Below are 55,502 nucleotides of genomic sequence, written 5' to 3' on the forward strand. Positions count from 1 at the left end.
AGGATCAACGCGTACTCTTTTGCCTCGACGTTCAAGTTGGCCATCGCCTCGTTCAACAAGCGTCGGTTGGCGATGCCGGTCAATGCGTCCGTCCGGGCAAGTTGTTGCTGATGCTGGACGTTCTCAAAGTGACGACGCAGTTCTTGAAGTAACCGGTAAGCCGCGCAGGCGCCGCCGTATGCCATCACGACGTAGGCGAGAATGACGGGATAGAACAATTGAAGCGGTAACGCGTAATAGATGGCAGCGCCGAAAACGGAGATGCTGATTGTCGTGAAGACGAGCAACGTATTGCGGGTGTTATCGAGTTTGAGTCGCAACAGGCTGATTGGAAGGACGAGGCCGATCATCGTCAAGACGGCCAAATAAAAGCCGATATATGCTCCGTCAGTGACCATCAAAAAGCGGGCGGTCAAAAAGATGACGGCTGCGACCGTTCCGCTGACCCATCCACCGAACAGAACGGCAAGTGAGATTGGGATGGAGCGCAAATCAATCAGAATCCCTTCGAGCGGCAGTGCGTTCGCCAGTAAAATCAAGGCGACGACCCCGGTTTGAACACCGAGCAGGATTCTGCCTTTCAAAGGCGATTTCGGTGTGAGCCGTGGCCGGTTTCGGAAAGGGAGAAACGAAATCGTGAACAACGTGAACAGGATACACAGATTCAGAAAAAATGAGTTAATGATGGTAAGCATGAACGTATCCCCTAACATGAAATGGAAATAATTAGTTTCAGTTTAGCATATTCAAATCAAGTTGACGCTCTTTGGATGAAAGGAATGTGTTCACCATTCGCGCCATTCTTCTGTCACGTCTTCGGTCGTCTCATAACCGGCTAGAACGGCGCCGGCTTGAATGAAGTCGTACAATTCTTCACGCTCGACCGTCTCGATGAAATGGTCGTGCTCTTCATCAATCTCATTCAGGCGCAACACGACGTCGCGGACGGCCGCTAACACGTCTGTTTCCGTCCCGTCTGCGTGTAATAAAGCGGTCACGTACCGTCGGAGCGCGGCATCGACGGCAAAGATCAGCTCGACGGTATATACGTCATCGCCCTCGTTCATCCGGTCTTCCCACATCAGTGTCGGACGATTGGCCCATAATTGTTCAACTTCCATATGAGGTGCCTCCTTTGAAATGGAACATCATCTTCCACTCTATCTTAGCAAATAAGTCTGGTATCATAGAGGAAAAGGGGGACTGTCCGTGCGGTATTGGGATCATTTCAAACGCGCTTTTATTCCGATCGCGCTCATCTTGATCGGGTTAGCCATCTTTTATACATTATCGGCTCGAGGTAACCTGGCGTTGACTGTTCTCGGGGCGGCCATCGTCGGTGTCATCTTATTTTTAGTGATGCGCCACATGAATCGGGTCGAAGAAGATTAACGAGAACACGTTCGTGGTTCTCGTTTTTTGTTGTCTGTGAGAATTTTTGGGTACACTACATAGTAAGGAGGGATTTATTATGGCAAAAGCTACATTCGCGGGAGGCTGTTTTTGGTGCATGGTCAAACCGTTTCATAAATACGAAGGGGTCGAGCGCGTCATTTCCGGCTATACGGGCGGACATGTCGACAACCCGACGTATCAACAAGTCTGTTCGGAGACGACGGGTCACCTCGAGGCGATTGAGGTCACGTTCGACCCGAACGTGATTTCCTATGAGGAATTGTTGCGCATCTATTGGCGTCAAATTGACCCGACCGATGGCGGCGGACAGTTCAACGACCGGGGTGAGTCGTATCGCCCGGCCATCTTCTATCACTCGGAAGAACAGCGCGTCGCGGCCGAACGCTCGAAACAAGAAATCGAGGACTCTGGCCGTTTTGATCGACCGATTGAAGTCGAAATCCGTCCGGCGAAGACGTTCTGGGAAGCGGAAGATTATCATCAAGACTATTACAAGAAAAACCCGTTCCGTTACGAGATGTACCGCGTCGGTTCTGGCCGGGCCAAGTTCGTGAAAGAGGCGTGGAGCGACAAGAAGTTGCAGAAAGAATTGAAAAATCGTCTGACGCCGATGCAATATAAAGTCACGCAAGAGAACGGCACTGAGCCTCCGTTCCAAAATGAATATTGGGATGAGGAACGGGAAGGCTTATACGTCGATGTCATCGATGGGACACCACTCTTCACGTCGCGCGATAAATTCCAATCCAACTGCGGATGGCCGAGTTTCGCCCGCCCGATCGAGGAGAAGCGCATCGACATGAATATGGACACGACGCATCACATGGTCCGGACCGAGGTCCGTTCGAAGGGAGCCGACAGCCACCTCGGCCACTTGTTCGATGACGGTCCGAAAGAGCTCGGTGGTTTGCGCTACTGCATCAACTCGGCAGCGCTCCGTTTCATTCCAAAAGAAGAACTTGAGTCTGCAGGATATGGAGAGTACAAGCACTTATTTGATGCGTGAAGGGGAGAAGGCCATGTTCACATCCGTCAAACAACAAATCCGTCGTGAGACGCTCGCGACCGTCTTGGATTATTACGACAAATCGATTCGGAATCTATCGGAAGCCGCCAGAGATGAGAAGTATAACAAGATGAGCGCGACGCCGTTCTCGTTCTTTCGGGGGAGTTCGCACTTATTCTATTATGATTTTGCGAAAGTGCCGCTCGCGTTCGATACCGATGCGTCCCATCCGACGTTCATTCAAGGCGATCTCCATTTTGAGAATTTTGGTGTGTTCGAGGATGGCGCCGGGACAATCATTTACGATGTGAACGATTTTGATGAGGCGTATCTCGGCTCTTATTTGTTTGATGTGCTGCGCATGGCCATCTCAGTTGACTTGTTTGCCGCTGAGTCAGGTTTTGATGCGACTCGTGCTATCGAGACATATGCTGACACGTATGCACGTGCGATTGAGCGTTACGCGAACGGGAAAGACGAAGATGTCCAGTTTACGAAAGCGAACACGTGCAAAGCGATCAAGAAAGTGATTAAAAAGGCCGAGAAGAAGAAAGACGCGTTCATGGCCGAGCGGACGGAAGTGCGGGATGAGGAGCGTTACTTTGCGACGAGTGACGACCTCGTTCCGGTCAGTCCGAAGACGGCGAAGCAAATCAAGCAGGCATGGCCGGACTATTTGTCGTCGTTATCGGAGAAACATCGCCATCACGCCGACCATTACAAGATTAAAGATATCGCCATTAAACGTGAGAGTGGCACCGCTTCGATTGGGCTCGAACGCTATTATATTTTGATTGAAGGCGCGGACGAGGAGCATGACGAGGATCTCATCCTTGAAATGAAACAAGCCCAATCGGCCGTCCCGTCTCTCTTCTTGCCGACGCATCCATTGTTTGAGGACGGGCTGTCCCATCAAGGGGCCCGTGTCATCGCGGCCCAGCGTGCCATGGTGCACAGTCGTGACCCGTATCTCGGCTACTTGACGATTGATGGGAATGAATACTACGTCCGTCAGCGGTCACCGTATAAGCGAAAAGTGAAAGCAAAGCACATCAAGAATGAGGAATCGCTCATCGAGACGTTGAAAGTGCAGGCGGAAATCACCGCCAAGATTCATGCCCGGGCGGATGCAGATGCGAACGTGCTCGATTATGAGGCGAGTGAACGCATCGCGGCGGCCATCGGTGTGTCGCGCCCGCTGTTTATCCGTCAAATCACAAGGTGGTCCCAATTTTACGCCAATCAAGTCCGGTTTGATTTTGAAGCGTTCCAGACATGGCTCACGACGCGCTCAGAGACTCACGTCTGAACGAGCATCGGACTTGCGGCCAGCCCCTCGTTTGCCTCAGAATGGAACGGTAAAGGATGTGTGCGATAGATGATTACGGAACAACAAGTCATCCTGCAGATGAAGCAAGTGATGACACAAATCGAACAGTCGAGCGGAGAGACCCAGAAGCGCCATTTGGCCAAGCTGATGGGGTATTGCGAGCTACTGCTCGCCGATTCGACTCCGACGCAACAAGCAGTGGTTCCCGTGGCCCAACCGGTCGAGTCGAAGCCGCCGCTCGATCGTCAGATGGCGGCGTTCCTTGGAATTCCGCTTGAAGAAGAGGACAAACCGAAAACTGATTCATTGCTCGACTTTTAAGCTGTGCCCCGTGGCACAGCTTTTTTTGTGAGGCGTTCGCGTTGACTTATATACCGTAGGGGGTATAATGGGATTAACTAAAATATACCTAACGGAGGCGTGACTATGCTTGACTTCTTGTTTGTTGCAGTAGTGATCGGATTGATTTATTTTTGGTGGACGAAGCGGAACGGCACGAAAACAGTCTCGACGGATGAGTTGAAACGAAAGATTGCCGAAGAGCGGAACATTCAATTGCTCGACGTCCGGGAACCGCATGAATACAAGGGCGGGCATATCAAACAAGCGAAGAACGTGCCTTTGTCAGGATTCGGCAATGCGAGCGCGCAGTATCCGAAAGATAAAGATCGTCCGGTCTACGTCATCTGTCAGAGCGGGATGCGAAGCCAACGGGCCGCTGCGATGTTGAAGAGTGCCGGCTATACGGACGTCTACTCGGTCAAAGGCGGTATGAATTTCTGGCGTGGATAATGAGAACAGCTCTAGCCGAACAATATGTTCAGCTAGAGCTATTTTTATGAAACGTTTCCGCTTTCGGTTTTCAGGGGATTCTGCTACGGTAGGAACATAGGAAAGAGAGAGGGGACCAGACAATGGCAGTCATTTTATTTGATATCGATGGGACGCTCGTCGACACGACCGGACCGATGACGCAAGCGATTCACGAGGCGTTGGAGCAACTTCCACATTTACCGAAACCGAGTGAGGATGCGGTCCGTTCCGGTTACGGGTTGGCCGGCAACGCATTTTGGGAACATGTCATCCCGGAAGCGACGATTGAAGAGATTCGCCAAATCCGCAAGTTGCGGCATGAGACGCTCGAGCGGGCGATGGAAGGACAGCTCGTCTTGTTCGACGGCATCTATGAGATGCTCGAGGCGCTTCATAAAAAAGGGCACACGTTGACGACCGCGAGCAACTGCGGTGTCCATTATTTGAACCTGATTCTCGACTCGCAAAACATTCGCCAGTTCATGACGGCGCCAGAATGCCTCGAATCCGTAAGTGGTGAGAAAAAAGCCGACATTTTGACGGCGCATCGCCTCCGTCACGGCGAGAACGACTATGTGATGGTCGGGGACCGGAAATCGGATGTCGAAGCGGCTCGGGCCCATGACTTCCCGGTCGTCTTGACTGGATTTGGGTTTGGAAACGAGGACGAATGGGCGCTCGCGGATCATGTAATTGCGACGCCGAACGACTTGATTACGTATATCGAATCATAAAAAGTTCCGGTTGAACGCGATGTTCAACCGGAATTTTTTTAAAGTCCAAGCGAGATATATTTGATTTCTAAAAATTCTTCGATGCCATGGTGACCACCTTCACGGCCGAGACCGCTCTGCTTCCACCCGCCGAACGGTGCTTGCGGCGTCGACGGGAGACCGTCATTGACGCCGACGATGCCGTATTCGAGCGCTTCGGCCAAATAGAGGGCCTCGTTGATGTCTTGCGTGAACACATAAGCGGCGAGACCGAACGGGGTCGCATTCGCCCGCTCAATTACTTCCTCGAGCGTATCGAACGACGCAATCGGTGCGACGGGGCCGAATGTCTCCTCGTTCATGCACAGCATATCCTCATTCGCATAGCGGACGACGGCCGGCCGGACGAACAATCCGTCGAGCTGTTCGCCACCCGTGATTTCCCCGCCCCGGATTTGGGCGTCTTCCAAGTGCTTCATCACTTTCTCGACCGCGGCCTCGTCGATGAGCGGGCCGATATCCGTCCCTTCGTCGAGTCCGTTCCCGACTTCGAGCGCCGCGACGGCCTCAATGAATTTTTCAGAGAACGCATCGACGATGGATTGCTCGACATAAATTCGGTTGGCACAGACGCACGTCTGTCCGCCGTTACGGAATTTCGTCGCGACGGCTTGAGGCACGGCCTTTTCGAGGTCTGCCTGCGCTGTGACGATGAGCGGGGCGTGACCACCGAGCTCGAGCGAGATTTTCTTCATCGTATCGGCGGCACCGCGCATGAGCGTCTTGCCGACCTCGGTCGAACCGGTGAACGTCAATTTGCGGACACGGGGATCGTGTTGCCACGTGTTCACGATGTCAGAGGCTTTCCCGGTGACGAGATTGATGACACCGGGGGGGAAACCGGCTTTCTCGGCCAGTTTGACGAGTTCGATGGCCGTCAGCGGCGTCGCGGAGGCCGGTTTCAGGACGACGGTGCAACCTGCAGCCAGAGCCGGTGCGAGCTTCCGGGTGATCATCGCCGCCGGAAAATTCCATGGTGTGATGGCGGCGACGACGCCGACCGGTTGCTTGATGGCGAAGATTCGCTTCTTGTTCGACGAGGCCGGGATGGTCTCGCCGTACACGCGTCTTCCTTCGGCGGCGTACCACTCGATGAAGCCATTCGCATAGCGGACTTCGCCGATGGCTTCTTGTAACGGCTTGCCTTGTTCTTCAACCATCGTCCGAGCGATGGCTTCCGTATGTTCATCAATCAGGCGGTTCCATTCGAGCAGGAGAGCGCCGCGTTCTTCGGCGGTCTTCTCTTGCCAGTCCTTCAAGGCATCGTACGCGGCATCGACAGCCTGTTTCGCTTCGGCCGTGTCACTCTTTGTCACCGTGGCCATGATGTTTCCGGTGGCGGGGTTGCGCACCTCGATCGTGTCCGATGTATCAATCCATTCTCCATTGATGAAATTGTTCTCCACTCGCATCTTGATTTCCCCTTTCGTCTAGGTCACATTGTAAAAGTACCCGTTTTCAAAAATCATACACAATTTTACAAAGAGGAGGGTCGCCATGTGGATCATCATCGTCGGTTATGTCGTCGGCAGTATCCTGGGCGGGCGCTTGTACGGCATGTGGAGTGGTCAACATCTGGCTACGACCGGATCGGGCAACACCGGTGCCCGCAATGCGTTACGGATCGGCGGGAAGCGAGCGTTCTTGTTCGTTTACGGATTCGACGTCTTGAAGACGATACTCGTGTTGTCAATCAGCGGTCCATACTTTTTTGAGACCGGACTCGCCTTGACGCTCGGCCACATTTATCCGATTTGGCATATTCGTTCCGGGGGGAAGGGGTATGCCGTATTTTCTGGAATTATATTAGCGTACAGCCCGCTATGTTTTATCGTGGGACTTCTGCTGTTGTTGCTTCTCATCAAAGTGACGCGTAACTCGCGCGAGACGGGGCTCGTCATGCTCGTGCTCCTACCGCTCGCGGCCTGGGGGGACGCAACAGATGTCGGATTGGCCGGTTTGACGATGCTACTCATCGTGTATCACCACATAAGGGGGAAACAACGTGATTGAATTTCGAAGAGCAACGCCGGAGGATGCTTCGGCGATTCACCGACTGAACTATGAGACGTTCGTCGAGGAAATCCCGCAGCACCATCCAAACGCGGACCGATTTCTCGTCGACCGCTTTCATGATACGAATACATATTGGATTGGGTTGGCGGACGGGCAGCTCGTCGCCATGTGTGCCATCCGGGACGAACACCCGTTTTCACTTGAACAAAAAGGTGTGACACTGCCGCCGGGAGAGTGGATTGAAGTCCGGCTATTGGCCGTGACGCCCGCCTATCGGAACACGAGGACGTTTGCCGGCCTTATGCGAGCGATGCTCATGGAAGCGACAGACCGGGGTGTGGAAGGGATTGTCATCAGCGGAACCGTACGCGAACAGAAGCTATATCGACGGTTTGGGTTTATCCCGTTCGCAGAACCGGTCGGGACGGCGGAGGCGTTATACGTGCCGATGCAGTTGACGCGCTATGGGTTCATGCAGTCAGAGACCGCTCGAACGTTGCGGCCAAAGCTACTCCTCGCCGGTCCCGTCGAACTGTCGAATCAAGTGCGCGCTGCGCTTGCCGCTCAGCCGGTATCACATCGGTCGACTGAGGCCAGCCGTTTGCTCCATTCGGTCCAGTCGAGGCTGAGCCATCTCGTCAAGTTGCCCCATGTTTACACGTTGCTCGGGAGCGGGACGATTGCGAACGATGCCGTCGCCGCCCAGTTGCGCGGACGTGGCGTGATCATCGACACAGGGGAGTTCGGACGGCGGCTGATTGACCATGCCAATCGGGCTGGTCTTGAATTTGATGTCGTCCCGCTTTCGGCTGGGCGTCGTCTCGACTTAAAGCGAATCGGACAACATGCACCAGATTGGATTTGGACGGTCCATTGCGAGACGTCGACGGGGAAGCTGGTCGATTTGGACCAGTTGCGTCAGTATGCACACACACATCCGACGAAGATTGCGATTGATGCCATCAGTGTGGTCGGGACGAAAGTGACCGACTATTCGTTCGCGCATCTGGTGACGTTCGTCTCGGGCAAAGCGCTCCGAAATGCTCCTGGATTGGCGTTTGTCGCCATGCGAGAACGAGCTGTCCCGAACCCGTCGATTCCGCGTTATTTGGACTTGGCAGGCTATGACCCAATCGCCTTCACGCAATCGGTCCCGCTCATTCAAGCGATGGACGTCGCCTTGCACGAGCTGACGGACGCGGAGATTGCGACCCATCAATCCAAACTTGATGCGTTCGTACATGAACTGGTGCGCCGCGGTGTATCGGTTGAACTCGGGGACGACCAAGCGCCGGGCATTTTTTCGCTCACGCTGCCAGACACACTGTCCTCGATTGAGCTAGGATATCAATTGGCGTTCCACGGCTATCAAGTCCAGTTCGAGAGCGTTTATTTGCAGCGCGCGAACTGTCTCCAAGTCGCGACGATGGGATGGACGACCGACCGGGATTTGCAGCAAGTCGCCGCCTATATCGGGACGTGGCTCCAGAAAAAAACCGCCACTCCAGGGAGTGACGGGTTCAGACGCGGAAATCTTGGCGGGCCAAATGACGAATCTTTCGACCGAGGCGTCTTGAGTTGAAATAAGCGATGACCGAGACGACGCCACCTGACCAGAACAGCCACTCATCCGGTCGGAGATAGCCGAATAGCCCGACGACAAGGCCGAGGATAATCAAGCCAGCGTTGAACGTTTGACGATGGAGCAGTTCTTTCGACTCGAGCTCACGTTGGAACATCGCTTGTTCGGACAGGCGCTTCCGGGTCGGCTCTTTCAAATAGTTATCGAGGAGCGGCGGGACGTTCAGCAACTTCTTGCCGTAGTTGAGTGCCGTCATGACGTAACGGTTTTGAATTGTCGTGCCGTCGGCCTCGAGCCATTGAATGACAATCGGTTTACCGAGCGTAAACAAATCGATTTTCGAATCAAGGATTTGTAAAATCCCGAGCAAGGTCGAGGCAGCTCGACCGAAGAACGCGAACTCGGCTGGCAATTGAATCGGCTCGTTCTTGACGAGCAACTGGATGTCTTGCAACACTTTTTCAATCAATTTCGTGTCGACCGTGTCGATATCGGTCTCTAAATAGAACGTGACCGCTTTCTCGAGTGCCTGGCGGATATTGTGCTTGTTCGCCGTCGGCAACAAGAAGCGCAAGTCTTCGAGGCCGTCGACGACCCCGTCATAGTCGAGCGAGATGAACGCCTGCAGGATTTTACGGATGGTCGCCATATCTTGTGGTGTCGTCGAGCCGACCATTCCGAAGTCGAGCAGGATGATCGTGCCATCGGCTCGGATCTGCACGTTACCCGGGTGTGGGTCGGCGTGGAATTTCCCGCCGAACAACAGTTGCTCGGCCGCCATCGTGAATAAGCGTTCGGCCAGGGCGGAGCGATCGATGTTATTCTCTTTCAAGAAGGCGAGGTCGGTGATGCGACGCGCATCGACCCAATCCATCGTCAACACCCGGTTCGAACAGAGATGATCATAATAGTCCGGTATGTAGACGTCCGGATTTTCGGCGTACTTCGCTTTGAAATAAAGGGCATTTTTTAATTCGGTTTGGAAATTTAATTCATCCCCGATGACAAAAATCATTTGGCGATATAAGCTATCTAAGTCGGTCGATTTTGCCAGCGAGGTCCGCTTGAGCATCGTCGTGACGATTCGCATCGCTTTAAAGTCGGTCCGAATGATTTTTTCGATGTCCGGACGCTGGATTTTCAGAGCGACACGCTTCCCTGTCTCAAGCAGGGTCGCGCCGTATACTTCCCCAATCGAAGCGGAGGCGACGGCATCGATGCCGACGTCTTTCACGACCTGTGTGTAAGGGACGCCCCATTCTGCTTCCAAGATGGCGCGGGATTTGTCCCAGCCTGAAGTCGGGACACGGTCGACGAGCTCCGACAATTCATTTAAAACGGATGGGGGCAACAAGTCGGCTCGAATCGATAAGAATTGGCCAAGCTTGATTAGCAGCCCCTCGAGTCGGAGCGCGTTTCGCTTATACTCGCGGGCGAGATTCAACATGAGTGTCTCGTATTCTTCGGTCGACGCGAGACCTTGCTGCTGTTTGCGTGAGAAGGCATAAATTTTAATGATGAATCGGGCGAACATTGTGACGATAATCCATATGCGGAACAAGGCGATTCGTTTCATAAAGTACCGACATCCTTTACAAGCAGTCGCTCGACTGGTCTGATTTTTTGTATCTTAACTTTACCACAGAATGCTTTCAAGAAAGGGCAAGGGATGTTTATGGAGTGGGAATTACTCAACGTCGTCGGGACAATCGCGTTCGCGGCGAGCGGCGCCATCATCGCGATGGACGAGAAATATGATATTTTTGGGGTATGGTTGCTCGCCTTTACGACAGCCTTCGGCGGCGGAGCGATCCGAAACGTCTTGCTCGGCAACCCCGTCAGCTTGATTTGGCAACAAAATGATCTCTTCATCCTTTGTTTTCTTGTCGCATTGCTCATCTTCCTGCTGCCGAGCGTCGTTTTGCCCCATTGGGAACGCTGGGGTGTCATCGTCGATGCGATTGGGCTTGTCGCCTTTTCGTTTCAAGGCGCACAAGTCGCCATCAAGCTCGATTTACCATTATCGGCAGCGATTGCGGCTGCCGTCTTGACAGGTGTCGGTGGGGGTGTCGTCCGTGATTTGTTGGCCGGCCGTAAGCCGCTCGTCTTACAATCGGAAGTATATGCGATTTGGGCCATCATTATCGCGGTCGTCACGTATTATTTCCGGCTCGAAGGTGGGCTTGCGGTGTATGCGCTATTAATTGTCGTGGCGACGCTTCGAGTGATATCCTACTATCGAAAGTGGAATTTACCTGCACGCAAAGTGCGATAAGGGGGAAATTAGTATGAAAGTATTGCTCATCATCGGCGCTGCCTTGATGGCACTCGGCGTCGCGTTCGGTGCGTTCGGGGCCCACGCCTTGAAAGAACGTCTGACACCGAACATGCTCGCGAACTGGCAGACAGGGGTGCTCTACCATATGATTCATGCCATCGGGATTATCGCTTTGGCGAGCGTCTTGATGAAAGTGAGCATCAGCCAGTTCAGCACGGCAGGCTGGCTCATGTTCGCCGGAATCATCTTCTTCTCGGGGAGCCTTTACGTGATGGCGCTGACCGGAATCACGAAGCTCGGAGCGGTCACACCGATTGGCGGCGTCTTGTTTATCGCGGCCTGGGTGTTCGTCATCATTGGCGCGCTCAAACTGTAATCAAACGTTAACGCCTGATTAACAGTCATCATGTATCATTCGGAGTGTGAGACCCCTTGTCTCCACACCAACGAACAATTGGCCCGTTTAGCCTTTTTCGCCTGGAGCGAGAGACTAAACAGGCCCTTTTTACGTTTTTTGGAAATGGTTAGACTTAGAAAAATACCTGGATTATACTTTTTTAATATAAGGTCAATAATTTCCTATTTTCATCTATTATTACAACTATGTTTCGAGAAAAGAAAAGTGAAAAAATGTTGAAATATAAAGGGGTGGGGAGCCGTATAAGGTTTCCCACCCCTTCGTCGTAATAAAAGTGAAATATAACTTTAACAGGAAAACATTCGACACTTCGATATAATTAGTCGTGTTGAAACTAAAAAAATAATCGTTTTTGTTACATAGCAAAACGACTGACCTTTAAATAGTACGTGAACCCTAACCCCGTCAATAGAAAGGATGTCCCCATTGATCAATTGGAAACGCACCGTCTCGACACTCACGCTTAGCGCGCTTCTTCTTGGGACGCACTCGGTGGCTGATGCCTCGACGTCAATCAAGGAGAAACAAGAGCAGCAGAAGAAAGTGCAAGAGCAACGGAATAACGTCAAACAGAACCAATCGAATACGTCTTCGAAAATTAAGCAAAATAAAAATGAAATCTCGAAAGTTCAAGCTGAAGTCAACAAGATGGATGCCCAACTTCAAGACATCATCAATGATGTCGCAGCGAAACGCCAAGAAATCAAGCGTACTGAGTTGAAAATTGAAGACCTCGAAGCTGACATTAAAGGCTATGAGAAGAAGATGAAGGCTCAAGAAGCAATGATGAAAGAGCGTATGGCCACGATGCAAACGAATGGCGGCGGCTCAATCAATTGGGCTGAGTTCATCTTCGGTTCGAAAAACTTCTCGGACTTGATCACACGGATGATCACGGCCGGAACGATTCAACGAAGCGACCAAGAGTTGTTTGAAGACTATGAAGCGACGCGTCAATCGTTACAAGAAGCGCAAGCATCACTTAAAGAAGAACGCACATCGCTCTTGAAGCAACAAAAAGCGCTAGAAGTACGTCAAGCTCAACTCGAGAAGAAGATGAAACAGCGCGAAGCTCGCATCAAAGAGCTCGAGGACAAGAATATCAAATTCGAATCGCAAATCTTCGACCTTCAAGAAATCGAAGCGACGTTAATCGCGCAAGAAGAAGCGATTGCGGCTGAGATTGAAGCGCAACGTCGTGAGGAAGAAGAAGCGCGTCGTCGTGCTGAAGAGGCGGCTCGTCAAGAAGCAGCCCGTAAAGCTGAAGAAGCTCGCCAAGCAGAAGCGGCGCAAGCAGCAGCAGCGGCCCGTCAAGCAGAAGAAGCAAGAGCGGCAGCGGCTAAAGCCGAGGCAGAACGAGCAGCAGCTCAAAAACAGCAGAACAATAACAATAATACCCAGTCGTCTTCATCTTCAAACCAGACGACACAAAATAGCACACCGGCACCGAAACCGGCTGCGCCAGCACCAAAGCCGGCGCCGGCACCGGCGCCTAAACCAGCTCCGACGGCACCGACCACATCGGCACCGGCACCATCGGGCGCAATGTTCATTCAACCGACAACGGGACGTTTCTCACAAGGATGGGGACCGGCAAGCGGTCAATTCGGCTACTCGTTCCATAACGGCGTCGATATCGCTGGACCTGTCGGAACACCAATCCGTGCCTCGGCAACGGGAACGGTCATCCGTGCAGGCTGGGGTGGCGCATATGGGAATCACGTCATGATCGCCCACGTCATCAACGGACAAGTCTGGACGACGGTCTATGCACACTTGAACTCGGTCTCAGTAAGCGCCGGTCAACGTGTGACGCAAGGGTCGAACATCGGTGGACTCGGCAACACGGGTAACTCTTCAGGCCCGCACCTTCACTTCGAGATTCACCAAGGAAGCTATTCATATTCAGGAACGAGCGCGGGAAGCACAGTCAACCCACGTCAGTTCTTCTGATATTCAACGAGGACCCGTCAATCGTGACAGGTCCTCGTTTTGTGTCCCAGCAAAACTAAAAACAAGCGCCTATCCGTTGCGGACAGGCGCTTGTTTCAGTTGGCTTGCTCGATGTCGTCTGATTGATCCTTTGCTTTGCGGAACCGCTCACGGACGAGATAGATGACGGTCAATCCGACCAACCATGGAATCCCGAACTTGAGCAGAATATTGAAGTCGGTGAACCATGTTGTGATCATGAGGCTGAGCAATAGTCCGGCACCGAGTAACGGCAAGAACGGGTAACCGATCATGCGGACCGGTAATTTGCGTCCTGTCCACTTCTTACGGAAGAACAAGTGGGAGACGAATACCATGAACCATGTGAAGATGGCTCCGAACATCGAGATGCCCATCAAGAATGGATACGATGTTTCCATGAACACTTGAAGCAACGCCGCGAGAATAATCCCGCCTGTTGAGACGAGCAAAGCGGGCATTGGAATCCCGCTAGTGCTGACTTTTTTAAAGATGCGCGGAGCATCACCGGCCTCGGCGAGGGAATACATCATTCGCGTTGACGCGTAGAGCTGTGCATTCATCGCCGACAAGGCAGCGATTAAGATGACGAAGTTCAAAATGCCAGCAGCGCCAGGCACGTCGAACTGTTGCATGACGAGAACGAACGGGCTTTGATCGATGCCCGCTTGCTGCCATGGGATGAGCATGAGCATGATCCCAATCGTGATGAGATAAAAGAACGTCAGACGGAACACAGTCGCGCGCAACGCTTTCGGTACGGCGCGGTCCGGGTCTTTCGCTTCGCCGGCCGTGACGGCGACGAGCTCGGTCCCGAGGAAACTGAAGAGCGAGATGAAAATCGTCACCCACATCCCGTAAAACCCGAAGGCGAAGAAACCTTCATCGCCGGTCGTGATCGATTCGATTGGTGAACCGGGTTGACCGAACAGCGTGGCGGCACCGAGGACGATAAACAGAATGATGGCCGTCACTTTGATGAACGATAACCAGTATTCGGTCGTCCCGAACGTATGGACGTGCCGGGCGTTGACGTAGATGAGCAATCCGCCGAATACGGCGACCCAGACGAATCCGTTCACGTCGGGGAACCAGTACCGCATATAGATGGCGATTGCGCTCACTTCGACGCCGATGGCGAGGACGTTGGCGACCCAGTACGAGTAGCGGACCAAAAAGCCGGCGAGCGGATGGACATAGCGTTCGGCGATTGTGCCGAACGAGCCCGAGGTCGGATGGGCGACGGTCATCTCAGCGAGACAGCCCATCAATAACAGGACGATGAAGGCTCCGATGGCGTAACTGACGAGCACACTCGGTCCTGCCGTTTGGATAGCGAGCCCGCTTCCGAGGAAGAGGCCCGTCCCGATGGCGCTACCGAGCGAAATCATCGTCAACTGCCGCGTGGACAGTTCACGTTTTAATTTGCTAGTTTCCAAAGTCAATTCTCCTTTAGTTGAGTGAAGTGTTGTTGGGGACGACTATAGCAGACAAAAAAATCAAGTGTCAACTCGCGAAATCGCAAAAGACGGTATCGATTCGGCCGCACCTATAGAAGCAAAGTTTTTTTACATGCTTTTGTTTGACAGGAGGTTTCTCGACCTGTATAGTACGAGTTAACTTAATTGAAACGAATAAAGGCGTCGACGAAGAGAAGTAACGACGGTCCCCGTATGACAGAGAGCTGATGGTTGGTGTGAATCAGTATGCGGGACGTCGCGAATGGACTTCCGAGCTCTAAACCGAAACTTTTAGTAGGCTTTAGCGGGTCACCCACCGTTACCATGGGAAAGCGGATGTTTGTCCGTGAAGTGGGTTCTACGGAACCAACGAAGGTGGCACCACGGGGTTACTCGTCCTTCTCATAGCGCAAGCTATGAGTCGGGAGGGTAACCCTTTTTCGTTTCAACACATCATAAATCAGTGATTGAGAAGAGTAGCGTGAACAAGTCTCGTTCAGAGAGCCGGGGGTGGTGGGATCCCGGCCGAGGCCATCACGTGAATGGGCTCATGAGAGCATGGCTGAACCAAGTAGGTCATGACGGTTTCCTCCGTTATCGGGATACGATGTGATAGCATCGGAAAGTGGGATCAATCGATCCAACGAGAGGTGGCACCGCGGTCCATACCGTCCTCCATACGACAGACGTCGTATGGAGTTTTTTTATACCCAAAATGCTTGAGGAGGAACGGACATGTTAACACGACTATTGACGAACCCATTGACGACGAATGAAATGAAACTGGCAGCGGCCGAGCTGTTCCAAGCCGATGAAGCGCAAATCGCCGAGGTGTTACTCGCGATGAAAGCGCGCGGTGAGACGGCTGAGGAGATGGCCGGACTCGCTGACTATATTCGTGAGGCGGCAACGTTCCCCGAGACGACGCTCCCTGTGCTCGACGTCTGTGGCACAGGCGGTGACGGGGCGAACACGTTCAACATCAGCTCGACGGTCGCGTTCGTCTTGGCGGGGCTCGACATCCCGGTCGCCAAACATGGGAATCGCAGCGTGTCGAGCCGGTCAGGCAGTGCCGACGTCCTCGAGTCATTGAATATCCCGATCGTCCAAAGTCATGAGGCGATGCTCGCCGACCTTGAGCGGACGAACTTGAGTTTCTTGTTCGCCCAACACATCCATCCGGTCATGAAACACGTCATGCCGGTCCGGAAACGACTCGCAACGGCGACCATCTTCAATCAAATCGGCCCGTTGACGAACCCGCTCAAGCCGAAGCGGCAATTGATCGGCGTGTACCATCCATCGCTCATCGAGAAGATGGCGACGGCGATGCGCCACCTCGGCGTCGAGCGCGGAATGGTCGTCCATGGGGCGGGCGGGCTGGATGAAGCGAGTCTCGCTGGAAGAAATGACGTCTTGTTCTTCAACGGCGACAAAGTGGCCCGTTACACCGTCGACCCGCGCGACGTCGGATTGATGCGAGCTCCGCTGTCGGCCTTGCAAGGCGGGACACCAGCTGAGAATGCGGCGACGCTCCTGGCCGTCTTGAACGGAGAGCAGGGACCGGCGCGAGACGTCGTCTTATTGAACGCCGCGCTCGCCCTCTGCACATATGGGACGGTCCAGACGCTTCGTGAAGGTGTCGCGGTGGCAACGGCAAGCATTGATGAAGGGCACGCCATCCGCGTGCTCAAACAATTACAACGAACGGAGGTTGGCGCATGAGCTACTTGACGAAAATCATCGGAACGAAAATTGAAGAGGTCAATCAGATGGAAGACATCGAGGTGACGCGGACGACAGCCATCTCATTACCGCTTTTAATGAAGGACGGCTTTCATGTCATCGCCGAAATTAAGCGGTCCTCCCCGTCAAAAGGAGTGATTCGCCAAGAAGTGGACGTCGTGAGCCGGGCCCGCACGTATGAACAGGCAGGGGCGACAATGATTTCCGTTTTGACGGATACGACCTACTTCAACGGTTCGTTCAACGACTTGCGTGATGTCGCGGCCGCTGTTGAGATCCCAGTCCTCTGCAAAGACTTTATCATCGATGAACGACAGCTCGACCGGGCGAAGGAAGCTGGAGCGAGTGCGGCACTATTGATTGTTGCTGCGCTCCATCCGAGCCGGCTTCATACGTTAAAACAGTATGCGCGGTCCATCGGCCTCGACGTGCTTGTCGAAGTTCATGATGAGGCCGAGCTCCAGACGGCGCTCGAACTGGGCGATGTGTTGATTGGCATCAACAATCGAAACTTGAAGACGTTCGAGGTCTCGCTCGACACGTCGGTCGACTTGATGAAGAAGTATCCAGATGTCGCGTTCGTCAGCGAGAGCGGCGTCAGCACAGGCGAGGCGGCCCGTCGGTTACAGACGGCCGGGGCCCGAGCGATTCTCGTCGGGGAGGCGCTCATGCGACAGGACGACCCGACAGCCTTGATTGAGGAGTTGACATCATGTTCGTTAAAATATGTGGATTGACGACGGAAGCGAGTGTCGCGACGGCGATCGAGGCCGGAGCGGACGCTATCGGATTCGTCTTTGCGAACAGTTCGCGCCAAATCGACATCGCGACGGCGCAACGGCTTCGGGGGTTCATCCCGGAAGATGTCCGAGTCGTCGGCGTATTTCTCGATCCAACAATCAAAGAGGTCGAAGCTGCCGTCGCTTGCGGGTTGACCGACATTCAATTGCACCGCCGGACGCGGCCGCTTGAAACGTTCCGTCAGTTCGGTCTCCCGATCATCGAAGCGGATCACCAGTCTGAGGCCGACGTCATTCTTCTCGACGCACCGACACCGGGCAGTGGGCAGGCGCTCGATTGGGCGACGCTCGAACGGCCGGAGCAGACGTTTTGGCTCGCCGGTGGATTGAATGTCGACAATGTCGGTGCGGCGATTCGCGCCATGCGACCGGACGGCGTCGATGTCTCAAGTGGTGTGGAGACGAATGGACAGAAAGATCACGATAAGATTCGCGCGTTCATCCGACGCGCCAAGGAGGAAACACAATGTATACACAACCAGTGAACGGAAAGTTTGGACCATATGGCGGAAAATATATCCCTGAGACGCTCATGCAAGCAGTCGAAGAGCTCGAAGTGGCTTACGAGGAAGCGAAACAAGACCCTGAATTCCAGGAACGCTTCAACGATCTCCTCAGCGAATACGTCGGTCGAGAAACGCCACTCTATTATGCGGAGAACATGAGCCGCCGCCTCGGGACGAATGTCTATTTAAAACGAGAAGATTTGAACCATACCGGTGCCCACAAAATCAACAACACGATCGGCCAGGCGCTCCTCGCCAAACGAATGGGCAAACAAAAAGTCGTCGCCGAAACAGGCGCCGGACAGCACGGAGTCGCTACGGCGACGGTATGTGCGCTGCTCAATCTCGAATGTACGATTTTCATGGGTGAGGTCGACGTCGAACGTCAAGAATTGAACGTATTTCGAATGGAGTTACTCGGTGCGAAAGTCGTTCCCGTTAAGTCGGGGAGTCGAACGTTAAAAGATGCCGTCAACGAGGCGCTCCGTTACTGGGTCAAACATGTCGATGACACGCATTACGTGATGGGGTCGGTGCTCGGACCGCACCCGTTCCCGACGATGGTCCGCGATTTCCAAAGCGTTATCGGGACAGAGACACGTCGTCAAGTGCTCGAGAAGACAGGTCGTCTCCCTGACGCGGTCGTTGCCTGTGTCGGCGGCGGTAGCAATGCGATGGGCATGTTCTATCCGTTCTTGAATGACGAAACAGTCGCCTTATACGGTGTCGAGGCAGCAGGGAGCGGTGTCGACACGGACAAGCATGCGGCAACGCTCACGAAGGGCGAGGTCGGGGTGCTTCACGGGTCGCTCATGTACGTGCTCCAGGACGCAGCCGGGCAAATCCAGGAAGCCCACTCGATTTCGGCCGGACTCGATTATCCGGGTGTCGGACCAGAACACAGCTTCTTGAAAGATATCGAACGGGTCCGCTACGCGGCGGTCACGGACGAGGACGCACTCGCAGCCTGCATGTCGCTCAGCCGCCAAGAAGGGATTATTCCGGCACTTGAGTCATCGCATGCGCTCGCTTATGCGGAAACGCTCGCCCAAACGATGGACGAGGACGACGTGCTCGTCATCTGTCTATCTGGTCGCGGGGATAAGGATGTTCATACGATTCGAGAAAGGGTGACTCAATGATGAGATTAGATGAAGCGATTCGACAGCGAAGTGAAGGGACGGCGTTCGTCCCGTACATCATGGCCGGGGACGGCGGACTCGATCACTTGATTCCGACGATTGAACGGCTAGAAGCGATGGGAGCGACGGCCATCGAACTCGGAATTCCATTCTCGGATCCGGTGGCAGACGGTCCCATCATCGAGGCGGCTGGAATGCGCGCCCTCGAACAAGGTGTGACGTTGACGGACGTGTTGGACCGTTTAATAGAAGGAACGGGTCGTTTTTCGGTGCCGATCGTCTTGATGACTTACTTGAATCCGGTGTTCCGGTTCGGGGTCGAGCGTTTCTTCGAGCGGACGGCAGCGTCTGGGGTCAGCGGCGTCATCATTCCCGATTTGCCGTTTGAAGAGAGCCTCGATTTGTTCGCTGGCATCGATCGTCACGGAGTCGCGGTCGTACCGCTCGTCACGTTGACGAGCAGTCAGACCCGCATCGACACGATTCTGGATCAGGCGGAAGGATTCGTCTATGCGGTGACGCTCAAAGGGACGACCGGGAAGACGGACGTGTTCCCGGATGAGTTACTCGAGCACTTGCGTTCGTTGACGGCACGGTCGCCGGTACCGGTGCTCGCCGGTTTTGGTGTCCATCGCACCGATCAGGTCCGGACGCTCGGGTCAGCCTGTGACGGGGTCGTCGTCGGTAGTTTCATCGTCGAGGCGCTCCATGCGGGACGTGAACAGGACGTGGCCACGTTGATTGCATCGGCGCGGACGGTCAACGCAAAAAAATAAGGGTCGTGCCTCGGCACGATCCTTATTTATTCTTCGATTTCAATGGTGCGGGTGCTCGAGCCGTCATCGGCTTTCGGTACGGTCAAGTGGAGCACGCCGTCTGACAGTTTCGCTTTGATGGCATCTTCTTTCACGTTCGGTAGATAGAGTGAACGTTGCATCGATGTGACGCGGCGTTCCCGATAGACGTAGTCTTTGTCTTCTTCCCTCTCTTCACGTTGGTCGACCGAGAGGATGAGATAGTCTTTGTCGTAGCGGATGTGAATGTTATCTTTTTTGATACCTGGCATCTCGGCCTCGATGACGTATTGGCCGTCCTGGTCCCGGACGTCGAGTTTGAACGAGTCGAGGAACGACGTCGCGCCGTCTTTCGGATCGAACAGTTGATTCATCCGATCAAAGACGTCGCCGAACAAATCTTTGCGCAATCGCTCGAGCTCATTCTTCCGGAATGGCGTCAAATCGAACATACAAATTCCCCCTTTAAAAAACGGACAGAGTAGAAGTGTTGTCACTTTTACTCTGTCCGTTTTTAGCTAAGGATAAACGTAATCGACGTGACAGTTCAATGAAGAAAAGAGGGTCACAATTCGACGCGCTCTAACCCGTCTTCCCCGAACTTGCGGTCGAGTTGGTCGTGGCGATACGTCGAGGCGAGGACGTATAACAAGTCGCCTGGCTCGATTTTCGTCTGGCCCGTCGGCGGGATGAGATAGTCTTGACGGACGATTGCATTCACGACCGTGTTCGGTGGCAAGGTGATATCGGCGAGCGTTTTTCCAATCATTGATGATTCTTCGGTCGCCACGTAAGGGACGAGCTGATGTTGCGATTGCTTGCTCGAGACGAGTGCGATCGTATAGGGCGATCGAATTTTATCCGGTCCGAGCAAATCGAGTTTCGCCGCGAGCGGTGTTAATGTCGTTCCTTGAATCAAGGCACTCGTCACGACGACGAAGAAGACGGCGTTGAAAATCAATTGGGCGTTGTCGATGCCTGCGATGAGCGGGAACGTAGCGAGGACAATCGGCACGGCGCCTTTCAGTCCGGCCCACGAGATAAACAGTTTTTCTTTGTGGGTAAACTGCATCTTGATTGTCGATAAATAGACGGCAATCGGCCGGGCGATGAACATCAGGATGAATGAAATCAATAACCCTTTCCAGATGAGCTCGGGGTCAAGCAACTGTCTCGGGAAGACAAGCAGACCGAGGATGACGAACATGATGATTTGCATGATCCAGGCCAAAGCCTCAGAGAATTGAACGATTGTCACTTCATGGGCCGTGTGCGCATTCCCAACAATCATCGCGGCGAGATAGACGGCAAGTAGTCCGCTACCGGCAAAGTAAGCAGCGACCCCATACGTCATAAAGGCCATCGAAATCATGAGGACAGCATGCAGACCACTCGACTCGAGACGCAAATGGTTAAGCATGAGTCGGGACAAGTTTCCGAGCATGTAACCGACGAACGCGCCGACAATGATTTGCAGGATGAACATCCAAATACCGTCCCAAATCGTCGTGTCGGGTTTTAACATGAAGTCGAGGGCGAGAATCGTCAAGAACATCGCCATCGGGTCATTCGTGCCGGACTCGGCTTCGAGTGTCGAACCAACTTTCGGTGAGATATTCTTTCCTTTGAAGGCGGCGAAAACAGCAGCCGCGTCAGTAGAGCCGATAATGGCGCCAAATAGGAAAGATTCCACCCAGTCGAAGCCAAATACGAAACGAACGGCCACAGCGATGAGCCCGGTCGTCAACAGCACGCCAATCGTGGCGAGTGAAGCGGACGGGGCGAGCACGCTCCGGATTGACGACCATTTCGTCTGTAAGCCACCTTCGAACAAGATGACGACGAGGGCCGCGACCCCAATCATTTGAGCGAGGTTGGTGTCATCGAAGAAAATCAGCCCAGTAATATCGCTGCCCATCAGCATGCCGATGCCCATAAACAAAATCAGGGCAGGTAAGCCGAAACGCGTCGATACGCGAGTGGCCAACACGCCGGCGACAAGTAGCAGACCGAATAATAGAATCAAAATATCAGTACTCAAAATCGGTGCGGTCAAACACATCACTTCCTTTTTCACGTTGATATTTACATGTATTATTAAGTTCATTATACCATGAAATGGTTATGAATTAAGAAATGACGCATCGAGAATTATGCACATTGGAATAATCGGATATAGATGTGGTACAGTAGGGGCATCAAAAAGGGGGATTCACATGACTAAAATTCACGTGCTCCATGAAAACAACGAATGGACGAACCATCTCGTCCGACGACTCGAAGAATTATCATTGCCGTATGAACTGTGGCACCTCGATCAAGGGACGATCGACTTGGCGAGCGAACCGCCGGAAGGTGTGTTTTACAACCGGATGAGCGCGTCGTCGCATACGCGGGGTCACCGCTACGCGCCGGAACTGACGGAAGGGGTGCTCGCATGGCTCGAAGCGAACGGACGGACCGTCTTCAACGGGACGCGGGCGATTCGGCTCGAAGTGAGCAAGGTCAATCAGTATACGGCGCTTCAACGAGAAGGCATTCGTGTACCGAAGACAGTGGCAGCCGTCGGGAAGAAGCAAATCATCGAGGCGGCCGAGAAGCTCGGGATGACGCCGTTCATCACGAAACATAACCGAGCCGGCAAAGGACTCGGTGTTCAACTGTTCCATTCGATCGATGCGTTGAAGGCATACGTCGAGGGTCCGACGTTCGAGGAATCGATTGACGGGATAACGCTCATCCAACAATATATCGAGGCGCCCAAACCGTACATCACACGCTGTGAGTTCATCGGTGGTAAATTCGTTTACGCGGTGCGTGTCGATACGTCAGACGGTTTCGAACTCTGTCCGGCCGACGCCTGCTCGATTGAAGACCAGTTTTGCCCGGTCGGCGAGACACCACCGGCGAAGTTTGAAATCGTCGAAGGATTCAATGACCCAATCATCGAACAGTTGGAAACGTTCCTCCAGAAGAACGAGATTGCGGTCGCCGGGATTGAAATCATCGAAGACGCGGACGGGAACGTCTACGCGTATGACGTCAACACGAACACGAACTATAATTCTGACGCCGAAGCGAAAGCGGGGCAGTACGGTATGCTCGAACTTGCGACGTTCCTTGGGGACGCCTTGGCGGTCACGACGAAATAAAGACAGAAGAAAGGGTCAGGCTTTTGCCTGACCCTTTCGCTGTGTATGTTGTAATTGTTGTTCAAATCGAAGTTGGACTAGTTCTGCTGTCGGTGCCATTCGTTCGATGAACGAATCTAAACGTTTCGCAGTGTCTCGATCTGATTCCTTGAACACGCGCATCGTTGTTCACCTCATTGATCATTGTTATGTTGCTTCTACAACAATGATTCCCGAGGGCATGATAGCGTAAACCTCGATTACCCGAGGAATGTGCCGAGTTCTTCTTTTGGAAGGATGTTCCCGACATAAAAGTCGCCGAACTCGCCATATTTGGCACTGACTTCATCAAAACGCATCTCATAGACGATCTTTTTGAATTGGAGCGAGTCTTCCGCAAACAAGGTGACGCCCCACTCCCAACCGTCAAAACCGGTCGAACCGCCGATGAACTGTTGAATCTTGCCGGCGTAGCTGCGGCCGATCATGCTGTGGCGATACATGAGGTCTTTGCGCTCATCCATCGACAACGTGTACCAGTTGTCCCCGTCGCGACGAGCCTTGCTCATCGGGTAGAAGCAGATGTGGGCCGCTTTCGGGAGTGTCGGATAGAGGCGGGCCCGAATGTGAGGGTTCTCGTACGGGTCACCGTCTCCAGAACCTCGGTACATGCCGAGTTCGATGACAGACACGTATGAATAGCTTGGAATCATGTAATCGTACAATTTCGTCTTCCGAAGAGCGAGTTCGACTTGCTCGAGCTCTTTGAACGTCGGACGAAGGACCATCAAGACGACGTCCGCCTTTTGACCAAGGATCGAGTAAAAGGCATGGCTTCCTTCACCGCGTGTCTCGACCTCTTCGAGTGAGCCGAGGAAGGCGACGAACTCGTCAATCATCTCTTGACGGGCGGTTGGGTCGACTGCTTTTAAACGAGTCCAATCGATGGAGCGGAAATCATGGAGCGTATACCAACCGTCTAACGTGGCGGCTGCGTGTTGCGTTTCGGTTGTCGGTGCTGGACGTTCTGACATTAAAAAAACTCCTTTCGAGACTAGGCTTCGCTGACTATTTTACCATACACGTTTGACCGTCTGGCAAATTTGACGCCGCCGTGAGGATAGTCACACTCCGGGCGGGGTAAAGAGATAGGGAGCAAGATTTTTGAAAACGGCTTCACAATGGGCTGTATCAGTCGGAAATGGTAAACTGTTCTATTCATATAATGATTGATTTCAAGCGATTTATGACGAAATGGGCAGAATAGTTTATTTTAAAAATCGTACTGTGTATAATAAAACTCGCATATGGACGAGAGCGTCCGAGAGAGAAAAAATCCGATTTCTTCTAATCGAAAAGGAGTTCATTCACTATGAAACTATTTGACACGTTGAAACAAAAAGTCAGCCCGATTCGCCCGACCATCGTCTTCCCAGAAGGGATCGATGAGCGCGTCCTCGGTGCCGCTGTCCGTTTGAAAAATGATGGCATGGTTGAACCGATCGTCATCGGACCAAAAGCTGAACTCGAAGCGGTCGCTTCGAAGCACGGCTTTGACATCTCAGGTTTGACGCAATACGACCCAGCGACGTACAAAGACATCGATACACTCGTCGAATCGTTCGTTGAGCGCCGCAAAGGTAAAGCGACACCGGAACAGGCACGTGAATTGTTGTCGTCAGACGTGAACTACTTCGGTACGATGCTCGTCCACACAGGAAAAGCAGAAGGTCTCGTCTCAGGTGCGATGCATGCGACTGCCGATACGGTCCGTCCGGCCCTTCAAATCATCAAGATGCAAACAGGCATCAAAAAGACGTCAGGCGTCTTCATCATGGTACGTGACGACGAGCAGTACGTCTTCTCGGACTGCGCCATCAACATCGCACCGGATGCGGCTGACCTCGCCGAGAACGCCTACTTGTCAGCGTTGACAGCGAAGACGTTCGGCATCGAGCCGCAAGTCGCGCTCCTCAGCTTCTCGACAAAAGGATCAGCGAAGTCGCCAGAGACAGAAAAAGTCATCGAAGCGACACGTCTCGCCAAAGAGAAGGCGCCAAACCTTCCAATCGACGGCGAACTTCAATTCGATGCGGCGTTCGTACCGAGCGTGGCGGCGAAGAAAGCACCAGGCTCTGAAGTAGCCGGAAATGCGAACGTCTTCGTCTTCCCAAGCCTCGAAGCCGGAAACATTGGCTACAAGATGGTTCAACGTTTCGGCGGATTCGAAGCGATCGGACCAATCCTTCAAGGTCTCAACAAGCCGGTCAACGACTTGTCGCGTGGCTGTAACGAAGAGGACGTCTATAAATTGACGCTCATCACAGCGGCACAAGCCATCGACGAGCGCAACGAAGCGTAAGTCGCAGCATCCTTCCTGAGCGGAGGATGCTTTTTTTGTGGTCACATTGTAAACTATTGGAAAAGCGGGCGAGGAAATGGATGAAGAGGAAGGCATCATCACATTGCCGGAAGGGCATCGGTACGCCATGTTCGGTGGCGGGGATGATTATCCAATTAAAACGTATTACAAAGGGGTGTTCGAAACAGTATTCGTCGTGTTTCATCCGTTTCTGGTCCCGAAAGACGACCCGACCGCGGTTGACCGTTATGTCGAGTTGGATAAAAACGAGGTCGAACAGAAATTTCGGGCCATCACATGGGCAGATATGCGCCGCCGACTTGATTTCGATGACATCAAACGCATCGATCACGCACTCCGGACGATGATTGCGGCGCTGAAACCGCACGCCGAAGATCAAGAAGGTGCGAATCGAATCATCGAATTTTGCAATCGCGAGAACGTACTTCCACCAGGCGAAGGGGAGCTGTCGAATCTTTTAGAGAATCAGGTGTTACGAGCACTTCTTGGGATGGGAGAAGAGTGGATGTGGAGCGGAGACGAGTTCTGCACGGAACGGCATCTCATCAACATTCGGGAGACGCTAACCTCCGATACGTGGGGGATGCGGCATCGGACGTTCTTCGGACATCAACATGATTGGCTCATCGTACCGCCTTGGGATAGCCATTTCACGTTGATTTGTGGCAGCCGAGCTTGGGTCGAGCAGGTGGTCGAGCGGTGCGAACTCGAAGGCTTCTATTGTGATGAAAACACGACAATCAATTGGAGTTTGCTTGATCGAAAACTGAGGTAAACTAGTAGGGGACAACACTATTAAGGGGGAACTACCATGCAAAACATCCATGCAACTGAATTACGTGAAAAGCTTGAGAACGGCGAAACGCTCCATATCATTGACGTGCGCGAACAAGACGAGTACGACGCGGGCCATATCCCGCACGTGCCGCTCTATCCGCTGTCTGAATTTCCTGGCGTCACGGACAAGCTCGCGAAAGATAACGTTTATCACGTCATCTGCCGCTCAGGCGGCCGCAGTGTGACGGCATGCGACTATTTGGAGTCGGAAGGCTATAAGGTCGTCAACGTCGAAGGCGGCATGCTCGCGTGGGACGGCGATATCGAGGCGTGATGCTCGACAATCCATGGGTCGTCATCCCGCTATTAATCGCACTCTATTTGACCGTCTATACGTTCGTCAAACGAGTCGATGGCGATAAATGGAGGCTCGTCTGGGCTGTCTGGCTCATCGTCATCGTCATGATGTTGACGATTCAGCTCGTCCAAAGTCTATAAAAAACGAGTGAAGCCCGCACAGGCTTCACTCGTTTTTAGTTATCGCGCTTATCGAATGTGATTGAGGCAATCGCATCGTGCTGATGAATCGACTCTTCGTTGCGGCATTCGACGAAGAAGTTGACGACTTGTTTCATTTCATACAAGTCAGCCGCGATCAAGCGGACCATGTCTTCGACGAAACGCGGGTTCTCGTACGCGATTTCCGTGGCACGCTTCTCATCCGGACGTTTCAAGACAGGGTGAAGCGGGGCCGATGCGTTCGACTCAGCTGCCTCAAGAAGCGCGAGACGCCAGTCGAAACCGTCGAGCGATGCTTCATCGAGACCGGCTTCAATCGTGATGTAGCCGCGTTGGTTGTGGGCGCTGTACTCGCTGATTTCTTTCGAGCATGGGCAGAGCGTTGTCACGTTGATGACGAGACCGACCGTCACGCTTGCCATCCCTGTCTCGAGGTTGTACGTCACGTTGTGCATGACGTCCGCATTCATGAGACCGCTGAGACCTGTGGCCGGGGCTTTCCGGCTGAAGAACCATGGGTAACGGACCGTCAATTGACCTTCCGTCTGTTCCATGCGCTCGGCGAGTTCTTGCGCGAACTCGATGAGCGAGCGGTTCGATAACGTCCAGCCTTGCGTGTGGTACGCGTCGAGCTGTTCTGTCAGACGTGACATGTTGATGCCTTTACGGTCTTGGACGAGCGAAGTCGTCAACTCGAACGTGGCGACCGTCGCTTGGATGCCGTCTGGCGTCTCGATGTTGACTGGGTGTTTGACGTTTGAGATGCCGACGCTGTCAAGCGCGAACAAGAAGTTTTTTGGTGTGTTTTGTAGATCGACCATTTTATCTTTTTCAGTTGGTTTCGTGCCTTTGATGGGCGGGACCGAACCGAATAATTTATGTCGTTCTGCTTTAGTAGGTAAAGCGACATGGCTTGTAGACATAATCGGATTCTCCTTTTTTGAGAGGGCAAATGACTGCCACTCGTTCTTGTTAGGATTTTATCACGAAATGTACATCGACCGGGTACCATTTTGCTCTCTGAACATGCTTTGAACGTGCTTTGCATGTCCTCATAAATAAAAAAACTTCAGCAATTGAAGAAAAGAAGATTGATTTCGTGTTAAATCGGGAATAAAATGTTCCTGTGAACTTAAAAAATAGATCACTGTTAAATATGAAGGAACACAACAGAAAAAGGGGATGTTTTAATGGATTGGCAGTTAATCCTGCAGTACGCCTGGATCATTGTCGTACTCGTCGGTCTAGAAGGGCTACTTTCTGCAGACAACGCACTCGTCTTGGCGGTTATGGTCAAGCACTTGCCGCGGACGGAACAGAAGAAGGCACTATTTTACGGCTTGCTTGGAGCGTTCGTTTTCCGCTTCATCGCATTGTTCCTAATCTCATTCTTGATCAACGTCTGGCAAGTCCAGGCGCTCGGTGCGCTTTACTTGATCGGAATGAGTGCACGACATCTGTATATGACCTATAAGGCCCGCAAGCTAGAGCCGAAACAAGATCTCGCTGCTGAGGCGAAAGAAGAGACGGCTGTCACAGAGAAGCCGGTCACGAAGAAAGAATTCTGGTGGACGGTTGCTAAAGTCGAGTTTGCCGACATCGCCTTCGCGGTCGATTCGATTCTCGCAGCGGTCGCGCTCGCGGTCAGCTTGCCGCCACTCGGTCTCGGTGAAATCGGTGGGATCGACTCTGGTCAGTTCTTCGTCGTCTTGACAGGTGGACTCATCGGGGTCATCTTGATGCGTTTCGCTGCTAGAATTTTCGTCAAACTGTTGCATCAACGCCCATCACTCGAAACAGCTGCTTTCATCATCGTCGGCTGGGTCGGTGTGAAGTTGACGGTGCTCGTGCTTGAACACCCTGGCTTCAAGAAATTGATTGCCGGCACACCGTTCGAATTCATGGGTCTTCCGGACGGATTCGTCCACTCGACGGCGTGGACCGTGTTCTTCTGGTCGGTCATGGTCGGTATCGCGGTATGGGGTTGGTTCTCTTCAAAACCGACAGCCGCTGCCAAACATTAAAAAAATGGTCTCTCACCTTTGGGCGAGAGACCATTTTTCATGCTGTCACGTCTTGCTTCTCGTAAATCGGCACCCAGCCTTCGGTCGTCACGAAAATCCGGACGGCGACGACTTTGCGGTCGTCTTGGAGCGTGAAGTAGTGGCGTGTGTTCACCGGCACCGAGATGAGGTCGCCTGGGTTGAGCTCGATGTTGAAATAGCCACGTTCGGCGTCATCGATGGCGAAGATGCCATGGCCGCTGACGATGAAGCGGACCTCGTCATCTGTGTGGTGATGTTCCTTTTGGAAGTTGACGAGCAGTTCGTCCAAGTTCGGCGTCGCATCCGACAACGAGATGACGTCTGCCGTCTCATAGCCACGTCGCTCCGACACGTCGCGAATCTCGTCACGGAACGTCGACAAAATCGCTTGTTTGTCCTCGTCCGTCAACTGATAGTTCTCTTGCAGGTTTTCCGGGAGCTTTGTGATGTCCCACTGTTCGTACAGAATCCCGCGAGACTCTAAAAAGGCACTCACTTCAGTTTGATCGACGTAACGCTCTTCGGTTTGTTGGAAATAGACAGTTGCCATGGTTGGTTCCTCCTTATGAATGGACGCCTAGGGCGCGTAGTTTTAATGTATAGCTGAACAAAAATTCGTAAGCCTCTAAATAGCGTTTGGCCGCGTCCGGGGTCTCGCCCCAGACGGTGATACCATGATTGCGGATGAGAACGGCACCGGCGCTTGCGTGGATGTGAGGGGCGAAGGCGGCCGCGAGCGTCGGGATGTCCGCATGGTTCTCGATGATTGGCACGCGAACGACCGCGTCCTCGTCCCAGTAGCCGAGCGCCTTGATGATCTCTTGGCCGGTGAAGACGACTTCGCCGGTGGCAGCATGGAGCTCGGAGATGACGTTATTGTCGACCGTATGGACATGGAGCGAACACGTCGCGTCCGTCCGATTGAACACTTCAACGTGGAGCAGCGTCTCGGCGGATGGTTTTCCTGTCTGTTCGCCGATCAAGCGTCCGGCCGCATCGACGTGAACAAAGTCTTCCGGTGTTCGTTTTCGTTTATCGCGTCCGCTCGCCGTGACGAGAAATTCGAGCGGATCGTCGGAAACGCGAATCGCCAAATTCCCACTCGTTCCGGGGAACCAGTCGCGGGCGGCGAGTTCGTCTTTAATGTCGGCGAGTTCAAGCCAACGTGTCGCAAGGCTCATACGACCACCTCCTTCAAGTGATGGGTGATGTCGTCAAACGTCTCGAACGGTGCGTAACGGATGCCTGCCGCTTCGCAGAGCGTGATGAGTTGACCTCGTGCGTAGACGAAGTCGGCACGCTTCGCGACCTCGAAGTCGGTCACTGAGTCGCCGATGACGATCAAGCGGTCGGCGGGATTGACGATGCGACGAGCGAGCGTCGGCTTGCAACAGCCGCAATCGTTCGTACATTGTTCATCGCAAGCGTGTGGCCAAGCGACGGTTACCGTCTCAGCGGAGAAGTCGGCGACGTTGCAGTAGATATGCTCGGGGGCGACATGCCCGTCCAAGACCGGCTGCACGAAGAAGTCCATCCCGCCGCTGACGACGTCAAACTTCCAGCCATGGGCCCGAACTTCTTCTAAAAATGCCGGGAACCCTTGGCGGAGCGTGATGCGCTCCAACAAATAATCACGGTAGGCCGGGGCATCTGCGCTCGGCAATAGTTGAAACAGTTGACCGACACCGGAGCGAATCGAAATCCGTTGCTCGAGGACCGCATCTTTCAACTCGACCCAAGCCGGCGGGGCGAACGCCTTCATCAACGCGATAATATTGTCTTCCGCCGTGATCGTCCCGTCGAAGTCGCAGAGGATATGGACCGTCATCGTGACGCCCACGCCTTCAACGCGGTATCGAGCTCGTCCGTCTGTCCTTCGGTTTGGCCGAGAACGTGAGCGATCGCTTGTCGGAAAGCACGAGCCCCGGCGGCTGCGCCGTCCGGGTGTCCGTGAATGCCACCGCCGGCGTTGATGACGACATCCGTCCCGAAATCACGAATGATATCGGCGACGAGTCCTGGATGAATCCCGGCTGACGGGACCGGTAAAATCGGTTTCGACCAATGCGGTTCGGCGCTCTGGTCACGAATCGTGAACGCCTCGTCACGCGGTGTCGCGAGGGAGCCGTACGGAGACGGGAAGAGCGTTAAATCGGCCCCGGCGAGGCGTGGGAGTTTACCGAGTAAGAGCGAATGACTGATTGATCCGGTCAAGGCGCCGGCAAAGGCCGGATGTGCCAAGATGGGGACGCGTATGTCTGAATCGTTCGCAAGTTCGCGCAGTGCGTCGAGACCGTACGTATAGACGTTGAACAGGAGCGCTGTCGCACCTGCCTCGATAAGACGGAGCGCCTGGTCACGTAGACCGAACACGGGGCCGCTCAGCGTGATGGCGTAGAGGACACGTTTCCCGGTCGCCTCGAAGTGGGCTTGAATGACGTCCGCTCCGATCCGGGCCCGTTCGAGCGATGGGGTGAGCGGGTTGTCGTATAAAATCTCGTCGTCTTTGACGATATCGATGCCTCCGGCGAACTGATCGCGGAGTTGCTGCTCGAGAAACGCGAGGTCACGGCCGATGACACCTTTGAAGATGCTCATGACGAGCGGGCGATCATGAACACCGAGTAACTCGCGAATTCCAGTGACCCCGAACTTGGCGCCTTTGAAATGAGGGGCGAGCGTCTCGGGCAACGTCAAATCGATTAACCGAATCGAATCGTCGAGGGACAGTTTCCCGAACGTCGTCGTCAAGATGGATGAAAAGTCAGGGCTGACATTATGTAACGGGTAGCGGATTGTGAAGCGGCTCGTCGTATCCGTATGTGTGGTCGACACGACCTCACCGCGATACGCCTGTAACTGCTCTTGCTCTAAGTGAGGCAGCTCCGTCCAAGTACCGACCGTCAGCTCGAGGGCGATTTTGTCGGCGACGGTCGCGACCGCGTCCGTTCGTTTGATTTCATATGTGGCAGTGATACTCATATGGTTCCTCCTTCCAGGCAAACAAAAAATGACCCCATGCCGAGGCAAGAGGTCATCATAAAAAATGAACTCTTATCTCTCAGCTTTCGCTGCAAGAATTAGCACCGTGCCATCTCTGGTCGGTTGCTGCGACATCATCGGGCTCGTCCCTCCGTCTGCTCTTGATAAGAATGTGATTTGAAGTTGTGAAATTTAATTGAATTTTTGCACAGAATCATCACGTCGTCAATTCCTTTTTTTCCAAAAAAAATATTTTGGGAAGTTGTTTCCATATATGCACAAAAAAAGACGGAGTTACGTCGAGAAAATGACGTTGACAATCGTGACGTCGAGTCCGTAATATTCATCACATAAGTTCACCGAATCGAATAACACACTCTTATCGCGAGTTGGCAGAGGGAATTGGCCCGATGACGCCGCAGCAACCGACCACTAGGCACGGTGCTACATCCACCAGACGAATGTCTGACAGATGAGAGGAACAACCATTTTGGCTGTGCCTCTTTCTCGCGGAGAAAGGGGCTTTTTTTGTGGGCAACGTACAGGAAGGGGAAAACATCATGTCATATCAACCATTTACAGAACAGACCGTCGTCGAGCACGTCCGTCAATTAGGATACTTGCAAGAAGGAATCGCCGAGTGCGAGGAGATCGGGGACGGCAACTTGAATCTCGTGTTTCGGATTCGCCAAGGCGAACAGCGCCTGATCGTCAAACAGGCGCTCCCATACGCCAAAGTCGTCGGTGAGAGCTGGCCGCTCACGCTCGAGCGGGCATGGATTGAACAGTTGGCACTCCGTGAGTTTGCAACTGTCGCGTCGCGGTACGTTCCGGCCGTTCTCGGTAGCGACCGGACGCTCGCTTACACGATCATAGAAGATCTGTCTGATTATGAGATTGTCCGCACCGGCTATTTGAAAGGGGAGAGCTACCCGGAACTCGCCCGTCATATCGGTGAATTTTTAGGCGAGACACTGTTCGCGACATCCGACTATGCGGCTGGACCGATTGCGAAGAAACGGATTGAACGTGACTATTACAACCCGGAACTATGTGACATCACCGAGAAGCTCATCTTCACCGATCCGTTCAAGGACGCGGAGTCGAACAACATCGAGGCGGCGCTTCGAGAAGATGTCGAGCGTCTCTGGCAAGATCAGGCGTTAAAGGTCGAGGTCACGAAACTGAAAGTCGGGTTTGTCACGAAACACGAGGCGCTCCTGCATGGCGACTTACATACGGGCAGCATCTTTGCGACCCAACAGGAGACGAAAATCATCGATCCAGAATTCGCGTTTTACGGACCGTTCGGCTTCGACCTCGGCCAAATCATCGCCCATTTGACGTTGTCGACGTTCCATGACCCGCTCAAACGCTTCGAACGTTTCACAGACGTGTTGACCGTGTGGGAGACGTTCGAGAAGACGTTCCGGGCCAACTTTGAGCGAGCCGTCGAGCCGTTCAATACGGACGGGTTCGTCGATGAATTGTTGCGAACGGTGTTCAGTGACACGATTGGCTACGCCGGTTGCGAACTCATTCGACGTGCCGTCGGGCTCGCCGGTGTCGCTGATCTCGAGACGTTGCCGGAAGCGACGCGGCTCGAACGGAAACGTGATGCGCTCGCTCTCGGGACGGCGCTCATTAAAGAACGCCACGGCGTCGAGTCGATTGACGACTTGGTGACGCTTCTAGCGGGGGTACGCGTATGACGGTCCAAAACATCCGCTTCCAAACAGCGACGGACGAACTCATCGTATTGGATCAGACGTTGCTGCCGCATGAAGAGCGTTACGTGACGATTGAGACGCTCGAACAGGCCGAACAGGCCATCGAGACGCTCCAAGTCCGCGGCGCCCCGGCCATCGCTTACTTCGGCGCGTTCGTCCTCGCCAAAGAAGCGGGACGGTTAGTCGATGACCCGGACTTCACGCGTCGGCTCGATCTCGTCGGACGCCGCTTGATTGCGACCCGGCCGACGGCGGTCAATCTGCAAAATGTGATCGAATCGCTCCTTGATTTAAATATCGGGGACGACTTTGAGGCGATTGCCGAGGAAATCAAACACCGCGCCATCGCTTTGTACGACCGGGACGTCGATACGTATCGGGCCATCGGTGAGCATGCATTGACCGTGTTGCCGGCCGGGGGGAACGTGTTGACGATCTGCAACGCCGGTGCCATCGCGACATCGCGGTACGGGACGGCACTCGCGCCGTTTTACGTTGGAAAAGAACGAGGTATTTCCTTCAACGTCTTCGCCTGTGAGACACGACCGCTTCTTCAAGGGGCACGCCTCACGGTCTGGGAACTTGACCGGGCCGATATTGACGTGACGCTCATCACCGACAATATGGCGGCTTGGACGATTCAGTCGAAACGCGTCGACGCCATCATCGTCGGAGCCGACCGCATCACGCGGACGGGTCACGTCGCCAATAAAATCGGGACGTTGCAACTCGCCGTCCTCGCCAAGCATTACGGCATCCCATTCTACGTCGCCGCGCCACACTCGACGTTCGATTTGACGGCAGACGACACGATTGAAATCGAGGAGCGGAACGCAAAAGAAGTGACCCATATCGGCGGTCAACCGACGGCACCCGTCGGCATCACCGTCTTTAATCCGGCGTTCGACGTCACCCCACCGGACCTCATCACCGGACTCATCACCGAGGCGGGTGTGTTCGAGCCGACAGAGACTGCCATCACACATCATGTAGGAGGAACGATTCATGTCTAAAAAACTATTGATCTTATTATTCACATTCGTCTTGGCGCTCGTCGGTTGCACGAACGAGCAAGCGGCCCCGACGAAGCCGGCCGAGAAGACGCCGGAGACGAAACCCGTCTCGGTCTCGAACGCGACATTGCCGAAAGACATCGATGTCGCCCTGATCATGCAGATGTCGATCGGGACGTTCTCGTCGCAGTATATCAACGGGGTGACGGAACAAGTCGAATCGTTCGGCGGCAACGTGAAAGTGTACAACGCTGACAACGATTTGTCGAAGATGGCGAGTTACGTCGACACGGCGACGACGCAAGGCGTCGATGTCATCTTGATTGACCATGGCCGCGCCGATGCGTTGAAAGAACCGGTCCAACGTGCGCTCGACAAAGGCATCAAAGTCGTCGCGTTCGACAACGATTTGACGAACGAAGGCGTGACCGTCATCGACCAAGATGACTATTCGCTCGCTTGGCGTTCGCTCAAGGCGCTCGCCGAAGATTTGGACGGCGAAGGCAACATCGTCACGATTTGGGTCGGCGGCTTCACACCGATGGAACGGCGTCACACGATTTATGATGCGTTCTTGAAACGTTACCCGGGCATCACAGAAGTCGCCAAGTTCGGTTCGGCGACGAACAATACAGCACTCGACACACAGAGCCAGATGGAAGCCATCTTGAAGAAGTATCCGGAAGGCGAAATTGATGCCGTGTTCGCGATGTGGGACGAATTCGCTAAGGGAGCGAGCCGTGCCATCAAACAGGCCGGACGCGATGAGATCGCCGTCTATGGCATCGATTTGAGTGATGAAGACCTTCAGCTCATGCAAGAAGACGGCAGTCCGTGGAAAGTGACGGCAGCGACCGATCCGGCTGAAATCGGACGGATCCAAGTCCGTTACGCATATCAAAAATTAGCGGGTGAAGAGACGCCGTCGATTCATTCGGTCGATCCGTACCTCGTCGATCGTGACGTCTTGCCGGACGAGAAAGTGACGATGGACGACCTCGGCCAATACGTGCCGAACTGGGGCGCGTCAGACGCGGCCTGGTCGGACTGGATGAAAGGGACGGACTGATGTTACGGCTGGAACGTGTCACGAAACGATATGGGGACGTGACGGTGCTCGATGACGTCACGTTCACGCTCCGCCGTGGCGAGATTCACGGACTTCTCGGCTTGAACGGGGCCGGAAAGAGCACGCTCGTCAAGTTGCTGAGCGGTGCCATCATTCCGACGTCGGGGACGGTCGAACTCGACGAGACAACGGTCACACTCTCACCGGCCGAGGCGATTCGCCTCGGGGTCATCACGGTGTCGCAAGAAGTCGATGACGCGCTTTATCTCGACTTGCCGGTGTATGAAAATGTCGTCCCGTGGCAGACGATTGAACGAATTCGACCTCGTGAGCTAAAACAGCGAGCGGCCACCTACTTGGAACGCGTCGGACTAGAGATTGATGTGACCGAACCGGTCGGGCGCTTCCCGCTCAGCGTCAAACAACGCATCTTGATTGCCCGGGCGCTCGCGAGTGATGCGGCCTATCTCTTGCTCGACGAACCGACGGCCGCCTTGTCGACGGATGATGCGGCGGCACTGCTCGCGTTATTGCAGTCACTCGCCGAGGACGGTGTCGGCATTCTGCTCATCACCCACCGGTCGGACGAACTGTCGCGCGTCACCACGACGACGACGTTCCTCCGGGATGGTCGAATTGCCTACGAAGGGCCGTTTCAAGCGTTGTCGGAACAGGACGTCCATACGTATTTGAGCGGATCTGACATGGCAGAAGCGGTCGAAAAAGCCGTTCCTGAAACCGAGATACGGATTCAAGCCGACCTCACGTTACCGACATTCGGGACCGAGTTGTCGTTCACGGCATACAAAGGCGAAGTTGTCGGTATCGGCGGGGTCACCGGGAGTGGGAAGACGGAGTTGATCGAGGCACTCTTCGGTCTCTCTGGTGTCGACCAACAGGTGACGTTGGACGGAAAACGGCTCAACATTCGCGAACCGCGTCAGGCAGTCCGTTCTGGATTTGCGCTCGTACCGGAAGAGCGGAGGAAGCAGGGGCTGTTCCTCGACGATTCGATTGAACGGAACGTCCTCGCGATTGAAGGGAAGGCGAACGCGATCACGCGCATATTGGCCTCGCTGCGAGTGAAATATGACCAGACTGGGCAGCCAGTCCGAGAGCTGAGCGGGGGGAATCAACAGAAGATTGTCCTCAGTAAATGGCTCCTCGAAGACCGCGACGTCTATCTGCTCGACGAACCAACGAAAGGCGTCGACGTGACGGCGAAACGGGATATTTATGAACTCGTCACGCGTCTCGCCAAAGACGGGAAGACCGTCATCTTCACATCGAGCGAACCGCATGAATTAGAATTGGTCGCCAACCGGACGCTTTGGCTCGACCGCGGCCGTTGGCAACAGAAAGGAGGCGTCTAACATGGCCCAACTCGTCTTAAAACAACGCACGAAACGCTTCAGTGGCATCGGTCAATATGGGACACTGTTCGCGATTCTCGCACTCATCGCCGTCTTCGGTGTGACGAACGACCAGTTTTTGACGTACGCGAACTTCAGCGACATCATCAAGTCCGTGTCAATCGTCTCGCTGCTCGCCCTCGGGGTGACGTTCTCGCTCATCGTCGGCGGGTTCGACTTATCGGTCGGCTCAACGGCGAGCCTAGCGACAATTGGGGCGGCGTCAAGCCTCGTGTTACATAGTCAAGAACTGCTCGTCGCTTTGCTCGTCCCGATTGCGCTCGGTGTGCTCGTTGGGCTCTTGAACGCACTCGTGACGATCAAGTTCCGGTTACCGGACTTGCTCGCGACGCTCGCCATCATGTACGTCATCAACGGGGTCCAATTGACGTATACGAAAGGTTTTTCAATCTACGACAACATGCCGATTGATGGAGGGACGGCACCGGGACGTTTCATCCCGTCGTTCCTCTTCATCGGCCAAGGTTCAATCGGACCTGTCCCGTTCGTCGCCATCTTGATGCTTCTGTTCTTCGCCGGGGCGCATCTGTTTTTGACGTATTCGAAGACAGGACGTGAGTTTTATTACGTCGGCTCGAACGTCGAGGCGGCCCGTCGCTCTGGCATCGCCGTCACGCGGATTAAGCTGTACGCGTATGTGTTGAGCGGTCTCTTTGCGGCCATCGGCGGTATCATTTTGGCGTCGCGCATCGGTACCGGACAAGTATCGGCCGGGGCACCACTGTTGATGGATGCCGTCGCGGCCGCCTATATCGGTTACGCCGTCTTCGGTACCGGACGACCGAACGTCGTCGGTACGTTGATCGGTGCCGTCTTGATTGGGATTTTGCTGAACGGACTGACGATGTGGGACGTGCCGTATTATGCCCAAGATATCGTCAAAGGGGCGATTTTGATTGCGGCGCTCGGTTTGTCATACATCCAAAAGAAACAGCTCACATAGGAAAAGTCCTCAGAACGGTTGGTTCTGAGGACTTTCTTGACGTTCCATCTGGATGAAGGCGAACGTGCTCCCGTTCGTCGATTGTTGAAACGAACCGGTCTGTTTGAAACCGCACGTCTCATAGACACGGATCGCCCGTACGTTGAAGGCGGCGACGGACAAGGTGATGCGATGAGGCGAGTACGTCGCTTTGACGAAGTCTAGAATCGATGTGACGAACGTCCGTCCGCTCCCGTTCCCGGTCAAATCGGGTTTCATGCCGAGGCCGATATCGACCGTTTCAGCATCCGTTGGCGCGACGCTCACGAACCCGACGAGTTCACCGTCAGACGTGATGGCGAACACCGACTGTCCACGCTGTTCGACGTCTAAAAATTCGGCCAAATCGTCCTGATCGGCCTCCATGTTGTAAAAGGAATAATCCCCTTCATAGTGCCACGTGTAGGCGATCGTTTCCGCCTGTGGCTGGGTCAGGACAGCGAATTGATGGGTCATTTGAATTTCCTCGTTTCACGAGCAGGATGTAGTGCTACACTCATCATAGCACCACCAACTTGGAAAATGAGGTGATTACATGGGAATCAAGCTAGATATGATTGGCATCGTCGTCGAAGACATGAAACGGGCGCTCGATTTTTATCGGCTGCTCGGCCTGTCGATTCCGGAAGCGATGGATGGGGAAGCGCACGTTGAGGTCGATGACGGCGGTGTCCGGCTCGCCTTCGATGCGGTCGAAGTGGCCGAATCGGTGTATGGGGAATGGAAACCGGCGACGGGGCACCGGATCGAACTCGCCTTCTTGTGCGATAGTCGAAATGAGCTAGACGCGTGCTATGAAGCGATTGTCGGGCACGGCTATGCCTCACATCGCGAACCGTGGGATGCGTTCTGGGGGCAACGTTATGCCATCGTCATCGACCCGGATGGAAACCTCATCAGTCTATTCGCCGCATGACAAAACCCTCGCCGGATGGCGAGGGTTTATTCGTCGTGTGTCTCGCCCCAAGAGCAGAGCGCCTTCATCGCCGGTTGTAGGCTGAACGCTTCCTCGGTGAGCGAATATTCGACGTGCAGCTGTTTCTCGGTCGAATAGTCGATGCGGCGGACCATGCCAAGTTGTTCGAGTTCACGGAGTTGGTCGGTCAACACTTTACGGCTGACGTCAGGGATGGCGCGTTGAATCTCTGAGAAGCGGCGCGGGCCGTTCTCGAGCGTACAGTACACCTGAGGCCGCCATTTACCGCCGATGATGTCGAGCGCCTTATTGACGGGGAACGGGGTCGTCATGTTCAATTCGCCTCGCTTTCGGGTAGTTACTTGAATGTGCGTACTTTTTTTATTGCTGCGATGAAGGTATCGTATCGTTATCCATCAAATTGAGCAAACAAAAAGGAGCGGATGACAGTGACATATCCACGTACATTCTCACACATCGGACTATCGGTCCCGAGTGTGACGGAAGCAGTTAAATTTTATGAGGACGTGATGGGCTGGTACACCATCATGCAACCATCAGACGTCGTCGAAGACGACTCGCCGATCGGTGTCATGTGCACGGACGTGTTCGGACCGGGCTGGGGTAGCTTCAGAATCGCCCACATGTCGACCGGCGATAAGATTGGCATCGAGCTGTTCGAGTTCCCGAACAATGAGAAGCCGGAGAACAATTTCGAGTTTTGGAAGACGGGTATTTTCCACTATTGCGTCCAAGACCCGGACATCGAAGGACTCGTCGAGAAAATCGTCGCCCATGGCGGAAAACAACGGATGCCAATCCGGGAATATTACCCGGGCGATAAACCGTACCGGATGGTGTATTGTGAAGACCCGTTCGGCAACCTCGTCGAAATCTACTCGCATTCCTATGAACTGACGTATTCGGAAGGAGCGTATTGAGCATGAAGGCTTGGCTACTTGATCAACCTGGATTAGAACATCTGCACATCGGTGAGGTGGAGCGACCGACACCAGATGCGGGCGAACTGCTCATCAAAGTCGAAGCGGTCGCCTTGAACCCGGTCGACTATAAAGTCGGCACGAACGGCAACCCGAACTGGTCCTATCCACACATTCTCGGCGTCGACCTGGTCGGGGAAGTCGTCGAAGTCGGTTCGAGCCTCGCCAATATCATTACCGGTTCACGTGTCGCCGTCCACACGAGTCTTGGAAACAACGGCGGCTTCGCCGAGTATGCGGTCGTCGATGCGCGTGCTTGCGCCGTCGTCCCGCCGGAAGTGAGCGACGAGGCCGCTGCGGCTATCCTTTGTGCCGGCATGACAGCGTATGAGGCCATTATGCAGAAGTTGAACACACGCGACAAAGAGACGATTCTCGTCCACGCCGGAGCGGGCGGAGTCGGTGGTTACGCGATTCAACTTGCCAAAAAACTTGGGCTCAAAGTGTTCACAACCGCATCGCCGGAAAACTTTGACTGGGTCACATCGCTCGGTGCCGATGTCGCCATCGACTACAACGTCGAAGACGTGACGGAGAAAGTCATGGAGCTGACAGACGGCTGCGGAGTCGACTTGATTTTGAACACGGTCGGACGCGACGTAGCGACGGCCGATTTGGATCGACTCGCCTTCAGCGGACAGCTCGCCTACATCGCTGGTCCACCTGACATGTCGAACATGAAAGGGTTCACGCTGTCGCCTTCGATTCATGAAGTCGCCCTCGGTGCGGCCCATGCGAGTGAGAACGAGCGGGCCATCCGTAACTTGTCCTATATGGCCGAAGAGATGATGAAGCTGCTCGAGGCGGATGAATTGAACGACCTCGTCACGGACGTCTTGCCGTTCGAACGGTTAAAAGATGGTTTGGAACAGCTACAAACACGCAAAGTGCGCGGCAAATTAATCGTCCGCATGCGCGACTAACTTGAGAGCCTCCTGTCTACGGACAGGGGGCTTGTTGTGGAGGGGATGACATGGATTTACGCACATCGTATCAACAGACGTCGCATCAACTGAGCGGTCACGGGAAACGAACTGTCGGCGTCTTGCAACAGGCGTTCGCTGAGGTCGACCCGAATCAGGTGAGCGACCACTATGGGACGGGCGAGGTCATCATGCGGTTCGAGCAAAAAATGGCGCAAGAACTGGGTATGGAGGATGCGATTTTCTTCCCGAGCGGCACGATGGCACAACAAATCGCCTTACGGATTTGGGCGGACGAGACCGGAAATCGAAACGTCGCCTATCATCCGCTCTGTCACTTGGAGATTCACGAACAGGACGGGTTGAAGGAGTTGCATCACCTCGAAGCGATTTTGCTTGGGGATGACGACCGGTTGATGACGCTCGACGAAGTGAAGGCGTTACCGGATGTCGCCTGCCTGTTGATTGAGTTGCCACAACGGGAACTCGGAGGCTATTTGCCCCCGTTTAAAGAGCTTGAGACAATCAGTCAGTATTGCCGGGAACGGGGGATTCGTCTGCATCTAGATGGAGCGCGCCTCCTCGAGACGCTCCCATATTATGAGAAGACAGCGGAGGAAGTATGTGCGTTGTTCGATAGCGTCTACGTCTCATTCTATAAAGGCATCGGCGGTATTGCAGGTGCCATCTTAGCGGGACCGAAACCATTCTGTGCCGATGCGAGAGTTTGGAAACGGCGGTACGGTGGCGATTTGATTGGACTGTACCCTTACATCATCCCGGCCGACTATTACTACGAGCTACGGAAAGACCGAATGGGGACGTATGTCGAGCAGGCGAAGGAACTGGCGCGCCGCTTCAATGCGATCGACGGAGTGTGGACGACACCGGAAGTCCCGGTGACGAACATGTTCCATCTTCATCTCGAAGGGGACGACGAAGCGGTCGCGGCACGGATTCAATCCGTTCAAGAGACGACAGGGGTCGGCGTCACGGGCTATCTCGTACCACATGACCACTATTGTTCGACCGAGATCAGTATCGGGGATGCGTATGGAGAGATTGATGAACATCAACTCAATCGATTATTCGAACAATTAGAGCAATGATGAGCTAGAAAGAAGGGATATCGGTGAAACTAGATTTAGAGAAGACGGTCGATTCGCAGTACATCCAGCAACATCTCGCCAATGAGCGGACGTTCCTCGCCTGGATTCGGACGGCCATCACGGTCATCGGAATCGGCTTTCTCGTGACGAACTTCCACTACTATCGAAGTGAAAATTTGAGCGGGGCCGAGCACCAATTGATTACGGCGATCGGCATCTTGTCGATCATCTTCGGGATCGCGACGATCCTCGTCGGGACCCGGTCGTATTTGAAAAAGGTGCATACGATCAACTCTCAGCAGTTCAAATCGGCGAAGATGAGCCTTGTCGCGCTCGCCATCGGGATGGTGTTCATTTTCACGTTGATTTTGATTGTCAGTTACTTTTTATTTTGACGACAAACAAGCACCGCTCCTCGGATGAGGCGCGGTGCTTGTTGTTATCTGGAGACGATGGCGTCGAGCCGTTCGAGTTGCGAAGAGAAGCCTTCGACGGCCCCCATCTCGACGACTTGCTGGAGCGACTCGGCGTCCGTGAATTCGGAGCGGCTGATGAACAGTGTGCCGTTCGGGATGTCGACAAACTCGTTCGTGATCGTCATGACGGGAAGTTCAGGATTGACGTGTCCGTCCGCGTCCGAGAATGCGTCCGTATAGACGATTTTTCGGTGCGGGTCGATTTCGAGGAACGTCGATTTCCCCCATGACTCCATACCGTAATAGTCACCCTGCTCCTTGTCGACACACGTCATTTTGTAATGCCATGTGCCACCTGGTTCGAACTCGAACGTACGAACCTCTGTCTTCCATCCGGCCGGTCCCCACCATGCTTCGAGGTGGGCCGGTGTTGAGAATGCCTCGAACACGAGCGCACGCGGCGCGTTAAAACTGCGTTCGACGACTAATGTTTTGCCTTCGATTTGAGACTTTACTTTTTCCATTGGAAAGACCCCTTTCTCGAGACAGAAGATACATATATCTAATCAATGTAGTCTCTATTCCCGATTCAGGGATTTGTTCAACCTTTTCCGTCAAATAACAAATCGAGCACGGTCTCGCCAATCGGTCGTTCCTTGCCTTCGTAAGGGAAGGAGTGGATATGGATGGCCGGATTGAAGTTCAGCTCGATGATGCCGTAGTCACCTTCACGCGCGAGCGACGGAATCATCATGTCGACGCCGCAAATCGTCGCGCCAATCGCTCGGGCTGACTCGACCGCGATCCGTTTGTATGAATCGGAAATCTGGTCTGTATAGTCGATACTGTCACCGCCCGTGCTGATGTTCGAGTTCTCACGAAGGAAGACGAGTTCGCCATCGGCGAGGACACTGTCCGGCGTCTTGCCTTGTGGACGCAGGAACGCGATGACGATGTCGTCGATGTCAATTTTTTCGAGCGGTGTCTTATAGCCTTTCCCGCGGAGCGGATCCTCATTCTTTTTGGCGACGAGTTCACGAATCGTCGATACGCCGTCCCCGGTCACGTTCGCCGGGACACGGTGTAAAATGCCTGCGACCTCGTCACCGATGACGAGGAAACGATATTCTTTCCCGGGTAGGAACGTCTCGAGCAGGACGACATCGTCAAACGCAAGAGCGTGACGAAACGCCTCGAGCGCCTCCTCGAACGTCGTCCCGTCCTTGAAGATGTGAATGCCGATCCCGAAGTTCGTCGATTTTGGTTTCAAGACGATTGGTTCATTCGCGAACATAGTCCAGGCGTCCTGTAAATCGGCTTCACTGCGGAGTTCGATTCCTCCCGGAACACGGATGCCATGTTCGGCGAGCACGTGTTTCGTCACCGTCTTGTTTTCCATCATGAGTACCGACACATAGTTGTCTTTCGACGTTTTCGTTGCCTGTTTGACGTACTCGGTCTGGTTGCCGTGTCGGATGCGTAGAAATTGGTCATCACGGTCGATGACATCGACCGCATACCCACGTTTCAGGGCTGCTTTCATCAAAATCTGTGTCGATAGCTCCATGTCCGTGTAGCCGTGCATCCGGAACCGATTGGCGTAGGCGTCTTGATAGAATAGTTCCGCTTGTCGGAGCGACCACTTTGTATAGCCGTCCGTCATCATGGCGGAGGTGAGGCGTGACGCGTAAGTCGCCTCGACATGGTCGATCCGATTACGGACAGAGGCAAAGACGTCGTCGAACCCGAGTGCGTATCGGTCATTGAACGCTTCAATCTCGTCGAGCAAATCACGAGCGTACGTCTGGAGCGCCAACGTCTCTCCATCGCGGTACAACATGAGTGTTGGCGATAGACCTTGTTTCGCGACGCGTTGTTGGTTGTGGAACGCCTCGGCCTGCCAATCCACAAATCGTGTCTCGTCTTTCAACGTCAAGTAGAGCAAGAAGACGTGCAAGAACTTCAAATCGGACAGGGCGATACCGGTCTTCTCGAACGGGTTCAAATCGATATTGCGAATCTCGATGTAATCGATGCCGTTCGTCTCGAGTCGTTCCAAGTCATTGCCTCCTCGTGACGTCTTCAACCGAATCGGAGAGTAGAGCTCGTTCGGGTTGGCGATGTCACCTTGGGCGATGAAGCGGCGCACGCTCGCGGTATAGTCCGAGAGCGTTGAATAGTCCGGATAGAGCGGCTCGACATTCGTGTAGCCGCAGTCACTATTGCGGTACGACAACGCCGTCGTATTTGAATACACATCTTCGCTGAGCGCCTGCATTTGACTGACGCAGCGTTCTTCATAGCTCGTGTGGACGGCCGGAGTCCCGCCTAACAGATAGACGACGAGCCAGCGTGTCCGTAAATAGTTGCGGACGAGTTTTAAATACAGGTCGTCCTTGAAACGGTCGTATCGTTCGGGTGATCCTTCATAAAGGGAGGCAATCAACTCGTCTGCGAACGAGAAGTTGAAATGGATACCCGAGATGAGCTGTTTTTTCGCCCCGTATTTTTGGAGCAGATGCTCCCGATAGCGACCGGCCTCAAGGCCTGAACTTCCAAAATCTGCGAGCGGGATGACCCCGCCGTCAGGAAGCGCGCACGGCATCGATTGCGGCCAAAGCCGTTCGTCACCGATATTCAGTGCCGTGATATCATACAGCGTCTGTAGGAAGTCGTGCGCCGCCTCGACGGTCGGGAACGTCGGTGTGATCAGCTCGATCTGACTTTCCGAGAAGTCGGTCGTAATATATGGGTGCGTCGCTTTGTCTCCGAGTGCTGTCGGGTGCTTCGTAGCGGCGAGCGTGCCATCGGGTGTCACGCGGAGCATTTCACGCTCGATGGCGAAGCGCCCGTGCAACAATTGTTTAGTTAGTTGATTAAATTGCTTCTGCAAGGGAACTCACTTCCTTTTTCATTAGTCGGACATAGAGGGCAGAGACGAGCCCTTTGATGATGCTCGAGAGGGCGATGCTCCACCAGATGGCATCGATACCGAGATAAGGCTCGAGGGCAAGCGCGAGCGGGATGCGGGCGACGGTGAAGACAATGGAAATCATCGCCGGAATTTTCGGTAGCCCGAGTCCGGAGAAGTAGCCGTTCCCAATCATCTCAAGTGAGGCGAAGATGAGCGAAATCCCGATGATCCGTAAATAGTTCGCACCGATGTCAATCGTTGTCGGGTCATCGACGAACAGCCCGATCAGGACGTTTGGAACGAAGAGGAAGACGAGTGTGATCAACCCGGTATACAAGATGCCGAGCCGCGTCGTCACCCGATACCCCTCATGGACCCGGTCCACTTTGCGGGCGCCGAGATTTTGCCCCGTGTAACTCGCGATGGCACCGTTCAATCCGCCGATCATCATATAGGCGATCGACTCGACTTGAAGCCCGATGCGCTGGGCCGCGATTGCCTCGGTCCCGTATGAACCGATCATGCGGGCGAGGAAAATACTGATGACGGTGAACAAGACGCGCTGGGTCGCCATCGGGAAGCCGAGGCGAAGAATTTCTCTATAGTCTGTGCGATTCGGTTCAACCGTCTCCTCCCAATCGAACAAGACGCGGGCCCGGTGCCAGAAGAAGCCGAACATGACGACGTTCGCGACGAGCGTCGCCAGACCGGCTCCGACGACGCCGAGTCCGAGTGGATAGATGAAGAGCGGCGACAGAATCATATTGAGCGTGACCCCGGTCGCGTTGATGCGCATCGCCGTCGTCGTATTGCCATAAGCGCTGAACAGTCGGGCGAACAACAAGTTGAAGAACGAAAAGATGAGCATCGGTGCACTGACGAGCAAATAACTGTACGCCAACTGCTCGACAGCCGGTGCGTCCATGTTCAAAAAGCCGATAAGCGCCTGGCCGAACGCGGCGAGGACGGTGACGAATAACAGGCCGAGACCAAGGTTCATCCGCCTCCCGGCCCGGACGTAGCGCTGAATCAACGCCTGATCCCGCCGTCCGACGGCTTGCGACACTTTGATGCCGGCGCCGACGACGATAAGGGATTGAATCGCCTGACCGAGCATGATATAAAAGCTGGCCGCGCCGATGCTGGCGACGGCGTCGCTACCGAGCGCACCGACCCAGAACATATCGACGAGACTATACGTGAACTGTAAAAGCGAACTGCCGACGAGCGGGAGGGCAAGCGCCACGATGACGCGTTGAACCTGACCGGTCGTCAAATCGATGGTTTTCACGATGAAAGACCCCTTCAATACATTTAGTATATAACCGTTTAGTTATATATAAGCACGACGTGACTGAATTCGCAATCGTAGGGAACGACTCGACGAAAAATCGACACAAAAAAAGGAATTCGATGTGAATTCCTTAATGGGTATAGGCGCGGATCCAAGTCGTCATATAAACGAGTGTCGAGATGATCAGTGTCGAGGCGAGTGCGTAAATCGGATAAGCGGGGAGCGCGTTCTCGAACAGCGGATAAAACATGAATGACGCCATGAGGAGCGGCACAGTAATCCCGAACGAGACGTAGGCGGCTTTCGTCGCTTTCGCCGTGATGATCTGCTCGCGTTCGTCGACTTCGCTAAATTCTGTCATCCGGACCGACCATTGGCCAAAGCTTAAGTTTTGGTTCGGGCGTGTCTTGAACGAATAGATTGTCCAAATGATAAAGAAGCCGACTAACAGCAAGAGCGGCAATAAGTTAAACTCAATTTCGAATCGGTCGGTCTCAATGACGGTCGACACGTCAGACAAGAACGAACTGAACAGAAATGCCATCAGGACGTACAAGATGATGCTGGAGATGGATTGGATGACGACGTGTTTCAATTTGTTTCCTCCTCGATTGTGAAAATAGATTCGACCGGTTCCTCGAATACGCGGGCGATTTGCATCGCCAGCAGAAGCGACGGCGTGTAGCTCCCTTTTTCGAGCGAGATGATCGTCTGTCTCGTCACACCGACTTTGGCTGCCAAGTCGCCTTGGGTCAATTGATGCCGGGCCCGCAACTCTTTGACGCGATTGATTAATGGCATGCCGCCACCTCATTTCTTGTTTCTATCTTCAGTGTAAAGTAAACTTTACTTAATGTAAAGCTAACTTTACTTATTTGTGGATGGTACAATATAATCAAAGTTGAAAGGGGAGAAGTCGGATGAAGGCGATTTTAGGACAACATCACGTATCGGCGATGACAGGGGACGCGTTGAAGAACTTGCGATTCTATACGGAGGTACTCGGGATGCGACTTGTCAAAAAGACGGTCAACCAAGACGATCCATCGATGTATCACTTGTTTTACGCAGATGAATCGGGGACACCGGGGACGGATTTGACGTTCTTCGAGCTGCCTTTTCTCGGGCAAACGTATAAAGGGTCGAGCAGCATCTCGCGGACAGCGCTTCGGGTGCCGGACGGGGCATTGTCGTACTGGCTTGAGCGATTTTTCGAATTCGGTGTACTCCATGATCCGGTCGAGGAAGTGCTCGGTCGTCCGACGCTTTACTTCGAGGACGAGGAGGGGCAACGGCTCTGTCTCGTCGAGGGCGGATCAGGGACGCCGCGGAAAAACGGACCGGTGCCGGCAGACGTCGCCGTCTTCGGCCTCGGATTTAGCGAGTGGACGGTACGGCGAATTGAGAAGACGGAGCGGGTACTGACGGACGTGCTTGGTTATCGGTTCACGTCCGAGTTCGAACGGAACGGCCAATCGGTTCGTGTGTTCGAGACGGGGGACGGGGGTGTGGCGACCGAGATTCATCTCGTCGACCGTCCAGATTTACCGTCGGAGCGTCCAGGACGAGGCAGTGTCCACCACATCGCGATCCGCGTCGAGGATGACGACGAGATGGCGCGTTGGGTCGAGCGGCTCGATTCATTCGGCATCAGTCATTCGGGCCTGATCGACCGTTATTATTTCAAATCGATTTATTTCCGTGAGCTGAGCGGGATTTTAGTGGAACTCGCGACGGATGGCCCTGGATTTGCGACGGACGAACCAGTCGAGACGCTCGGAGAACGTTTGGCGCTACCACCGTTTCTTGAGCCACGACGAGCCGAGATTGAGGCCAAATTAAAACCGCTATAACAGACAAACCCGACGGACTATTTCAGTCCGTCGGGTTTTGTATGCCTAGCAACATAGCCAGTTCGTTCGTCCGGTTGGCGACGAGGTCGGCAATCGTATAGCGATCGAGCACATGCAGGAACGCGAGCATCGCCTCGTTCAAGACGCTCCGCAAATCGCATGCGGGTGCGATGACACATCGTCCTTCGCCGAAACATTCGACGAGCTCGAACGGTTCCATCGTCCGGACGACGTCGCCGACGTTGATGTCCTCCATCGGTCGGGCGAGCCGGAAGCCGCCACCACGGCCGCGCACCGATTCGAGATACCCATGCTTGCCGAGCTCATAGACGACTTTCATGACGTGGTTCTTTGAAATCTGATATTGGTCCGCCACTTCTTGAATCGTCACGAGACGATGGGAGAACGTGGCGCTATACATGAGTGTTCGGAGTGCGTAATCGCACGTTTGCGTGAGCCGCATGTTGTTTCACCTCTTATCCGTTCATTGTACAAGACATCGTCTGAAAGCGCGATGATGGAAGATGTGAAAAAAGCGTGGCGGATTCAAGGCGGAAATTTGAACTTATATTTAAACAAGTATTTTATATATTGCTTTTGAAGTGACTTACCTCACATAATGAACATGAACTTTCAAAAAGGGGGAAACAAAATGTTAGATCAACAAACCATGGATATCGTCAAAGCAACCGCACCGGTCTTGAAAGACCACGGTGTCGCTATCACGAGTCACTTCTATAAGCGCATGTTCGAAAACAACCCAGAAGTCCGTCAATTCTTCAACCATACGAACCAAAAACGCGGTCGTCAGCCAGAGGCGCTCGCCAACGCCGTCTATGCGGCAGCCGTCCATATCGATCGTCTCGAAGCGATCCTTCCGGCCATCCAACCGGCACTTCATAAACATAAGAGCTTGAACATCCGGCCAGAACATTATCCGATTGTCGGACAAAACTTACTCGGCGCGATTCAAGACGTGCTCGGTGAAGCAGCGACGCCGGATATCATCGACGCTTGGGCGAAAGCATACGGTGTCATCGCCGACGTCTTCATCTCGCTTGAGAAACAAATGTACGATGATGCACCATGGATCGGTTTCAAACCGTTCACGGTTGCTGAAGTGATTGAAGACACACCGGAAGTGAAACGATTCCACATCAAAGCGAACGACGGCGTCGTCGGGATGGCCATCCCAGGTCAATACATCTCGGTTCAAGCCCGTATTGCTGGGGAAGACATCTTGCACCATCGCCAATATAGCGTCGTCGAGACGACAGAAGACGGCTACTGGATTGCTCCGAAGGCGGAAGGTCTCGTCTCAAACTGGCTCCATGAGCAGACGGTCGGTACGGAGATTCCAGTGAGTGCCCCAGCTGGCGAATTCGTGCTCGAAGCATCGGATCGTCCGCTCACACTCGTCGCTGGCGGGATTGGCATCACACCGCTCTTCAACATGGCGAAAACGGCACTCGGTCAAGGCCGTTCGGTCACGTTGCTCCATGCTGTCCGCAGCACGAACCTCCGTCCGCTCGGTGAAGAGCTCGATGAACTTGTGAACGCTGGTCTCCAGCTCATCACACACGTCGATGACGTATCAGGTTGCATGAGTGCGACACAACTCGAAGCACTTGATGTCGAGGGACACGACGTCTACACGTGCGGTCCGACCGCGATGATGGAGACGGTCGTCCAAACGATTCCACAAGCCCGTTACGAGTTCTTCGGTCCATCAGCCGTACTCGCTAGAGCATAAGAAAGGACGACTGCGAAAACAGTCGTCGTATCACCGCAGACCGGTTATCGGTTTGCGGTTTTTATAGTTGCTCAGCGTGGATCACGTTTTTGTCGCGGTCGAGCGTTTCGATTGTCCAGTCGCCAAGTAGCGTCTTCTCTAGAGTAATCAAGTAAGTCCTGATATATCCTTCGTCTCGAGGATCGTTGACCATGTAGGTTTTACTCCAATCGGAATTCTGTAACCGCAAGTACACGACGTCTTCGGGTTGATTGTTCAACCGAACCCCAAGGTATTCGTCTGTTCCATTGCCAAGATGAGCCCAGTCGAATGGTGTTTCTTCAATTGTGTCACGGGTCGAGCTACTAAACTCACCGTTCGTTTTCATGATGCCTAGACCGAGAATCGTGTCGTCTGCGTTCGTGAATAGCGTGACGGTCGATCCTTCTAATTTATGGTATTCGTAAGCAGACCACCCTTGGGCAGTCATCTGGTCGTTCAATTCTTGTTGTACCTGTTCGGATGCTTGCTTTTCTTGTACATCGTTATACGATTGGATTCCGGCGGTCACGGAAATGGTGATGACGGTGAGCATTCCCAGTAGCAAGATTAAAAATCCACGTGCAGACATTTCGTCCCTCCTTTATAGCAACAGCCCATGCCTCAATCCTGAGCGCATGGGCTGTTTGATTAGTACGTCAAGCTCGCGGCGACGATGATGCCGACGACGAGTGAGGCGGAGAAAAGGCTGATCCCGATGGCGAGGTTGCCATTCTCAACTTCTTTCTCTAAGTTCACGCCTGGTGTCAGGACGTATTCAAATGTCCAGAAGGCGAGCACTTGGGCAAGAATCCCGACGAGTCCCCAGATGAAGGCGTCGAGCAGGTTGACGCTGTTCGCCCACACCGTGTAGATGACGATGGCGAGTCCGATCGCTTTCCCCCAAAGTTTCAAGGCGACGGCGACGTTACCTTCTTTAATCAATTTGCGTTCCGAATACTTCGTCGTAAGGGCGAAGACGACGAGTCCGGCTAAAATCAGGCCAAACCCTGTGCCGAGGTGAGCGAGGAAGCTCAAGATGGAATCGAGCGTGATGAACGTCATAAGTTATTCTCCTTTGTTGTGCCGATGGCTAAGTAGTAAGACTGGTTATTCGTAATCATGCTGCCGGCGCGGACGCCGAGGGCGGACGGATGGCCGTTCAAGCAAAAACAGCCGACCATGTAGTGCGTCTCGAGCGGACCGTTGACCGTGTTCGTCAGACGGGTCGGCAGCTCGATGAACTGTTGATACACCGCGGTCTCGTCCGCGTACGTCTGGAGTGTCTCTTTATGAAACGGGACACCGGCTTGGTCGTAGAGGATGACCGAGTCGCCTTCCCGGCCGAAGGCGGGCTTTTGCACGTACGCGCTCTGGCCGATAAACGGATCAGGCTCGAGATACGTCGGTAAAAAATAAGTCTCGATGATGGAACGTTCCGCTTCGTCGAAATATGTATCGGCCTCATACAGTTCCCAAATGAGCGCTTGGACGCCTTTAGACTGCATGAGAAACGCCGAGAGCGGATTGAGTACCGAAACGCGTTTGGCTGCGTTTAGTTCGAGCAGGCGGATGCCGATTAAATCACCATTGGGTGCCCGGTCGTCGACCAGATGCTCGATCGGGTACGTCTGACGATATAACACGTCGACTTTTTCCCTGGACGGTGTGAAGACCCCGTCCGCATCGACGAGCAATCGGTCGAGCGGGACGAATTCGGACGGCAAATCGAGCGTCTCTTGAAGGAAGCGCGTCGTCCATTTGTCCTCGATGTTGTCATCGTGGGCCGTAAAGACGATTTTCGGTGTCCCGTCCCGACCGAGTCGTTGCCACGCTGCGATGACGGCTTTTCGAAGTTCGGCCTTGAGCTCTTCGGTCGACGCCGCGTTCGGGTCGTCGAGCCCGAATTCTGTCGTCACATAGCCATTCACATCGAACAGTTCTTTGATGAACGTCGGTGTATCGGCATTGAATTCCATCAACTTGATGGTGCCGTCTTTGACGATCCAGTCATAGCGACCGATAATCGTCTCTTGCGGGATCGCCTTGTCGCGCAGGAACGGTAGGCTCGCCTCAGGGTAACCGAGCAAGCGGAGTGTATCGTCCGGGAGGGTGCGCAATAGGCGGTTCGTCTTGCGGAAAATCGAATCGACGTCACGCGTCGCTTCCCGAATCTGTCTCACCGCGTCATCCGACAGGGCGAGACAGTCGTAAAGGGCGTACTCCTCGTCGTTCAAGTCAGGCCAAAAGAAAGGGATTTGGCCAAACAGTGCGTCTCGCTTCATCCCCCAAAGCCGCCTTTTGAACCGCTACCGAGTCCCGAGTTGGAGCCTGAGTTTGATTTGTTCGGGGTGATGCTGCTGGCGCCACCGTTCGAGCGGTAATTTTTATATGCCGAGGAGTTCTTCAATGCACTCTTTGAATTGAACAGGCTACCGAGTAAGAAGAAGCTCCCGAAGTGAGGGGAGCGATCATCGTCACAGTAATATGACTCCGTCTCATCATCCCAGTCCCAATCGTCGCATTCATAGCCGGTCGGTTCTTCCGGTAACGTCGCTTGTTCTGTTTCGTCGGTGCCGCAAGCGGCTAACGATGCGGTCAAGACAGCAGCCGACAGACCGCTCAAGATTTTTTTGCTTGTCTTCATGTTGATTCCTCCAATGTATAACCTGTAGGGGTGACGTAAATGACATAGACGCCACGATCTTCGTCCGTCTCGGCCGAGTCGCGCTCATATTCTTTGCCGGCGACGTACAAATACTGACTGCCGAGCATGGCGAGTGCGTCGAGATGCCGATCGACGTAATACGCCTCGAGCATCGGGTTGTCGAACCGGTCGTCGAGCGTCCGGATCTCGACTTTAATGTCGGTCGTCTCGTGCTTGTCGACGGGGCCTTCCGTGTAGCGGTCGACGTAAATCAAGAAATATTGCTCGCCTTCAAGCGCCGATGAGCGCTGTTTGTAGGTCATGCCGTCCTTGACGAAAAATTCGCATTCGCGGCGGGCGAGTACTTCATCGAGGCCGAGCGATGTATAATGGTAGAGTGGCTCGAATGAAAGTTCATTTTTATAAAGTCGATATTCCAAAACGATTGAGTTCATGACGTCGTCCTTTCTTTTTTCTTTCTATACGGAACCGAACGTAAGGTGGTTTCGTAAATCAAGTAAGTTGTCTCTAGTATATAGGAAAAGGAGGGGTTTTTCTGTGCATATCTTTTTTCGTGTCTGGCGCGGGTTATCGAAATTATCGTTTTTGAACGTCGTCCTGGCATCGCTCGTCATCATCTTGACGGGTACCGTCCTCGGGTTTGTGCTCGAGCCGGAGACGTTCCCGTCGATGTTCGACTCATTCTGGTGGACGATGACGACGCTCACGACCGTCGGATACGGTGACTTTTTCCCGACATCGGTCGCGGGACGTTGGCTCGGGATTTTCTTGTTCCTGTTCGGGATCGGGATTATCGGGGCGTTGATTGGAAAACTCGTTGAAGTCGGTGCGACGTTTCAACGGTTAAAACGGGAGGGGAAGTTAGTGTATCGAGGAGAAGGGCATTACGTCTATATCGGCTGGTCGCCGAAGACGAAAAAGGCAATTGATGAAGTGCTCGTCTATGAGCCAAAGGCTGAGATCGTCTTAATCGATCAGGTGAAGGAAGAACCGTACGACCACGACAACGTCCACTTCGTCCACGGTGACGCGTCGGATGAGGCCGTACTCTTGCAGGCCAATATTTTAAAGGCGCGCCGGGTCGCCATCTTCGCGGATGCCCGCATCACGGAGACACTCCTCGCCGACGGGAAATCATTGCTCATCGCGTCAGCGGTCGAAGCGCTCTCGTCTGAACGCGGCGTCGATTTGCATACGGTCGTCGAGGTGTGCGAAGAACGGAACATCTCGAAATTCAAACACGTCCGAATCGACGACTTTATTCTCGCGAACGACTCGGTGTCACTCCTCATGGCGAAAGCGACGCTGCAGCCGGGGACGACATCGATTTTCCGTCAGCTGCTTAGTAAACAGTCAGGCGGCAACATCCAGGCGCTCGCACCGAAACCGGAATGGACGACCATCCAGGACGCTGCGGAAAGCTTGTTGCATCAAGGCGTCACGTTAATCGCCGTCAACGACCGTCTCGATTACGCGACGGTGCTCGATACACCGCTTCAGGCGAGCGATATGCTTTACATCGTCTGTCACGATGACTCGTGGGAGCGACTGAACCAAGGAGGAATTTGATGTATAACGGAACGTTTATCCGCAAGATGACACGCATGCAGAACGTGCAACGATGGGACGAGTATGCACCGCATTATCATGACAATGCGGCAAGCCACAGTTTCCGCGTCGCTGTCTTCAGCTTAATCGCGGCATATTACGAAGAGAACAAAGGACGGGACGTCAACTTGCTCGACGTGCTCGGCAAGGCGCTGTTCCATGATATGAACGAAGTGCAGACCGGTCCAATCATGCACCGGACGAAAAAAGAACCGACGCTCAAAGAACATATCGAACGGATGGAGCGGACGGCGAGTCTCGGACTCGTCGAGTTGTTGTCGCAGTCGCTCCGGCCGCATTTTTATCGTTTCCTCGTCGAGGCGGAGGACAACTCATTCGAAGGACGGCTCGTCGATGGAATCGATTCGTTCGACGCGATGCTGTTCGTCCGCCGGGAAGTCGGACACGGCTCGCCCCATTTCGTCGCGAAGCTTGAAGAGATGAAAGCAGCCCTGCGCGATCATCCGCTCGAATCAGTCCGCTGGCTCTATGAACAAGTCGAGGCCGAGACCGACGTGGCGACGTTCATCGAGAACGTCATGCGGATGGACAGTGTAAGACGGTGGAAAGGCCGTTTCAATACAATCGACGATAACGACGCCATCCATGGATTCAGGGCGGCCGCGCTCGGGCTGTTCAGCGGCTTGTTGGAGCGCGAGAAATATGACGTCGACGTCGATGTCGCCGAATTGACGGCCCGCCTTCTCTGTCACGACCTCGTCGAAGGGGTGACCGGGGACGTGCTCGGCCCGGTGAAACATTCGACCGCCGAGACCGGTGCGGCGTTCGAGGCATACGAACGAGCCGAGAGCGAGGCGCTCTTGTCGCTCCTCCCGGACTATATGCAGCCGGCGTTCCGTCGCTATATGGCCGATTCGAAAGATGACACGTATGAAGGGATGCTCGTCGATATG

At 53.9% G+C, this 55,502-nt stretch carries 62 protein-coding genes, 2 riboswitches and 2 other annotated features (2 of these 66 running past the window's edge); of the genes, 36 read left to right on the plus strand and 26 right to left on the minus strand.

Features of this window, described 5'->3' with window-relative positions; translation table 11 throughout:
• Window positions 1-695 carry the 5' portion of a GGDEF domain-containing protein gene (locus M467_RS20295; RefSeq protein WP_021065982.1) on the minus strand. Its footprint begins 385 nt before the window's first position, so the window shows 695 of its 1,080 coding nt (coding positions 1-695); its start codon is at window positions 693-695; the stop codon falls past the left edge of the window.
• A gap of 90 nt (window positions 696-785) precedes the next feature.
• Window positions 786-1,121 carry a hypothetical protein gene (locus M467_RS20300; protein WP_021065983.1) on the minus strand — a complete coding sequence of 112 codons (336 nt, stop codon included), beginning with the start codon at window positions 1,119-1,121 and terminating at the stop codon, window positions 786-788.
• A gap of 88 nt (window positions 1,122-1,209) precedes the next feature.
• On the opposite strand from M467_RS20300, the gene M467_RS20305 reads away from it, so the two are divergent.
• The 6 genes from M467_RS20305 to M467_RS20330 all read left to right on the plus strand — a co-directional run bounded on the left by M467_RS20305 (window position 1,210) and on the right by M467_RS20330 (window position 5,299).
• Window positions 1,210-1,392, plus strand: coding sequence for a hypothetical protein (locus tag M467_RS20305; RefSeq protein ID WP_021065984.1), 183 nt, complete (start codon window positions 1,210-1,212; stop codon window positions 1,390-1,392).
• A gap of 79 nt (window positions 1,393-1,471) precedes the next feature.
• Window positions 1,472-2,422, plus strand: coding sequence for a peptide-methionine (S)-S-oxide reductase MsrA (gene msrA / locus M467_RS20310; protein WP_021065985.1), 951 nt, complete (start codon window positions 1,472-1,474; stop codon window positions 2,420-2,422).
• A gap of 13 nt (window positions 2,423-2,435) precedes the next feature.
• Complete coding sequence (locus tag M467_RS20315) at window positions 2,436-3,731, plus strand: DUF2252 domain-containing protein (protein WP_031199965.1); 1,296 nt, start codon at window positions 2,436-2,438, stop codon at window positions 3,729-3,731.
• Window positions 3,732-3,800: 69 nt separating this feature from the next.
• Complete coding sequence (locus M467_RS20320) at window positions 3,801-4,073, plus strand: DUF5327 family protein (RefSeq protein ID WP_021065987.1); 273 nt, start codon at window positions 3,801-3,803, stop codon at window positions 4,071-4,073.
• A 105-nt stretch (window positions 4,074-4,178) separates the two neighbouring features.
• Window positions 4,179-4,544, plus strand: coding sequence for a rhodanese-like domain-containing protein (locus M467_RS20325; protein ID WP_021065988.1), 366 nt, complete (start codon window positions 4,179-4,181; stop codon window positions 4,542-4,544).
• A gap of 122 nt (window positions 4,545-4,666) precedes the next feature.
• Window positions 4,667-5,299, plus strand: coding sequence for an HAD family hydrolase (locus M467_RS20330; protein WP_021065989.1), 633 nt, complete (start codon window positions 4,667-4,669; stop codon window positions 5,297-5,299).
• A 38-nt stretch (window positions 5,300-5,337) separates the two neighbouring features.
• On the opposite strand, the gene M467_RS20335 is transcribed toward M467_RS20330, so the two are convergent.
• Window positions 5,338-6,750, minus strand: a complete 1,413-nt coding sequence (locus M467_RS20335; RefSeq protein ID WP_021065990.1) for an NAD-dependent succinate-semialdehyde dehydrogenase — start codon at window positions 6,748-6,750, stop codon at window positions 5,338-5,340.
• An 85-nt stretch (window positions 6,751-6,835) separates the two neighbouring features.
• On the opposite strand from M467_RS20335, the gene M467_RS20340 reads away from it, so the two are divergent.
• Both M467_RS20340 and M467_RS20345 read left to right on the plus strand, forming a co-directional pair.
• Complete coding sequence (locus M467_RS20340; RefSeq protein ID WP_021065991.1) at window positions 6,836-7,351, plus strand: glycerol-3-phosphate acyltransferase; 516 nt, start codon at window positions 6,836-6,838, stop codon at window positions 7,349-7,351.
• The gene (locus tag M467_RS20345; RefSeq protein ID WP_021065992.1) at window positions 7,344-8,936 is read left to right on the plus strand and encodes a GNAT family N-acetyltransferase; all 1,593 of its coding nucleotides are present in this window, start codon (window positions 7,344-7,346) and stop codon (window positions 8,934-8,936) included. The genes M467_RS20340 and M467_RS20345 overlap by 8 nt, the downstream gene beginning before the upstream one ends.
• Here M467_RS20345 and M467_RS20350 read toward each other — a convergent pair.
• Complete coding sequence (locus tag M467_RS20350) at window positions 8,875-10,512, minus strand: ABC1 kinase family protein (RefSeq protein WP_021065993.1); 1,638 nt, start codon at window positions 10,510-10,512, stop codon at window positions 8,875-8,877. The two genes, M467_RS20345 and M467_RS20350, sit on opposite strands and share 62 nt — an antisense overlap.
• A 93-nt stretch (window positions 10,513-10,605) precedes the next feature.
• Between M467_RS20350 and M467_RS20355 the strand changes: the two genes are divergently transcribed.
• The 3 genes from M467_RS20355 to M467_RS20365 all read left to right on the plus strand — a co-directional run bounded on the left by M467_RS20355 (window position 10,606) and on the right by M467_RS20365 (window position 13,585).
• Complete coding sequence (locus tag M467_RS20355) at window positions 10,606-11,211, plus strand: trimeric intracellular cation channel family protein (RefSeq protein ID WP_021065994.1); 606 nt, start codon at window positions 10,606-10,608, stop codon at window positions 11,209-11,211.
• A gap of 13 nt (window positions 11,212-11,224) precedes the next feature.
• The gene (locus M467_RS20360) at window positions 11,225-11,590 is read left to right on the plus strand and encodes a DUF423 domain-containing protein (RefSeq protein ID WP_021065995.1); all 366 of its coding nucleotides are present in this window, start codon (window positions 11,225-11,227) and stop codon (window positions 11,588-11,590) included.
• A 459-nt stretch (window positions 11,591-12,049) separates the two neighbouring features.
• Window positions 12,050-13,585, plus strand: coding sequence for a murein hydrolase activator EnvC family protein (locus M467_RS20365; RefSeq protein WP_031199973.1), 1,536 nt, complete (start codon window positions 12,050-12,052; stop codon window positions 13,583-13,585).
• A gap of 95 nt (window positions 13,586-13,680) precedes the next feature.
• Here M467_RS20365 and M467_RS20370 read toward each other — a convergent pair whose 3' ends face one another.
• Window positions 13,681-15,048: an amino acid permease gene (locus M467_RS20370; RefSeq protein WP_031199974.1), complete on the minus strand. Its 1,368-nt coding sequence runs from the start codon at window positions 15,046-15,048 to the stop codon at window positions 13,681-13,683.
• Window positions 15,049-15,237: 189 nt separating this feature from the next.
• Window positions 15,238-15,467: a binding site (T-box leader), on the plus strand.
• Between the two features lie 50 nt (window positions 15,468-15,517).
• Window positions 15,518-15,742, plus strand: a binding site (T-box leader).
• 56 nt (window positions 15,743-15,798) lie between these two features.
• On the opposite strand from M467_RS20370, the gene trpD reads away from it, so the two are divergent.
• From trpD to trpA, 5 genes are read left to right on the plus strand one after another with little or no spacing between them, the layout of a single operon-like run.
• Window positions 15,799-16,788: an anthranilate phosphoribosyltransferase gene (trpD, locus tag M467_RS20375; protein ID WP_021065998.1), complete on the plus strand. Its 990-nt coding sequence runs from the start codon at window positions 15,799-15,801 to the stop codon at window positions 16,786-16,788.
• A complete protein-coding gene (gene trpC, locus M467_RS20380) occupies window positions 16,785-17,546 on the plus strand; it encodes an indole-3-glycerol phosphate synthase TrpC (protein ID WP_021065999.1) in 762 nt (253 codons plus the stop codon). Before trpD ends, trpC begins: the two co-directional genes overlap by 4 nt.
• On the plus strand, window positions 17,522-18,094 hold the full coding sequence (locus M467_RS20385; RefSeq protein ID WP_021066000.1) for a phosphoribosylanthranilate isomerase: 573 nt from the start codon (window positions 17,522-17,524) through the stop codon (window positions 18,092-18,094). Before trpC ends, M467_RS20385 begins: the two co-directional genes overlap by 25 nt.
• Entirely contained in the window at window positions 18,076-19,257 is a 1,182-nt protein-coding gene (gene trpB, locus M467_RS20390) for a tryptophan synthase subunit beta (protein WP_021066001.1), read from the plus strand. The genes M467_RS20385 and trpB overlap by 19 nt, the downstream gene beginning before the upstream one ends.
• Complete coding sequence (gene trpA / locus M467_RS20395; protein ID WP_021066002.1) at window positions 19,257-20,033, plus strand: tryptophan synthase subunit alpha; 777 nt, start codon at window positions 19,257-19,259, stop codon at window positions 20,031-20,033. Before trpB ends, trpA begins: the two co-directional genes overlap by 1 nt.
• Window positions 20,034-20,059: 26 nt before the next feature.
• Here trpA and M467_RS20400 read toward each other — a convergent pair whose 3' ends face one another.
• Window positions 20,060-20,503 (minus strand): Hsp20/alpha crystallin family protein, encoded by a 444-nt coding sequence (locus tag M467_RS20400; protein ID WP_021066003.1) that lies wholly within the window; start codon window positions 20,501-20,503, stop codon window positions 20,060-20,062.
• A 113-nt stretch (window positions 20,504-20,616) separates the two neighbouring features.
• Window positions 20,617-22,113 carry a potassium/proton antiporter gene (locus M467_RS20405; RefSeq protein ID WP_031199977.1) on the minus strand — a complete coding sequence of 499 codons (1,497 nt, stop codon included), beginning with the start codon at window positions 22,111-22,113 and terminating at the stop codon, window positions 20,617-20,619.
• A gap of 154 nt (window positions 22,114-22,267) precedes the next feature.
• Between M467_RS20405 and M467_RS20410 the strand changes: the two genes are divergently transcribed.
• Window positions 22,268-23,203 (plus strand): ATP-grasp domain-containing protein, encoded by a 936-nt coding sequence (locus tag M467_RS20410; RefSeq protein ID WP_021066005.1) that lies wholly within the window; start codon window positions 22,268-22,270, stop codon window positions 23,201-23,203.
• 239 nt (window positions 23,204-23,442) lie between these two features.
• On the opposite strand, the gene hemQ is transcribed toward M467_RS20410, so the two are convergent.
• Window positions 23,443-24,216: a hydrogen peroxide-dependent heme synthase gene (hemQ, locus tag M467_RS20415; protein ID WP_021066007.1), complete on the minus strand. Its 774-nt coding sequence runs from the start codon at window positions 24,214-24,216 to the stop codon at window positions 23,443-23,445.
• Window positions 24,217-24,554: 338 nt separating this feature from the next.
• Between hemQ and pta the strand changes: the two genes are divergently transcribed.
• From pta to M467_RS31690, 4 genes are all read left to right on the plus strand, one after another.
• Window positions 24,555-25,544 (plus strand): phosphate acetyltransferase, encoded by a 990-nt coding sequence (gene pta, locus M467_RS20420; protein WP_021066008.1) that lies wholly within the window; start codon window positions 24,555-24,557, stop codon window positions 25,542-25,544.
• 76 nt (window positions 25,545-25,620) lie between these two features.
• On the plus strand, window positions 25,621-26,340 hold the full coding sequence (locus M467_RS20425) for a DUF2711 family protein (RefSeq protein WP_021066009.1): 720 nt from the start codon (window positions 25,621-25,623) through the stop codon (window positions 26,338-26,340).
• A 36-nt stretch (window positions 26,341-26,376) separates the two neighbouring features.
• Window positions 26,377-26,676 carry a rhodanese-like domain-containing protein gene (locus M467_RS20430; RefSeq protein WP_021066010.1) on the plus strand — a complete coding sequence of 100 codons (300 nt, stop codon included), beginning with the start codon at window positions 26,377-26,379 and terminating at the stop codon, window positions 26,674-26,676.
• Complete coding sequence (locus tag M467_RS31690; protein ID WP_138858686.1) at window positions 26,652-26,840, plus strand: hypothetical protein; 189 nt, start codon at window positions 26,652-26,654, stop codon at window positions 26,838-26,840. The genes M467_RS20430 and M467_RS31690 overlap by 25 nt, the downstream gene beginning before the upstream one ends.
• A 35-nt stretch (window positions 26,841-26,875) precedes the next feature.
• Here the strand turns inward: M467_RS31690 and folE2 are convergent, their stop codons facing one another.
• Window positions 26,876-27,784: a GTP cyclohydrolase FolE2 gene (gene folE2, locus M467_RS20440; protein ID WP_021066012.1), complete on the minus strand. Its 909-nt coding sequence runs from the start codon at window positions 27,782-27,784 to the stop codon at window positions 26,876-26,878.
• A gap of 267 nt (window positions 27,785-28,051) precedes the next feature.
• Between folE2 and M467_RS20445 the strand changes: the two genes are divergently transcribed.
• Complete coding sequence (locus tag M467_RS20445; protein ID WP_021066013.1) at window positions 28,052-28,885, plus strand: TerC family protein; 834 nt, start codon at window positions 28,052-28,054, stop codon at window positions 28,883-28,885.
• Window positions 28,886-28,922: 37 nt separating this feature from the next.
• Here the strand turns inward: M467_RS20445 and M467_RS20450 are convergent, their stop codons facing one another.
• Genes M467_RS20450 through M467_RS20465 form a run of 4 tightly spaced genes read right to left on the minus strand, consistent with a single transcriptional unit; the run spans window position 28,923 to window position 31,888 of the window.
• Window positions 28,923-29,456 carry a 1,2-dihydroxy-3-keto-5-methylthiopentene dioxygenase gene (locus M467_RS20450; protein WP_021066014.1) on the minus strand — a complete coding sequence of 178 codons (534 nt, stop codon included), beginning with the start codon at window positions 29,454-29,456 and terminating at the stop codon, window positions 28,923-28,925.
• 13 nt (window positions 29,457-29,469) lie between these two features.
• Window positions 29,470-30,087, minus strand: coding sequence for a methylthioribulose 1-phosphate dehydratase (locus tag M467_RS20455; protein ID WP_021066015.1), 618 nt, complete (start codon window positions 30,085-30,087; stop codon window positions 29,470-29,472).
• Entirely contained in the window at window positions 30,084-30,734 is a 651-nt protein-coding gene (locus tag M467_RS20460) for a 2-hydroxy-3-keto-5-methylthiopentenyl-1-phosphate phosphatase (protein ID WP_021066016.1), read from the minus strand. Before M467_RS20460 ends, M467_RS20455 begins: the two co-directional genes overlap by 4 nt.
• Window positions 30,731-31,888 carry a 2,3-diketo-5-methylthiopentyl-1-phosphate enolase gene (locus M467_RS20465; RefSeq protein WP_021066017.1) on the minus strand — a complete coding sequence of 386 codons (1,158 nt, stop codon included), beginning with the start codon at window positions 31,886-31,888 and terminating at the stop codon, window positions 30,731-30,733. Before M467_RS20465 ends, M467_RS20460 begins: the two co-directional genes overlap by 4 nt.
• Before the next feature lie 69 nt (window positions 31,889-31,957).
• Window positions 31,958-32,059, minus strand: a riboswitch (SAM riboswitch).
• A gap of 205 nt (window positions 32,060-32,264) precedes the next feature.
• Window positions 32,265-32,367, plus strand: a riboswitch (SAM riboswitch).
• Between the two features lie 81 nt (window positions 32,368-32,448).
• Between M467_RS20465 and mtnK the strand changes: the two genes are divergently transcribed.
• The 5 genes from mtnK to M467_RS20490 are packed head-to-tail and all read left to right on the plus strand — an operon-like array spanning window position 32,449 to window position 38,076.
• Window positions 32,449-33,600 carry an S-methyl-5-thioribose kinase gene (mtnK, locus tag M467_RS20470; protein WP_031199979.1) on the plus strand — a complete coding sequence of 384 codons (1,152 nt, stop codon included), beginning with the start codon at window positions 32,449-32,451 and terminating at the stop codon, window positions 33,598-33,600.
• Entirely contained in the window at window positions 33,597-34,631 is a 1,035-nt protein-coding gene (mtnA, locus tag M467_RS20475; protein ID WP_021066019.1) for an S-methyl-5-thioribose-1-phosphate isomerase, read from the plus strand. The genes mtnK and mtnA overlap by 4 nt, the downstream gene beginning before the upstream one ends.
• A complete protein-coding gene (locus M467_RS20480) occupies window positions 34,624-35,700 on the plus strand; it encodes a sugar ABC transporter substrate-binding protein (protein ID WP_021066020.1) in 1,077 nt (358 codons plus the stop codon). Before mtnA ends, M467_RS20480 begins: the two co-directional genes overlap by 8 nt.
• The gene (locus M467_RS20485; protein WP_021066021.1) at window positions 35,700-37,073 is read left to right on the plus strand and encodes a sugar ABC transporter ATP-binding protein; all 1,374 of its coding nucleotides are present in this window, start codon (window positions 35,700-35,702) and stop codon (window positions 37,071-37,073) included. The genes M467_RS20480 and M467_RS20485 overlap by 1 nt, the downstream gene beginning before the upstream one ends.
• A gap of 1 nt (window position 37,074) precedes the next feature.
• Window positions 37,075-38,076: an ABC transporter permease gene (locus M467_RS20490; protein ID WP_021066022.1), complete on the plus strand. Its 1,002-nt coding sequence runs from the start codon at window positions 37,075-37,077 to the stop codon at window positions 38,074-38,076.
• Between the two features lie 9 nt (window positions 38,077-38,085).
• On the opposite strand, the gene M467_RS20495 is transcribed toward M467_RS20490, so the two are convergent.
• Window positions 38,086-38,571, minus strand: a complete 486-nt coding sequence (locus M467_RS20495; RefSeq protein ID WP_021066023.1) for a GNAT family N-acetyltransferase — start codon at window positions 38,569-38,571, stop codon at window positions 38,086-38,088.
• A gap of 79 nt (window positions 38,572-38,650) precedes the next feature.
• Between M467_RS20495 and M467_RS20500 the strand changes: the two genes are divergently transcribed.
• Window positions 38,651-39,031: a VOC family protein gene (locus tag M467_RS20500; protein ID WP_021066024.1), complete on the plus strand. Its 381-nt coding sequence runs from the start codon at window positions 38,651-38,653 to the stop codon at window positions 39,029-39,031.
• A gap of 26 nt (window positions 39,032-39,057) precedes the next feature.
• Here the strand turns inward: M467_RS20500 and M467_RS20505 are convergent, their stop codons facing one another.
• A complete protein-coding gene (locus tag M467_RS20505; protein ID WP_021066025.1) occupies window positions 39,058-39,363 on the minus strand; it encodes a winged helix-turn-helix transcriptional regulator in 306 nt (101 codons plus the stop codon).
• Window positions 39,364-39,480: 117 nt separating this feature from the next.
• On the opposite strand from M467_RS20505, the gene M467_RS20510 reads away from it, so the two are divergent.
• The 4 genes from M467_RS20510 to M467_RS20525 are packed head-to-tail and all read left to right on the plus strand — an operon-like array spanning window position 39,481 to window position 42,459.
• On the plus strand, window positions 39,481-39,972 hold the full coding sequence (locus M467_RS20510; RefSeq protein ID WP_021066026.1) for a lactoylglutathione lyase family protein: 492 nt from the start codon (window positions 39,481-39,483) through the stop codon (window positions 39,970-39,972).
• A gap of 2 nt (window positions 39,973-39,974) precedes the next feature.
• Window positions 39,975-40,955 carry a zinc-binding dehydrogenase gene (locus M467_RS20515; protein WP_021066027.1) on the plus strand — a complete coding sequence of 327 codons (981 nt, stop codon included), beginning with the start codon at window positions 39,975-39,977 and terminating at the stop codon, window positions 40,953-40,955.
• 50 nt (window positions 40,956-41,005) lie between these two features.
• On the plus strand, window positions 41,006-42,064 hold the full coding sequence (locus tag M467_RS20520; protein ID WP_021066028.1) for a threonine aldolase family protein: 1,059 nt from the start codon (window positions 41,006-41,008) through the stop codon (window positions 42,062-42,064).
• Between the two features lie 23 nt (window positions 42,065-42,087).
• Window positions 42,088-42,459, plus strand: a complete 372-nt coding sequence (locus M467_RS20525) for a YidH family protein (protein WP_021066029.1) — start codon at window positions 42,088-42,090, stop codon at window positions 42,457-42,459.
• A 44-nt stretch (window positions 42,460-42,503) separates the two neighbouring features.
• On the opposite strand, the gene M467_RS20530 is transcribed toward M467_RS20525, so the two are convergent.
• From M467_RS20530 to M467_RS20550, 5 genes are all read right to left on the minus strand, one after another.
• Entirely contained in the window at window positions 42,504-43,004 is a 501-nt protein-coding gene (locus tag M467_RS20530; protein ID WP_021066030.1) for an SRPBCC family protein, read from the minus strand.
• Window positions 43,005-43,081: 77 nt separating this feature from the next.
• On the minus strand, window positions 43,082-45,373 hold the full coding sequence (gene gshAB / locus M467_RS20535; RefSeq protein ID WP_021066031.1) for a bifunctional glutamate--cysteine ligase GshA/glutathione synthetase GshB: 2,292 nt from the start codon (window positions 45,371-45,373) through the stop codon (window positions 43,082-43,084).
• Window positions 45,357-46,685, minus strand: a complete 1,329-nt coding sequence (locus M467_RS20540) for an MATE family efflux transporter (protein ID WP_021066032.1) — start codon at window positions 46,683-46,685, stop codon at window positions 45,357-45,359. Before M467_RS20540 ends, gshAB begins: the two co-directional genes overlap by 17 nt.
• A 133-nt stretch (window positions 46,686-46,818) precedes the next feature.
• The gene (locus tag M467_RS20545; RefSeq protein WP_021066033.1) at window positions 46,819-47,283 is read right to left on the minus strand and encodes a hypothetical protein; all 465 of its coding nucleotides are present in this window, start codon (window positions 47,281-47,283) and stop codon (window positions 46,819-46,821) included.
• Complete coding sequence (locus M467_RS20550; RefSeq protein WP_021066034.1) at window positions 47,280-47,489, minus strand: helix-turn-helix transcriptional regulator; 210 nt, start codon at window positions 47,487-47,489, stop codon at window positions 47,280-47,282. The genes M467_RS20545 and M467_RS20550 overlap by 4 nt, the downstream gene beginning before the upstream one ends.
• Before the next feature lie 119 nt (window positions 47,490-47,608).
• Between M467_RS20550 and M467_RS20555 the strand changes: the two genes are divergently transcribed.
• The gene (locus M467_RS20555; protein ID WP_021066035.1) at window positions 47,609-48,541 is read left to right on the plus strand and encodes a ring-cleaving dioxygenase; all 933 of its coding nucleotides are present in this window, start codon (window positions 47,609-47,611) and stop codon (window positions 48,539-48,541) included.
• A gap of 22 nt (window positions 48,542-48,563) precedes the next feature.
• Here the strand turns inward: M467_RS20555 and M467_RS20560 are convergent, their stop codons facing one another.
• Window positions 48,564-49,004 (minus strand): RrF2 family transcriptional regulator, encoded by a 441-nt coding sequence (locus M467_RS20560; RefSeq protein ID WP_021066036.1) that lies wholly within the window; start codon window positions 49,002-49,004, stop codon window positions 48,564-48,566.
• 189 nt (window positions 49,005-49,193) lie between these two features.
• Here M467_RS20560 and M467_RS20565 point away from each other — a divergent pair, with 189 nt between their 5' ends.
• Window positions 49,194-50,294, plus strand: coding sequence for a globin domain-containing protein (locus M467_RS20565; protein ID WP_021066037.1), 1,101 nt, complete (start codon window positions 49,194-49,196; stop codon window positions 50,292-50,294).
• Between the two features lie 61 nt (window positions 50,295-50,355).
• Here M467_RS20565 and M467_RS20570 read toward each other — a convergent pair whose 3' ends face one another.
• From M467_RS20570 to M467_RS20590, 5 genes are read right to left on the minus strand one after another with little or no spacing between them, the layout of a single operon-like run.
• Window positions 50,356-50,904, minus strand: a complete 549-nt coding sequence (locus tag M467_RS20570) for a hypothetical protein (protein WP_021066038.1) — start codon at window positions 50,902-50,904, stop codon at window positions 50,356-50,358.
• A gap of 59 nt (window positions 50,905-50,963) precedes the next feature.
• Window positions 50,964-51,377: a DUF350 domain-containing protein gene (locus M467_RS20575; RefSeq protein ID WP_021066039.1), complete on the minus strand. Its 414-nt coding sequence runs from the start codon at window positions 51,375-51,377 to the stop codon at window positions 50,964-50,966.
• Complete coding sequence (locus tag M467_RS20580) at window positions 51,374-52,597, minus strand: glutathionylspermidine synthase family protein (protein ID WP_021066040.1); 1,224 nt, start codon at window positions 52,595-52,597, stop codon at window positions 51,374-51,376. Before M467_RS20580 ends, M467_RS20575 begins: the two co-directional genes overlap by 4 nt.
• Complete coding sequence (locus M467_RS20585) at window positions 52,594-52,959, minus strand: hypothetical protein (RefSeq protein WP_021066041.1); 366 nt, start codon at window positions 52,957-52,959, stop codon at window positions 52,594-52,596. Before M467_RS20585 ends, M467_RS20580 begins: the two co-directional genes overlap by 4 nt.
• Window positions 52,956-53,414 (minus strand): hypothetical protein, encoded by a 459-nt coding sequence (locus tag M467_RS20590; RefSeq protein WP_021066042.1) that lies wholly within the window; start codon window positions 53,412-53,414, stop codon window positions 52,956-52,958. The genes M467_RS20585 and M467_RS20590 overlap by 4 nt, the downstream gene beginning before the upstream one ends.
• 103 nt (window positions 53,415-53,517) lie before the next feature.
• On the opposite strand from M467_RS20590, the gene M467_RS20595 reads away from it, so the two are divergent.
• Window positions 53,518-54,549, plus strand: a complete 1,032-nt coding sequence (locus M467_RS20595; RefSeq protein WP_021066043.1) for an ion channel — start codon at window positions 53,518-53,520, stop codon at window positions 54,547-54,549.
• A protein-coding gene (locus M467_RS20600; RefSeq protein ID WP_021066044.1) for a YfbR-like 5'-deoxynucleotidase crosses the window boundary here: on the plus strand, window positions 54,549-55,502 show its 5' portion. It continues 174 nt past the right edge of the window; only the first 954 of its 1,128 coding nucleotides appear in the window; the start codon lies at window positions 54,549-54,551; its stop codon lies beyond the right edge, outside the window. Before M467_RS20595 ends, M467_RS20600 begins: the two co-directional genes overlap by 1 nt.

Origin of the sequence: Exiguobacterium chiriqhucha RW-2, from assembly GCF_000416965.1 — a bacterium.
Classification (GTDB): Bacteria; Bacillota; Bacilli; order Exiguobacteriales; family Exiguobacteriaceae; genus Exiguobacterium; species Exiguobacterium chiriqhucha.

What these genes read in the sequence shown, in the direction of transcription:
- M467_RS20490 (WP_021066022.1), top strand. Translation starts at nt 37,075, where the DNA reads ATGGCCCAACTCGTCTTAAAACAACGCACGAAACGCTTCAGTGGCATC.
- M467_RS20455 (WP_021066015.1), bottom strand. Translation starts at nt 30,087, where the DNA reads ATGAGCCTTGCGACACGTTGGCTTGAACTCGCCGACATTAAAGACGAA.
- pta (WP_021066008.1), top strand. Translation starts at nt 24,555, where the DNA reads ATGAAACTATTTGACACGTTGAAACAAAAAGTCAGCCCGATTCGCCCG.
- M467_RS20570 (WP_021066038.1), bottom strand. Translation starts at nt 50,904, where the DNA reads ATGTCTGCACGTGGATTTTTAATCTTGCTACTGGGAATGCTCACCGTC.
- M467_RS20450 (WP_021066014.1), bottom strand. Translation starts at nt 29,456, where the DNA reads ATGGCAACTGTCTATTTCCAACAAACCGAAGAGCGTTACGTCGATCAA.
- M467_RS20410 (WP_021066005.1), top strand. Translation starts at nt 22,268, where the DNA reads ATGACTAAAATTCACGTGCTCCATGAAAACAACGAATGGACGAACCAT.
- M467_RS20355 (WP_021065994.1), top strand. Translation starts at nt 10,606, where the DNA reads ATGTTTATGGAGTGGGAATTACTCAACGTCGTCGGGACAATCGCGTTC.
- M467_RS20580 (WP_021066040.1), bottom strand. Translation starts at nt 52,597, where the DNA reads ATGAAGCGAGACGCACTGTTTGGCCAAATCCCTTTCTTTTGGCCTGAC.
- M467_RS20325 (WP_021065988.1), top strand. Translation starts at nt 4,179, where the DNA reads ATGCTTGACTTCTTGTTTGTTGCAGTAGTGATCGGATTGATTTATTTT.
- M467_RS20505 (WP_021066025.1), bottom strand. Translation starts at nt 39,363, where the DNA reads ATGACGACCCCGTTCCCCGTCAATAAGGCGCTCGACATCATCGGCGGT.
- trpA (WP_021066002.1), top strand. Translation starts at nt 19,257, where the DNA reads ATGAGATTAGATGAAGCGATTCGACAGCGAAGTGAAGGGACGGCGTTC.
- M467_RS20315 (WP_031199965.1), top strand. Translation starts at nt 2,436, where the DNA reads ATGTTCACATCCGTCAAACAACAAATCCGTCGTGAGACGCTCGCGACC.
- M467_RS20465 (WP_021066017.1), bottom strand. Translation starts at nt 31,888, where the DNA reads ATGAGTATCACTGCCACATATGAAATCAAACGAACGGACGCGGTCGCG.
- M467_RS20550 (WP_021066034.1), bottom strand. Translation starts at nt 47,489, where the DNA reads ATGCCATTAATCAATCGCGTCAAAGAGTTGCGGGCCCGGCATCAATTG.
- M467_RS20445 (WP_021066013.1), top strand. Translation starts at nt 28,052, where the DNA reads ATGGATTGGCAGTTAATCCTGCAGTACGCCTGGATCATTGTCGTACTC.
- trpB (WP_021066001.1), top strand. Translation starts at nt 18,076, where the DNA reads ATGTATACACAACCAGTGAACGGAAAGTTTGGACCATATGGCGGAAAA.
- folE2 (WP_021066012.1), bottom strand. Translation starts at nt 27,784, where the DNA reads ATGTCTACAAGCCATGTCGCTTTACCTACTAAAGCAGAACGACATAAA.
- M467_RS20430 (WP_021066010.1), top strand. Translation starts at nt 26,377, where the DNA reads ATGCAAAACATCCATGCAACTGAATTACGTGAAAAGCTTGAGAACGGC.
- M467_RS20335 (WP_021065990.1), bottom strand. Translation starts at nt 6,750, where the DNA reads ATGCGAGTGGAGAACAATTTCATCAATGGAGAATGGATTGATACATCG.
- trpC (WP_021065999.1), top strand. Translation starts at nt 16,785, where the DNA reads ATGAGCTACTTGACGAAAATCATCGGAACGAAAATTGAAGAGGTCAAT.
- mtnA (WP_021066019.1), top strand. Translation starts at nt 33,597, where the DNA reads ATGACGGTCCAAAACATCCGCTTCCAAACAGCGACGGACGAACTCATC.
- M467_RS20515 (WP_021066027.1), top strand. Translation starts at nt 39,975, where the DNA reads ATGAAGGCTTGGCTACTTGATCAACCTGGATTAGAACATCTGCACATC.
- msrA (WP_021065985.1), top strand. Translation starts at nt 1,472, where the DNA reads ATGGCAAAAGCTACATTCGCGGGAGGCTGTTTTTGGTGCATGGTCAAA.
- M467_RS20585 (WP_021066041.1), bottom strand. Translation starts at nt 52,959, where the DNA reads ATGAAGACAAGCAAAAAAATCTTGAGCGGTCTGTCGGCTGCTGTCTTG.
- M467_RS20530 (WP_021066030.1), bottom strand. Translation starts at nt 43,004, where the DNA reads ATGGAAAAAGTAAAGTCTCAAATCGAAGGCAAAACATTAGTCGTCGAA.
- M467_RS20300 (WP_021065983.1), bottom strand. Translation starts at nt 1,121, where the DNA reads ATGGAAGTTGAACAATTATGGGCCAATCGTCCGACACTGATGTGGGAA.
- M467_RS20500 (WP_021066024.1), top strand. Translation starts at nt 38,651, where the DNA reads ATGGGAATCAAGCTAGATATGATTGGCATCGTCGTCGAAGACATGAAA.
- M467_RS20350 (WP_021065993.1), bottom strand. Translation starts at nt 10,512, where the DNA reads ATGAAACGAATCGCCTTGTTCCGCATATGGATTATCGTCACAATGTTC.
- M467_RS20555 (WP_021066035.1), top strand. Translation starts at nt 47,609, where the DNA reads ATGAAGGCGATTTTAGGACAACATCACGTATCGGCGATGACAGGGGAC.
- M467_RS20320 (WP_021065987.1), top strand. Translation starts at nt 3,801, where the DNA reads ATGATTACGGAACAACAAGTCATCCTGCAGATGAAGCAAGTGATGACA.
- M467_RS20365 (WP_031199973.1), top strand. Translation starts at nt 12,050, where the DNA reads ATGTCCCCATTGATCAATTGGAAACGCACCGTCTCGACACTCACGCTT.
- M467_RS20460 (WP_021066016.1), bottom strand. Translation starts at nt 30,734, where the DNA reads ATGACGGTCCATATCCTCTGCGACTTCGACGGGACGATCACGGCGGAA.
- M467_RS20480 (WP_021066020.1), top strand. Translation starts at nt 34,624, where the DNA reads ATGTCTAAAAAACTATTGATCTTATTATTCACATTCGTCTTGGCGCTC.
- M467_RS20565 (WP_021066037.1), top strand. Translation starts at nt 49,194, where the DNA reads ATGTTAGATCAACAAACCATGGATATCGTCAAAGCAACCGCACCGGTC.
- M467_RS20520 (WP_021066028.1), top strand. Translation starts at nt 41,006, where the DNA reads ATGGATTTACGCACATCGTATCAACAGACGTCGCATCAACTGAGCGGT.
- M467_RS20575 (WP_021066039.1), bottom strand. Translation starts at nt 51,377, where the DNA reads ATGACGTTCATCACGCTCGATTCCATCTTGAGCTTCCTCGCTCACCTC.
- M467_RS20485 (WP_021066021.1), top strand. Translation starts at nt 35,700, where the DNA reads ATGTTACGGCTGGAACGTGTCACGAAACGATATGGGGACGTGACGGTG.
- M467_RS20560 (WP_021066036.1), bottom strand. Translation starts at nt 49,004, where the DNA reads ATGCGGCTCACGCAAACGTGCGATTACGCACTCCGAACACTCATGTAT.
- M467_RS20590 (WP_021066042.1), bottom strand. Translation starts at nt 53,414, where the DNA reads ATGAACTCAATCGTTTTGGAATATCGACTTTATAAAAATGAACTTTCA.
- trpD (WP_021065998.1), top strand. Translation starts at nt 15,799, where the DNA reads ATGTTAACACGACTATTGACGAACCCATTGACGACGAATGAAATGAAA.
- M467_RS20405 (WP_031199977.1), bottom strand. Translation starts at nt 22,113, where the DNA reads ATGTGTTTGACCGCACCGATTTTGAGTACTGATATTTTGATTCTATTA.
- M467_RS20360 (WP_021065995.1), top strand. Translation starts at nt 11,225, where the DNA reads ATGAAAGTATTGCTCATCATCGGCGCTGCCTTGATGGCACTCGGCGTC.
- M467_RS20330 (WP_021065989.1), top strand. Translation starts at nt 4,667, where the DNA reads ATGGCAGTCATTTTATTTGATATCGATGGGACGCTCGTCGACACGACC.
- M467_RS20340 (WP_021065991.1), top strand. Translation starts at nt 6,836, where the DNA reads ATGTGGATCATCATCGTCGGTTATGTCGTCGGCAGTATCCTGGGCGGG.
- M467_RS20495 (WP_021066023.1), bottom strand. Translation starts at nt 38,571, where the DNA reads ATGACCCATCAATTCGCTGTCCTGACCCAGCCACAGGCGGAAACGATC.
- M467_RS20385 (WP_021066000.1), top strand. Translation starts at nt 17,522, where the DNA reads ATGTTCGTTAAAATATGTGGATTGACGACGGAAGCGAGTGTCGCGACG.
- mtnK (WP_031199979.1), top strand. Translation starts at nt 32,449, where the DNA reads ATGTCATATCAACCATTTACAGAACAGACCGTCGTCGAGCACGTCCGT.
- M467_RS20400 (WP_021066003.1), bottom strand. Translation starts at nt 20,503, where the DNA reads ATGTTCGATTTGACGCCATTCCGGAAGAATGAGCTCGAGCGATTGCGC.
- hemQ (WP_021066007.1), bottom strand. Translation starts at nt 24,216, where the DNA reads ATGTCAGAACGTCCAGCACCGACAACCGAAACGCAACACGCAGCCGCC.
- M467_RS20425 (WP_021066009.1), top strand. Translation starts at nt 25,621, where the DNA reads ATGGATGAAGAGGAAGGCATCATCACATTGCCGGAAGGGCATCGGTAC.